Origin of the sequence: Lacibacter sp. H375 (genome assembly GCF_037892425.1) — a bacterium.
In the GTDB taxonomy this organism is placed as follows: domain Bacteria; phylum Bacteroidota; class Bacteroidia; order Chitinophagales; family Chitinophagaceae; genus Lacibacter.
On the sequence record NZ_JBBKTT010000001.1, the window covers coordinates 1,095,761 to 1,153,431 of the forward strand.

At 40.9% G+C, this 57,671-nt stretch carries 43 protein-coding genes (2 of these 43 running past the window's edge); 14 read left to right on the forward strand and 29 right to left on the reverse strand.

The features are described 5' to 3' along the window. Nucleotides 1-351, forward strand: the 3' portion of a protein-coding gene (locus WG954_RS04810) for a LacI family DNA-binding transcriptional regulator (RefSeq protein ID WP_340434160.1). Its footprint begins 639 nt before the window's first position; 351 of the gene's 990 nt are visible here — the last part of the coding sequence; its start codon lies off the left edge, out of view; it ends in the stop codon at nt 349-351. Here WG954_RS04810 and WG954_RS04815 read toward each other — a convergent pair. The 7 genes from WG954_RS04815 to WG954_RS04845 form a co-directional block, all read right to left on the reverse strand. Next, nucleotides 346-1,788 (reverse strand): O-antigen ligase family protein, encoded by a 1,443-nt coding sequence (locus WG954_RS04815; protein WP_340434162.1) that lies wholly within the window; start codon nt 1,786-1,788, stop codon nt 346-348. The genes WG954_RS04810 and WG954_RS04815 overlap by 6 nt on opposite strands. Then, the gene (locus WG954_RS04820) at nt 1,788-2,630 is read right to left on the reverse strand and encodes a hypothetical protein (protein WP_340434164.1); all 843 of its coding nucleotides are present in this window, start codon (nt 2,628-2,630) and stop codon (nt 1,788-1,790) included. Before WG954_RS04820 ends, WG954_RS04815 begins: the two co-directional genes overlap by 1 nt. A gap of 48 nt (nt 2,631-2,678) precedes the next feature. Beyond that, nucleotides 2,679-3,155, reverse strand: a complete 477-nt coding sequence (locus WG954_RS04825) for an Lrp/AsnC ligand binding domain-containing protein (protein WP_324229781.1) — start codon at nt 3,153-3,155, stop codon at nt 2,679-2,681. Between the two features lie 1,913 nt (nt 3,156-5,068). Beyond that, nucleotides 5,069-5,290: a hypothetical protein gene (locus WG954_RS04830; protein WP_340434166.1), complete on the reverse strand. Its 222-nt coding sequence runs from the start codon at nt 5,288-5,290 to the stop codon at nt 5,069-5,071. Between the two features lie 67 nt (nt 5,291-5,357). Next, on the reverse strand, nt 5,358-6,584 hold the full coding sequence (locus WG954_RS04835) for an adenylate/guanylate cyclase domain-containing protein (protein ID WP_340434167.1): 1,227 nt from the start codon (nt 6,582-6,584) through the stop codon (nt 5,358-5,360). Continuing rightward, nucleotides 6,568-7,248, reverse strand: a complete 681-nt coding sequence (locus WG954_RS04840) for a transmembrane-type terpene cyclase (RefSeq protein WP_340434168.1) — start codon at nt 7,246-7,248, stop codon at nt 6,568-6,570. The genes WG954_RS04835 and WG954_RS04840 overlap by 17 nt, the downstream gene beginning before the upstream one ends. A gap of 42 nt (nt 7,249-7,290) precedes the next feature. Then, the gene (locus tag WG954_RS04845) at nt 7,291-9,012 is read right to left on the reverse strand and encodes a hydroxysqualene dehydroxylase (RefSeq protein WP_340434170.1); all 1,722 of its coding nucleotides are present in this window, start codon (nt 9,010-9,012) and stop codon (nt 7,291-7,293) included. A gap of 218 nt (nt 9,013-9,230) precedes the next feature. Here WG954_RS04845 and trmB point away from each other — a divergent pair, with 218 nt between their 5' ends. The 7 genes from trmB to WG954_RS04880 all read left to right on the forward strand — a co-directional run bounded on the left by trmB (nt 9,231) and on the right by WG954_RS04880 (nt 19,811). Then, the gene (gene trmB, locus WG954_RS04850; protein WP_340434171.1) at nt 9,231-9,938 is read left to right on the forward strand and encodes a tRNA (guanosine(46)-N7)-methyltransferase TrmB; all 708 of its coding nucleotides are present in this window, start codon (nt 9,231-9,233) and stop codon (nt 9,936-9,938) included. Nucleotides 9,939-10,019: 81 nt separating this feature from the next. After that, nucleotides 10,020-10,238: a C1orf53 family protein gene (locus tag WG954_RS04855; protein WP_340434173.1), complete on the forward strand. Its 219-nt coding sequence runs from the start codon at nt 10,020-10,022 to the stop codon at nt 10,236-10,238. Next, complete coding sequence (locus WG954_RS04860; protein ID WP_340434175.1) at nt 10,198-10,572, forward strand: MGMT family protein; 375 nt, start codon at nt 10,198-10,200, stop codon at nt 10,570-10,572. The genes WG954_RS04855 and WG954_RS04860 overlap by 41 nt, the downstream gene beginning before the upstream one ends. A gap of 134 nt (nt 10,573-10,706) precedes the next feature. After that, on the forward strand, nt 10,707-14,294 hold the full coding sequence (locus WG954_RS04865) for an amidohydrolase family protein (protein ID WP_340434177.1): 3,588 nt from the start codon (nt 10,707-10,709) through the stop codon (nt 14,292-14,294). An 88-nt stretch (nt 14,295-14,382) separates the two neighbouring features. After that, nucleotides 14,383-15,666, forward strand: coding sequence for an MFS transporter (locus WG954_RS04870; protein WP_340434179.1), 1,284 nt, complete (start codon nt 14,383-14,385; stop codon nt 15,664-15,666). A gap of 118 nt (nt 15,667-15,784) precedes the next feature. Further along, complete coding sequence (locus WG954_RS04875) at nt 15,785-17,092, forward strand: sugar MFS transporter (RefSeq protein WP_340434181.1); 1,308 nt, start codon at nt 15,785-15,787, stop codon at nt 17,090-17,092. A 286-nt stretch (nt 17,093-17,378) separates the two neighbouring features. Continuing rightward, entirely contained in the window at nt 17,379-19,811 is a 2,433-nt protein-coding gene (locus tag WG954_RS04880; RefSeq protein ID WP_340434183.1) for a PAS domain S-box protein, read from the forward strand. A gap of 54 nt (nt 19,812-19,865) precedes the next feature. Here the strand turns inward: WG954_RS04880 and WG954_RS04885 are convergent, their stop codons facing one another. The 18 genes from WG954_RS04885 to WG954_RS04970 form a co-directional block, all read right to left on the reverse strand. Continuing rightward, entirely contained in the window at nt 19,866-21,890 is a 2,025-nt protein-coding gene (locus WG954_RS04885; RefSeq protein ID WP_340434185.1) for an OmpA family protein, read from the reverse strand. Nucleotides 21,891-21,963: 73 nt separating this feature from the next. Then, nucleotides 21,964-22,989 (reverse strand): PorP/SprF family type IX secretion system membrane protein, encoded by a 1,026-nt coding sequence (locus tag WG954_RS04890; RefSeq protein WP_340434187.1) that lies wholly within the window; start codon nt 22,987-22,989, stop codon nt 21,964-21,966. A gap of 51 nt (nt 22,990-23,040) precedes the next feature. Beyond that, the gene (locus WG954_RS04895) at nt 23,041-27,012 is read right to left on the reverse strand and encodes a T9SS type B sorting domain-containing protein (RefSeq protein WP_340434188.1); all 3,972 of its coding nucleotides are present in this window, start codon (nt 27,010-27,012) and stop codon (nt 23,041-23,043) included. Nucleotides 27,013-27,388: 376 nt separating this feature from the next. Then, on the reverse strand, nt 27,389-28,453 hold the full coding sequence (locus WG954_RS04900) for a class I SAM-dependent methyltransferase (RefSeq protein WP_340434189.1): 1,065 nt from the start codon (nt 28,451-28,453) through the stop codon (nt 27,389-27,391). Nucleotides 28,454-28,525: 72 nt separating this feature from the next. Continuing rightward, entirely contained in the window at nt 28,526-29,101 is a 576-nt protein-coding gene (locus WG954_RS04905) for a DUF420 domain-containing protein (protein ID WP_340434190.1), read from the reverse strand. Nucleotides 29,102-29,120: 19 nt separating this feature from the next. Next, entirely contained in the window at nt 29,121-29,819 is a 699-nt protein-coding gene (locus WG954_RS04910) for an SCO family protein (RefSeq protein ID WP_340434192.1), read from the reverse strand. A gap of 81 nt (nt 29,820-29,900) precedes the next feature. Next, complete coding sequence (locus WG954_RS04915; protein ID WP_340434194.1) at nt 29,901-30,338, reverse strand: cytochrome C oxidase subunit IV family protein; 438 nt, start codon at nt 30,336-30,338, stop codon at nt 29,901-29,903. 37 nt (nt 30,339-30,375) lie between these two features. Then, nucleotides 30,376-31,047, reverse strand: coding sequence for a cytochrome c oxidase subunit 3 (locus WG954_RS04920; protein ID WP_324229763.1), 672 nt, complete (start codon nt 31,045-31,047; stop codon nt 30,376-30,378). A 35-nt stretch (nt 31,048-31,082) separates the two neighbouring features. After that, the gene (locus WG954_RS04925; protein ID WP_340434197.1) at nt 31,083-31,652 is read right to left on the reverse strand and encodes a cytochrome c oxidase subunit 3; all 570 of its coding nucleotides are present in this window, start codon (nt 31,650-31,652) and stop codon (nt 31,083-31,085) included. Nucleotides 31,653-31,701: 49 nt separating this feature from the next. Beyond that, complete coding sequence (gene cyoE, locus WG954_RS04930) at nt 31,702-32,619, reverse strand: heme o synthase (protein ID WP_340434199.1); 918 nt, start codon at nt 32,617-32,619, stop codon at nt 31,702-31,704. Nucleotides 32,620-32,655: 36 nt separating this feature from the next. Next, entirely contained in the window at nt 32,656-34,470 is a 1,815-nt protein-coding gene (locus tag WG954_RS04935; RefSeq protein ID WP_340434201.1) for a cytochrome c oxidase subunit I, read from the reverse strand. 35 nt (nt 34,471-34,505) lie between these two features. After that, complete coding sequence (locus WG954_RS04940; RefSeq protein ID WP_340434203.1) at nt 34,506-35,609, reverse strand: cytochrome c oxidase subunit II; 1,104 nt, start codon at nt 35,607-35,609, stop codon at nt 34,506-34,508. A gap of 52 nt (nt 35,610-35,661) precedes the next feature. Next, nucleotides 35,662-36,939 carry a quinol:cytochrome C oxidoreductase gene (locus WG954_RS04945; protein ID WP_340434205.1) on the reverse strand — a complete coding sequence of 426 codons (1,278 nt, stop codon included), beginning with the start codon at nt 36,937-36,939 and terminating at the stop codon, nt 35,662-35,664. A 38-nt stretch (nt 36,940-36,977) separates the two neighbouring features. Then, on the reverse strand, nt 36,978-37,643 hold the full coding sequence (locus WG954_RS04950; RefSeq protein WP_340434207.1) for a c-type cytochrome: 666 nt from the start codon (nt 37,641-37,643) through the stop codon (nt 36,978-36,980). Nucleotides 37,644-37,653: 10 nt separating this feature from the next. After that, complete coding sequence (locus WG954_RS04955; protein WP_340434209.1) at nt 37,654-38,244, reverse strand: DUF3341 domain-containing protein; 591 nt, start codon at nt 38,242-38,244, stop codon at nt 37,654-37,656. A 33-nt stretch (nt 38,245-38,277) separates the two neighbouring features. Beyond that, nucleotides 38,278-39,720: an NrfD/PsrC family molybdoenzyme membrane anchor subunit gene (nrfD, locus tag WG954_RS04960; RefSeq protein ID WP_340434210.1), complete on the reverse strand. Its 1,443-nt coding sequence runs from the start codon at nt 39,718-39,720 to the stop codon at nt 38,278-38,280. A 141-nt stretch (nt 39,721-39,861) separates the two neighbouring features. Beyond that, the gene (locus WG954_RS04965) at nt 39,862-43,011 is read right to left on the reverse strand and encodes a TAT-variant-translocated molybdopterin oxidoreductase (RefSeq protein ID WP_340434212.1); all 3,150 of its coding nucleotides are present in this window, start codon (nt 43,009-43,011) and stop codon (nt 39,862-39,864) included. Nucleotides 43,012-43,096: 85 nt separating this feature from the next. Next, a complete protein-coding gene (locus WG954_RS04970; RefSeq protein WP_340434214.1) occupies nt 43,097-44,338 on the reverse strand; it encodes a c-type cytochrome in 1,242 nt (413 codons plus the stop codon). 244 nt (nt 44,339-44,582) lie between these two features. Here WG954_RS04970 and WG954_RS04975 point away from each other — a divergent pair, with 244 nt between their 5' ends. Continuing rightward, nucleotides 44,583-44,873: a DUF6787 family protein gene (locus WG954_RS04975; protein WP_340434216.1), complete on the forward strand. Its 291-nt coding sequence runs from the start codon at nt 44,583-44,585 to the stop codon at nt 44,871-44,873. Nucleotides 44,874-44,935: 62 nt separating this feature from the next. Here WG954_RS04975 and WG954_RS04980 read toward each other — a convergent pair whose 3' ends face one another. Then, complete coding sequence (locus WG954_RS04980; protein WP_340434218.1) at nt 44,936-45,862, reverse strand: tetratricopeptide repeat protein; 927 nt, start codon at nt 45,860-45,862, stop codon at nt 44,936-44,938. 137 nt (nt 45,863-45,999) lie between these two features. On the opposite strand from WG954_RS04980, the gene purN reads away from it, so the two are divergent. Both purN and WG954_RS04990 read left to right on the forward strand, forming a co-directional pair. Continuing rightward, nucleotides 46,000-46,563, forward strand: a complete 564-nt coding sequence (purN, locus tag WG954_RS04985) for a phosphoribosylglycinamide formyltransferase (RefSeq protein ID WP_340434220.1) — start codon at nt 46,000-46,002, stop codon at nt 46,561-46,563. A gap of 64 nt (nt 46,564-46,627) precedes the next feature. Continuing rightward, nucleotides 46,628-47,365: a hypothetical protein gene (locus tag WG954_RS04990; RefSeq protein ID WP_340434222.1), complete on the forward strand. Its 738-nt coding sequence runs from the start codon at nt 46,628-46,630 to the stop codon at nt 47,363-47,365. A gap of 150 nt (nt 47,366-47,515) precedes the next feature. Here WG954_RS04990 and WG954_RS04995 read toward each other — a convergent pair whose 3' ends face one another. Then, on the reverse strand, nt 47,516-48,262 hold the full coding sequence (locus WG954_RS04995) for an FkbM family methyltransferase (protein WP_340434224.1): 747 nt from the start codon (nt 48,260-48,262) through the stop codon (nt 47,516-47,518). Between the two features lie 86 nt (nt 48,263-48,348). Here WG954_RS04995 and WG954_RS05000 point away from each other — a divergent pair, with 86 nt between their 5' ends. Next, on the forward strand, nt 48,349-49,188 hold the full coding sequence (locus tag WG954_RS05000; protein ID WP_340434225.1) for a class I SAM-dependent methyltransferase: 840 nt from the start codon (nt 48,349-48,351) through the stop codon (nt 49,186-49,188). An 82-nt stretch (nt 49,189-49,270) separates the two neighbouring features. Then, nucleotides 49,271-49,816, forward strand: coding sequence for a DUF8685 domain-containing protein (locus WG954_RS05005; RefSeq protein WP_340434226.1), 546 nt, complete (start codon nt 49,271-49,273; stop codon nt 49,814-49,816). 48 nt (nt 49,817-49,864) lie between these two features. Here the strand turns inward: WG954_RS05005 and ric are convergent, their stop codons facing one another. Together ric and pbpC are read right to left on the reverse strand one after the other, a co-directional pair. Beyond that, nucleotides 49,865-50,602 carry an iron-sulfur cluster repair di-iron protein gene (ric, locus tag WG954_RS05010; RefSeq protein ID WP_340434228.1) on the reverse strand — a complete coding sequence of 246 codons (738 nt, stop codon included), beginning with the start codon at nt 50,600-50,602 and terminating at the stop codon, nt 49,865-49,867. A gap of 115 nt (nt 50,603-50,717) precedes the next feature. Next, nucleotides 50,718-53,033 (reverse strand): penicillin-binding protein 1C, encoded by a 2,316-nt coding sequence (gene pbpC / locus WG954_RS05015; RefSeq protein WP_340434230.1) that lies wholly within the window; start codon nt 53,031-53,033, stop codon nt 50,718-50,720. Between the two features lie 192 nt (nt 53,034-53,225). Here pbpC and WG954_RS05020 point away from each other — a divergent pair, with 192 nt between their 5' ends. Next, a protein-coding gene (locus WG954_RS05020) for an alpha-2-macroglobulin family protein (protein WP_340434232.1) crosses the window boundary here: on the forward strand, nt 53,226-57,671 show its 5' portion. The gene runs 930 nt beyond the window's last position; the window shows 4,446 of its 5,376 coding nt (coding positions 1-4,446); it begins with the start codon at nt 53,226-53,228; the stop codon falls past the right edge of the window.

Genomic DNA, 57,671 nt, shown 5'->3' on the forward strand with positions numbered 1-57,671 from the left:
CTCTCTCTTGAATATGCAGATACGCCTGAGGAAGCCGAAAATATCAGCAAGAGTTACTTTCAATTGAAGAAACAGCCTGATGCTGTTTTTTGCATGAGTGATGAAATATTAACTGGTGTAATGAAGAGTGTTCAGAAACTGAAAATCGGGGTGCCACAACAAACAGGCATTATTAGCTTAAGCGATGGTTTTTTCCCTAAACTATATTATCCAGAGATCACGTTTGTTGAAACAAGTGGTTATCAATTAGGTAAGCTTGCCTGTGAACGTATGATGCAATGTGTAAAAGGGAAAGAAGAGCCCAAGGAAATATTTGTCGGCTCACGTTTTGTTGAAGGTGGTTCGTTATAACAAAACAGGTTGTTTGTTTTGTTCATTAACTTTTACCTGTAATCTTATCAGCAACCCAAGTATAATAAAATAAAGACTGCCGATCTTATCTGTCTCAATCAAATCGCTCAGCAGGTTCAGTGTTACAATCATACTCAATACAACTGCACAAAGCATGGCAAGCGAACGCTCAAACGGATCATGTAATGTATGATATGCCTTTACAGCAGCTGCAAACATGTAAATAAGCAGGACTAACAGTAATACCAACCCAGGCAAACCTTGCTCAATAGCGATCAATAGGAAATAATTATGTACTGATGATTTTTCTTCGTTACTGCTTACCCAAGTTTTAAAGGCTGTAACTGTGTATTCTTTATAATAAATAGTAAAACTGTTTGGACCAAAGCCATGCATCTTCTCTTCGTTCAGCATTTTTATACCGGCAATCCATCGATAGAACCGCTCCATTGTCGACATATCTTTTAATGTATAGGTTGCCTCCAGGTGCTCATTGAAATCGGTGTGTTGGGTTGTGGTATTAAAATCAGGTGCAAACTTTAAATAGTTATCATTCTGCATAAGCCAGAACAGAGCAGCTCCGGCGATGATCAATGCAGCAAATATGAGCGATAATAAAAAACGGCGCTTAACTGCAACCCATGTAATGGCACCGGATAAAAGGCATAGCCATGCACCTCTTGAATAAGCAAAGAACAACGCAATAATAAAAACAGTTATGCAGGCAATGATCCATTTACGCAGTTGTTGCTCTCCATAATAATACCACATGATCAGTATAGGGAACAGACACACAATAAGTGCGGAATAATTGACATGATTACGAAAAAACGGATCAAGCGTTGAGTTGATCGATTCGAATGAAAAGCCTTTGCCTGCATGACGTACTAAACTTATTACAATTGGTATCAGCATAGAAAAGATCAATGCCTTTGATGCAAGCTTGAGATCATCTTTTGTACGGAGGAACAGCAAGCCACCAATAACAAACGCTAACAGGAACCACGATTTTGCAAGACAATATTTGATACTCAACCATATTTCATGTGAAAAGAGAACAGTTACAATCATCCACACCAACTGCAACAGGACCAACAGAACCAAACTGCTTTTCATTAATTCCTTTGGTAGCATTGAAGGTTTAAGAATCAGCAACAACAACAATGAACCAGCCAGCATCAACATCATCGGTTCGTCAGGCAAGTCGGTTGACAGCGTGGCCGTAACAGAAAATTCAGTTGAGAGGGGAATGGCAAACAGTAATGCAAAAAATAAGTAACGTAGATTTTTGCTGAATACAAATATGGCGAGTGCTGCAAAAGGCAGCACCAATAAAATTCTCTCATCTAATACAATGCCCGTAACAAAACAAATAATTGCTCCAATGGCTGGTAGCCACCAACTCACTAAATCCTGTTTTGAAACAGCCTGCTGCATCAGCTTGTTTTTTGTCTTGAACGCCACTCAACAAACAATAACAGCAACACAGAAAAGATAAATGATACAATTGCTGCCATGATCATTCCTGCCAATACTTTCGGCTTATCTTTCTTTAAAGCAGGAAGCGCTTCTTCAATCACAAACAAGGCGCTTACTTCATTCACACTGGTGTTGAATTGCTGGATCAACTTTTCTGTTTCATTCAGGCGATTGATCACATCTGTTTTACGTGCAGTAAATAACGCATCAGCTTTTGTTTGTAGTTGCAGTTCTATTTGCTGAAGGCTATCTTTCTGTGCGTTAAAATCATGTTGCAGCTTTCGTAATATTTCCAGCTTCATATTATTAGATGAAGCAATACTCTTTGCATTTGTTCTTGCTACAATGGCATTGGCAATAGCAGCTGCCAGTTTTTTATCGGTATCCCATACATTTACTTTTACATGCCCAAACTCATTTTTATGAATGCGTACATTTTCCTTGTATTCATAATCGGCTAAAAAAGCTGCTTTTTCGTCGGCCGCATTTATTCTATAGTGTTTGATCAGATCAAAACTATCAACCATAAAACGACACATCTCTTCTGAACGTGCAAGTGCCATCATCCGGTCATTATCAAACTCACCACCATAATAAAAGTATTGCTCCCAAAATTCTGTACGGTAAATATTCGAACGGTCACCCAAATTAGGATTGGCAGCAGTGAACACAGCTGTACTCCGGAAATAAGGTTTTTGCAAATACAGGATACCACCTGTGAGAACAGTTGCAAGAAACACCAGCAGCAAAGCCTGCATCCAGCGTTTACGGATTACATCAAAAACAATATCTAAATTCATATGCAGTATTATTCAAAAGGATCATTTTAAAATCAGTTAATGTAGTGATCAGGCAAGATCCTGTACCACTTCCACTTTGCGGTTAAAGCTTTCATCAAGCGAAATAAAGGTTTCTGTACGTTCGATCCCCTTAATTTTCTGCAACGCATCGTGCAACACAAAACGAAGTTGATTGATATCCTTACACACCACTTCAATAAACATACTATAGTTACCGGTTGTATAATTGAGGCGAACGATCTCCGGTATCTTGCGAAGGTCTTTTGCAACCGTATCGTACAACGAGCTTTTCTCCAGGAATATGCCCACAAAGGCTGTGATATCATAACCCAGAGCTTTCAGATCAACATTGAGTTTAGTGCCTTTCACAATACCATGTTCCTGCAGTTTTTTAATGCGCACATGAATGGTACCGCCTGAAACAAAGAGTTTCTTTCCCAAATCGGCATAGGAGATCTGAGCATCTTCCATCATTTCAGAAATGATCTGCAGGTCCAGTTTGTCAAGATTCAATTTAGCACCCATATTTCAAGTGTGTTTTAAAATATTTTCAATATTAAGAATTGTATTTTGAATATCATCGAAAGTTTTAAAATTTTTGTTGAAAATTGTTCAAAGAATAGCCAATATGCTTTAATATTGCACTGTAATCGTTCTTTGAACAACATACTGTGGAGTGATGAAATTTTCGGCAGACATGCCCTCTCGTCTCGGGGGTGGAGATAACAGGATAAAGTCCGGCAACGGAACTAACTGCTCCGTGGAGGTTCGATCCCTCCCTCTACAGCTCAAACAAAACCCAAGATACAAAGTCCGTTGAATATTGGATTTTGGACATTGGATTTTCAATCAGTTCTTTTTACACTGTGGGGTGATGAAATTTTTGGCAGACATGCCCTCTTGTCTCGGGGGTGGAGATAACAGGATAAATATAGCATAGAGCCGTTTGGTTAGCAATAACCATTCGACCAGGGTCGACCACTGAACTTTGTGCTACAACTAACTGCTCCGTGGAGGTTCGATCCCTCCCCCTACAGCTTATTTCGGTTGCTTTCCATACCGATCAACTCTGGTCCGTACAGATTTTTCTCATGCTTTTTTTACGATTGCCTTTTGTTTTTACAAAGGGCTCTTTCGTTTTATAGACTTTCCCGATTTGTTTTATTCCAATTTTACTTCACACATAACCGCTTTCATTACAGTTGGTTTTTATCAACAATCTTGTAATATCCAACACATTTTGTCAATCGTTTGTAGCGCCCTTTAGCACGACGTTCTTGCAGATGAATCCTTTTTGCATGCGGATAAACACGAACTACTTTTATGCGTCTACACTACTACGTTAGTGCTTTTTTGGGTTGTTTGTCGCCTGAAACGCAATGGCAGTAGGCTAAAGGGAAAATTTATCAATTAGCAAAGGTTTTTTTTACCAATTATGCGAAACCGTTAGTTGAAAACTCTGTATCCACAGCGAAACCCTTGCTGGGCGTGCATTTGCTGTTGTTTTTCACAGTCTGTGCATATATATGACTTTGGAAGTATTGTTTGAAAAGATATTTTCGTATTCCTTGCATTAGCAAGCAGTTCTTTTACATACATAAACTTGTATAAAGCAAAAAGCTCTCATTTGCGAGATGAGAGCCGAAGACTTTACTTGGGAGTAGCGTTCTTGTCCAGCACAATGATACGAACAGATATCATTCGTTACTCCTTTTTAAATCCTTCACTTTTTCACAATTGTTAATAAACCGATCATGGAAACATGAGACCGGTCGATTAGACTGAATTTGTATAATTGAACAGGATTGCTTTACTTTGGCCTGTTTCTATTCAATAATACACCTCCTGGGAACACGTTATTTTCCCACATGTAACATTGTCACGGAGGGTTAATGTAATTAGGAAAGCCTCAGTCTAATCAGCTGAGGCTTTTTCGTTTCCATGACTTTTTGGTGTAGATGTATGGCTGAAATGCCATTAAGCAACATGGACTGCTGTGAAATGTCCTGATTAACAAACCTCAAACGAAAGGAGGTGTATTTTGAATAGAAACACAAATACATGTTCTAATTGTGGTCAACCCAAAAAGGAAGTCTTTGCCCGTTATATTACGGTTAAAGGAAAGATTCGCTATCCACTAAATAGCCAATTCTTCCATTTCTGGGCTTGTGACTGCAAAAAGAACAAGTAAGGAAGCAGGTGTTCCTCCGGACTGATTAACCGGGGCTAAGCCGACTGAAGGCTCAAGATGGATTCTTGGGCCTTCTTTATTTTATAAACGTAATGTTACAAATATTGTTCCCTTTTGAATTCATACAAGAAATCTACAAGTGTGAATAAAGGTATCAAAAGATTGGTTATTAACTGATTAAACCGTTTATTATCCGAGAGAATCCGTGTCAATACGTTCATTAATCCGTGTAATTACTGTTCACTTATTATTCGATAAACTCCTGTGCGATCCACCATCGTTTTGTTTCAATACCTATTTCCATTTCAACCAAGTATTTGCCGAAAGCAACATCACGAATTGTTCCTTTTGCTGCATACGGAACAATGATCACTTTACCTGCAGCAACAAGAGTTCGCAATGCTGGCTCGTCTTTTTTTGCACTTATATCATCAACCAATTCATAAGTTTCTTTCGTATCAGAACCCATGCACATCTTATTTACGAATGCAACATCACCGGACATAACAAGATGATTATCTCACAGGATCAGCAGTTCATTTCCTGTTAACAAAATACATTTCAAGATCGCCTACATTTTTAGCTGAGATTTTACCTCTTGGCGTACAACTAAAATCGTTCTGAATGAGGTAATAAGTAGCCTGTGAAATATTTACCTCTCCGGCCTCACCTTTTTGCTCCATACGGGCAGCAATATTTACTGTTTCGCCCCATACGTCATACACAAATTTTTTCTTGCCAACCACACCTGCAACAATTGGCCCTGTGTGTACGCCAACCCGTAATTGAAACGGAAAAGAAATGTTACCGGTTTGTTTTATTCGCTCCACTTCTTCCTGCATTTCCAATGCGGCTTTCACAGCATCATGAGCGTGTGTATTTGTTTCAGTTGGAATTCCACCAACAAACATGTATGCATCCCCAATGGTTTTAATTTTTTCTAACCCGTACTTCTCCATAATATCATCAAACGCACCAAAATACAAACCAAGTTCTTCCACCAATTTACCCGGAGTTAAATAGCGGGCACTTGATGAAAAGCCGATAATATCAGAAAACACGACGGTTACAGAAGCATAGCCCCTTGCCTTGGTCCATCCCGAATTTTTTAATTCAAGCGCTATTTCACCGGGCAAAATATTTAATAAGAGCGATTCCGTTTTTGCTTTCTCTTTTTCTAATTGCTCCTGAAATGCATTTGATTTAATAAAAGCGCTTTCAACAATAAAATAAATGATACCGCTGATAAAAATAAAATTGATAATAAAAAAAGTAAGGCTCAGGTTCCTCGGCATTTGAAAAGGCCGGTTGATAATACTAAACTCCCATATGCCCACACCAATAATTCCGATAATAAACAGAACGAAAAAAAAACGTGCTGTGCGAACATCAGTAAAGATCAACGCACCCATTGCAGCCAGTATTGCACATAACCCCACGCCGCTGCTGTCAACAAATCCACCAAGCACAACATGATTGAGGAAGCCAAAAAAAACAAGAATGATAAGCTGTGTTATTTTAAAAAGCTTATACTTTTTTGAAAAATAAAATACGAGAATGTTCAGGATGGTACTGATGATTGATAAAACAGAAACAGTAATTGCTTCAGTAAAACCAAGGTACACGTAAACGAGGTTGTACATGGTACCCGCCACCACAATCCACAGGGCCAGTTCAATGGTCATCCGCCGTTTACGGCGTTCCTGTATGTCAAGTACATCAAACTCAAATAAGCTTTCAATAAAATTACCCCATGCTGACATTAGCGGTTTGTTTTTTCTTTAACCAATAGAAAATACAGATATAAACAATATCTAAAATTGCCGTGGCAATACCAAGGCTGTATAAAAACCATTCGCCCTTCCATTGTTCATGATTAAAACAAAACAATGTAACCAGGAAAGTACCCAGCCATTTTAACCATGCACCAGGTAATGAAAAATATTCCAGGTTTTTTGTACGAAGTATAAGTGTAATATAGGCCGAAGACATGAGCATGTTGCACCAGTAACCGCCATAACCACCCATTCCACTTTGAGGAATATCAAATTTAATACTGAAAAAATAAAGTACAACCAGCCAGGCTATCCAATATGCAACAAAGGAAAAACGTGTAGCTGACTGCGATACGGATAACTGTAATTGCTTATAACCATACCGCAGTGTATAAAAAACAATAAAGCAATCAAGAAAAAACCAACTTCTGTAACCCCACACATACAACATACCCATATCCGAAACAAAAAACCAGCTCCACAAGGTTTCCCATGCAAAGTTGATGGACACCGCAATCATTGGAATCTCCACAAATTTAAATTTGCGGATATTGATCAATGTCAGGATATAAACAATCACCCATAAAAAACAACCGATCCCAAAAAGCAGGTGATCTAAAACAGTATAGTCTTGCAAATTAATAAACGGCATAGAAAGAAGTTTTTAAGTGGTGAGACAACATTGTACATCAGCCTATTTACCCAACAGCTTTTTAAAAAATTTCAATACAGCTATAACCAACTTCAACCACCACGGTTCATACGATTTCCAGGGCAGCCCTTTCTCGTAACGCTTCTGATCGTGTGCACGAATCGGGGCAAGAATTGCGGGCTCGTGCAAATTCCATATTTCACAGAGTTTGGCTTTACTGCCTGATGTACTTATGATTGCGTTAACGGCACGGCGTGCTGCTTCATTTGCTCCTTCCATTGTTGCCAGATCGGTATAAGTGCGTACGTAGTCTGATGCAAGAAAAAGATTTGGAATAAGTGTATGCGCATCAGGACGAAGCCCCCATGAGTTGATTGTATTCACCAACAAGGGCTCTTCATTTTTTTCACGACTTCCTGAGCCGGGAATCCGTTTGATGTCTCCATCAATATGCCACAACAACGGTGTTTCATCCTGCACAAGTTTCTGTCCGTTCACATTCAGGCTCGCTTTTATCTGGTGCCATACTTCATCTTTTATTTCTTCATGCGAACATTCTTTTGCCGGCTTACCATTGGTGCAATCAATTGAGCCAGGTGTATCCCAATCCGATACATCAACCGAAAACACAGTTCTGATTTTTCCATTTCCTTTTGTGCGGATGTCATAATCTTTCCAGAATTGAAGCTGCGAAATGGATGTTACAGCCCATGCAGAATCGGAATAAATACAATGCCCATCAACTACGTTCACTTCATCAGTTAAAAAATATTGTACGCCATTCATCCACGCCACACTTGGTGCAAGATTTACCACGCCCTGCAATGTTGGATCAATTGCCAGCATTTCCTGTGTAAACAATGGCGCTGCACGTTCAACTGGAACTGCCAGCAAATAATAATCGCCGGTAACAGTTACCGGTTCATTTGTTGTGTGGTTTAGGAGAGTTGCCCCGGTAATTTTCCTCTTCTCCATTTGCAAAGCGGTTACTTCATGATGTTTTATATACTTCACTCCCTTTTCTGTTAAGTAGGTATACCATGGGTGCAGCCACACTTCGTTTGTAGGACCATTTAATACCCTATCTGTATGCACACCAGGATTTGTCATATTAAATACCAACTGCAGAAAAATATCGCCGCCTGTTTTTGTACTTGCCTTGCGAGCATTTGCGGCTACCAACGTTCGGGTTAAACCCTGCACTAACAAAGCACGGTAATCGTCACTGAAACGATCTGCCTCTAAATAATCCCACCAACTGATACGTTCATAGTCGTTGGCCCGCCTGTCGTAACATGATGTCATCAGTTGCCACACTTTTGTTGCAAAAAATTTCTTCTCTTCTTCTGTAAGACCTGTGTTGGCGTGCATGGATGCAAGCAGAACATGCAGATCATTTAATGAATGCGGAAAATTTACAAGCGTTGTGATTGATTCTTTTCCTTCCCTTGCTAACCTTACCCGTTCGGTTGGTACAAGATTATCAACCACCGTTTTCGTTTCCCCTTCTTTAGTTGTAAAGGGAATACGCTTCATGGTATCAATGATGTGTTTGTAAAAACCGGGGAAAAACCGGAACCCATGTTCGCCCGGTAAAGGTTCGTTTTGCTCATGTCCGGCAACAGGTACGTTTACGCTGCGGGCCTTCCCTCCGGGGTATTGCTTGTGTCTGTCGTAAACTTCTACTTCAAAGCCACGCTCCATTAGCTCGTGTGCGGCACTCATTCCCGCAACACCGCCGCCAAGAATAATAACTTTCGGCATACCAGATTTGTTTTACAAGTTGATTAATTGGGTAACAGGCGTACAGTTAGCAGGAAATCGTAAGGGATGGGATATGGCAGTGAAAAAGAAATGATAATCCTCAACACTGCTCTTATGCATCCAATATAATTCTTTTTATGGCAAAAAGAAACAGCCGGTAACCAGATTACCAACTATACATGCTGAAACACTGACCGTGCTTATTACCTTTGCCCGCTATGGGACAAAAAAAGCTCATCCGTTTTGCTGAAATAGAAACCTTTCCTAATGTGTTGCAGTATCCGCAGGATATAAAAGGAAAGTGGAATGAATTTTTTAAGAACGATCACCCGATCACTTTAGAACTGGCTTGTGGCAAAGGCGAGTATGCTGTTGGGCTGGGCCGTTTATATCCTCAACGGAATTTTATTGGTATAGATCTTAAAGGCAACCGCATTTGGGTAGGAGCCAAAACTGCATTGAAAGAAAGTTTGACCAACGTTGCGTTTGTACGTTCACAAATTGACCAGGTGACGAATTATTTTGCTGAAGGCGAAGTAAGTGAAATATGGATCACGTTTCCTGATCCACAACTCCGTGCATCGAAACACAAAAAGCGTTTAACACATCCAAAATTTTTACGTTCGTATCAGCAATTGCTGAAACAAGGCGGACTTATTCATTTGAAAACTGACTCACCGGTACTTTATCGTTTCACAAAAGAGGTGATCAGCTTGTATAATTTGCCGCTGCATACTTCAACCGATGATCTGTATAAAGAAGAAACCATCAGCGATGAGTTGAAGATCAAAACACATTATGAAGGGTTGGATATTGCACAAAGTAACCGCATCCATTACCTGCAATTCAGTTTACCTGCAACGCCATTACCTGCTGAGCCCGATGCTTTGTTAAAAAAATGGGTGTTTGATTCTGAGAAAGACTGAACGAACTGATTTTCTGCAAAAAATAGTTGCAACAAAATGGATTGTGGTTGGTTAAACAATTATTACGCCCACAGGAAGCACATGAATAACTTAAAGGAAGGATTGGATTTCTATTATGATGAGCAAGACAATATAGTGCTCACTGCCAAGTATCATCTTGACAAAGGATACTGTTGCGGCCACGGTTGCCGGCATTGTCCTTACGATTATGAAGCTGTTCCGGAGCCTCGTCGTACCTTGGTAATAAAAGAGCGAAAAGATGCCCTCCAAAAAACAACCTCAACTTCCCAAAACGGGTAAAGCAAAAGAATATTCTTTTTTCCAGGATGTATATGATGTGGTGCGACAGATACCGAAGGGTCGTGTTACGTCTTATGGTGCTATTGCTGCCTATCTCGGCACCAAGTTATCTGCACGCATGGTTGGCTGGGCTATGAATGGTGCACACAACGTAAAACCAAAAGTACCTGCACAACGTGTAGTAAACCGAAATGGCATGCTTAGTGGCAAAGCACATTTCGAAACACCGACACATATGGAAGAACTGCTGAAGAAAGATGGTGTTGCCGTAAAGAATGATACGGTAGTTGATTTTGAAAAACGTTTTTGGGACCCGGCCATTGAGTTAGGTTGATGATATTCCCGTAATATTTTGTTTGATGAAATTATAATCTGTCGATGGTTACATCATCCACCCCAATAACCACTAAACAAGAATTCCTTAAAAATCTCAACCTCTTATACTAACTTTCTCCAAAACTAAAAAGTATGAGAAAGACTGCATTCGTGCTGGCCCTTATCGGCTTGTCGGGCCCGCTTGCTGCACAACAACCTGCAAAAGACAGTACAAAAAAAGACACCATGCCTTATACGGCATTTGCAAAACTTCCCCTTAAACCTGAACGTACCATTAAATTCACGGCCAAAGAAGGTACATGGATGAGTGTGGATGTTAGTCCTGATGGACAAACTATCGCCTTCGATCTCATGGGCGATATTTATACCATGCCTGCTGCCGGTGGTAAAGCAACTGCTGTAACAAAAGGTATTGCTTACGAAACACATCCTCGTTTCAGTCCCGATGGAAAGAAAATTCTTTTCACCAGTGATCGCAGTGGCAGTGATAATATTTGGTACATTGATATGGAGAAGAAAGATACCGTGCAGTTAACAAAAGATCCAACGGAAGATTTTCCTGCAGCGGTTTGGACGCCTGATGGTAATTATATTATCGCCAGTAAAGGCCGCCGCATTCCAAAGTTGTGGATCTATCATAAAGATGGTGGCGGTGGTATTCAGTTGAATGATGGACCACCCGCATTAAAAACAATTGACCCGTTTGTAAGTGCTGATGGCAGACATGTTTACTACAGTCAGCGTAACGGTTCATGGAATTACAACGCATTATTACCTCAATACCAGATCGGCACATATGATCGTGATAAAGGAATTACCAATACGATTACTACTCGTTATGGTTCAGCATTTACGCCAACGCTTAGTAAAGACGGGCAATGGATGGTATACGGCAGTCGCTACCAGGATAAAACCGGTTTGGTTTTACGTAACATGAAAAATGGTGATGAGCGTTGGCTCGCCTATCCTGTACAGCGTGATGAACAGGAAAGTATTGCACCACAAGGTGTATTACCAGGAATGTCGTTTACACCAGACAGTAAGTTTCTCGTTGCAAGTTATGGTGGTAAGATCTGGCGCATACCTGTTGATGGAAGTAAAGCAACAGAAATTGCGTTTGAAGCAGATCTGAATTTAGAAATGGGTCCACGTTTGTATTTCAACTATGCGATTAAGGACACAAGTGCTGCATTAGCTAATCAAATACGTGATGGCGTTCCTAGTCCCGATGGAAAGAAATTAGCATTCACGGTTCTCAACCGTTTATACGTGATGGATTATCCAAACGGCACACCAAAACGTGTAACCAATAACAACTTTACAGAAGCTATGCCAACATGGAGCCCAGATGGAACACAGTTGGCGTTTGTAACATGGAATGAAACTGAAGGTGGTCATTTATACAAAGCAACCTTGGGTAATAAACCTTCCATTACAAAACTTACAACAGAGCCGGGTTTTTATATGCAGCCGGCCTGGAGTTATAATAACCGCATTGCATTTTTTAAAGCCCCGCTTCGTTTATTCAAAGATGCAGAAGACCCGTTTTACAGTGGTGCAGAGGCAGATATTGTATGGATGAATGCAACAGGTGGACCAATAACAAAAGTTGACTTAACAGTGAATGCAGGCAATATTCATTTCACAAAGAATACAGAACGTATTTTCCTGAACGGACAAGGTGGTACACTCATCTCTTGCCGCTGGGATGGTACCGATCTTAAAACACATGTACGCATCACCGGTATCACAACCTATGGCACAGCAGCAGATGCACACGAAGATCATTCAGGTCATGAACATACAACTGGTACAGCAAATGATGTTACCTATGTAATGGGTAAACCAATAATGCAGACCAGTGCTGTTAATTACTGCATGTTGCCCGAAGGTGCAAGCAACCGTGAACCACAAAATCTGCCATCATCAGCAGGCATTATTCTGATGGCACCTGAGGGAAATCAAGCTTTGGCACAAGTAAACAACAACGTGTATGTGGTTACTATTCCGCAAACAGGTAAAATGCCAACGATCAACGTAGCCGATCCATCATTCAGCAGTTTTCCTTCAAGGCAACTTACAGAAATTGGTGGCGAGTTTCCTGCATGGGAAGGCAATGGAAAGAAAATACACTGGAGTTTAGGTAATGGACATTGGGTATATGACACGGAGCGTGCACAGTTTGTTGAGGATTCAGTGAAAGCAGCAAAAAAGATCGAAGCGCAAAAAGCTGCTGACAGTGTGAAAGCATTAATTGCTCTCGGACCTGATGCAAAAAAACTTGCTGATTCATTAGCAAAGAAAAGTGCTGATTCACTTGCAGCCATTTTAAAAGTTGATACAGCACGTGCAAAGCGTGAAGCATTGGCAAAAGAAGAATTAAAGAAGAAAGAAAAATATACGCCTGATGAAACACAGGTGAAAGTATATTATCAGAAAGATCTGCCAACAGGAACAATGTTGCTGAAGAATGCACGCATTGTTACTATGAAAGGTGAGGAGGTGATTGAAAATGGTGATGTACTCATTGTCAACAACCGTATTAAAGCAGTTGGTAAAACAGGAACACTTACTGTACCTGCAGGTACAAAAGAAATTGATTGCACCGGTAAAACCATTACACCCGGTTTTGTAGATACACATTCGCATATGTGGACCTATTGGGGTTTGCATAAAAACACATCGTGGATCTATGCTGCCAATCTTGCTTATGGTGTTACTACCACAAGAGATCCGCAAACAGCAGTTACCGATGTGTTAACATGGAGTGATATGGTTGATGCTGGTCAATTACCTGGCCCACGTGTGTACAGCACAGGTCCCGGTGTTGGTTTTTGGATGTATAATTTAAAGAGCCTGGAGCAAACACGCAATGTGTTGAAACAATACAGCAAGTATTACAACACACAATACATCAAAATGTATTTGGTAGGTAACAGGCTGCATCGCCAATGGGTGATCATGGCGGCAAAAGAACAAAAGCTGATGCCAACAACTGAAGGTGGTTTGGATTATAAGTTGAACATGACACAATTGTTTGATGGTTATCCCGGTCATGAACATGCTATTCCGATCTTCCCATTGTATAACGACGTAACAAAAACGATTGCAGAAAGTAAAATGGCCTACACGCCAACGTTACTTGTGGCTTATGGCGGACCATGGGCAGAAAACTATTTCTATACCACTGAAAGCCCGGTGCATGATAAGAAGCTCAACTTCTTTACACCTTATGAAGAATTGAGTGCTAAATCACGCCGCCGTGCAGGTGGTTTGGGCGGTTGGTTTACACCCGAAGATCATGTGTTTACAAAACATGCACAAGGAATTAACAGCGTAGTACAGCAGGGAGGTTTAGCAGGCATCGGTAGTCATGGCCAGTTACAGGGGCTGGGTTATCATTGGGAATTGTGGAGTGTTGCAAGCGGTGGCCTCACGCCGTTAAACGCCCTGCGAACTGCAACCATACTTGGTGCAACTGCATTGGGATTAGATAAAGAACTGGGAAGTATTGAGGAAGGTAAACTTGCTGATATTAATATTATGGATGCAAATCCATTGCAGAATATCCGCAACACCAATACCATTCGTTATGTAATAAAGAACGGACGATTGTATGATGGCAATACATTGGATGAAATATATCCAACACCACGTAAAATGGATGCAGGCAGTTGGACAAAGCCAGCACCAACGGTGACAACTGAAGTGAAGCAGTAAAGAATTTGTAAACAAGATGAATCGCCGCTCACTCAACTGAGCGGCGATTTTCTTTTTGAACGATTAATAATACTTTTGTTCTCCTTCTATGCTTTCCAAAACATTCAACTCCTATAAGCAGGCATATACAGGTTTATCGAAAGAAACCTGGCTACTATCATGGATCATGCTTGTAAACAGAAGTGGAACAATGGTGGTGCCTTTTCTGAGTTTATATCTCACAAGTCCTGCAATGGGTTATTCACTCAGCCAGGCAGGTTTTGTATTTGGTTTGTTTGGTGCAGGAGCATTTACTGGAGCATACATCGGCGGAAGATTAACTGATAAGATTGGTTTTTATAAAATTCAGTTGATCACATTGCTTGGTGGGGGATTGTTGTTTATAGTGCTGGGACAAATGAAAAGTTATCCGCTCATTTGCATTTTTACATTTGTTTTGAGCTTTGTGAATGAAGCCTTCCGTCCTGCTAACTCAACAGCTATTGCATTTTACAGTAAGGAAGAAAACAGAACAAGATCTTATTCACTCAATAGGCTGGCTATTAATCTAGGCTGGGCCGTTGGTAGTGGCTTGGGTGGATTGATTGCACATTTCAATTACGAACTGTTGTTCTGGATTGATGGTATCACAAATATCTCAGCAGCATTACTCTTGTATCGATTACTGAAACCACCGGTACAGGAACTAAAAAAAGAAACTGTTGCTGCAGCAACTGTAAAAGCTCTTTCTGCTTACAAAGACAAAGTGTATTTATGGTTTATCTTTTGTTCCTTTTTATTTGCTGCCAGTTTCTTTCAGCTATTCACCAACCTTTCTGTTTACTTTAAAAAAGAACGTGGTTTTTCTGAACCGTTTATCGGTTCGCTCATGGCTGCAAACGGGATTTTTATTGTGTTAACGGAAATGGCATTGATCTATCGCCTGGAAAAAAGAAAAACGCCTTTACTGTTTGTTGTATTAGGTGTGTTGTTGACAGCAATTGCGTTTCTGCTCCTGAATTTTCTCAACATTACGCATATTATGGCAATGATGATTATCCTGTTTATTACCGTTGGTGAAATGTTGTCGATGCCTTTTATGAATAGCTTCTGGATCAGCCGAAGCGATCACAGCAACCGTGGACAATATGCTGCACTATATACAATGGCATGGTCGGCAGCGCAAACCTTTGGGCCCATGTTCGGTGCAAGGATTGCAGATCAATCGGGGTTCACTGTTTTATGGTGGGTTGTTGGTGCAGTATGTATGCTGTCTGTAATTGGTTTCAACCTGTTGCGTAAACAACAAACAGCAGCAGAATCTGTAACATTAAATCAGCAGGAAAAAATTATGGAAGATGAAGTTGCTGCCGCACAGGATATGGCGGGGTGAGTTTCACACAATCAATAATACAAGTAGCCGCATTTATTGATGCGGCTTTTTCTTTGTGCAAACGGTTGTCTTCTGCTTTCCGCATAGATTAACATATTTTCAAGGTTAAAATAATTGCATGCAGCAACAAACGATACAGATGGTTCTGCCCAAAAAGCAAACAACGCTCATCCCCATGATAATGATTTGCGCTTTGTTTTTCATCTTCGGATTTGTAACATGGGCAAATGGAACGTTGATTCCTTTTTTCAAACTATCATTTGGGTTAACCGATTTCCAGGCCTTCTTTGTTACGTTCTCTTCCTACATGGCTTATTTCTTTTTGGCATTACCTTCATCATGGATATTAAAGAAAACAGGGTTTAAGAACGGACTTGTTCTTGGCATGCTCATTTTAGGTGTTGGTTCGTTATTATTTATTCCTGCTGCAAAATCAAATTCATTTGGTTTGTTCCTGACAGGAATTTTTATACAGGGTTCAGCGCTTGCATTATTACAAACTGCGGCAAATCCTTACCTCACCATTATTGGCCCTATTGAAAGTGCAGCAAAACGAATCAGCTTTGCTGGCATATGTAATAAAACAGCCGGCATACTTGTTCCCATTATTATGGGCACATTGTTTCTAAAAAATGCAGCAGCTATTGAAAAGCAAATTGAGGCATCGACTGGTATTGAAAAAGAACAACTGTTGCAGGAAGTATTGGATCGTGTAAACATGCCCTATATTGTTCTTGCTATTGTTTTTTGTTTGTTTGCATTACTGATAAAATTCACGCATCTCCCCGAAGTACAGGTTGAAGAAGATGTTGTGGATGAAACAAGCGGTGAAGTTGTTCAGCATAAAAGTATTTTCCAGTTCCCACATCTATTCCTTGGAGCATTTTGCATATTCGTATACGTTGCTGCAGAGGTTATGGCAGGAGATATTATTGGAGTATATGGAAAAGCACTGGGCATCAGTGCTGATATTGCGAAATTCTTCACTGCCTTAACTTTAAGCGGAATGCTTATTGGTTATATCGCTGGGATCATTTCCATCCCGAAATATATTTCACAACAGAAAGCATTGCGCATCTGTGCCATGCTCGGTATCATTTTTAGTATTGGCGCATATTTAACTGGTGGCTATGCATCGGTAACTTTTATTGCATTATTAGGATTAGCCAATTCATTAATGTGGCCTGCTATTTTTCCTCTTGGTATCAGTCACCTTGGTAAGTTTACCAAAACAGGGTCGGCTATTATGATCATGGGTATTGCGGGTGGTGCTATCTGGCCAATGATCTATGCCTGGTTAAAGGATAACTTGAAACTTGATTTTCAACTGGCATTTTTTATTGCGGTATTACCATGTTATTTATACATACTCTACTTTGCAGTAAGCGGACATAAAGCGGGTTTGAAGAAAAGATACACAGCATAGTCAAACAACTTTTTTACTAAATTAAAACAATGTCTCTATAAAAGACGTTCAGAATACTGAACGTTTTTTTATTATCAGTTAAAAGAGAATCGGGTTTAAATTCATTTTCAAAAATCCCGCATAAAAAAATTATCAGTTTGAGTTGAATGTAGCCGCATGAAAACATATTTAAAATAGTTGTAATTCTTACACATGTTTCATAATTTTAAGAGAGCATACTTAACGATCGAACAAAACCAAATCCACAGTTTATTCATCAGTTTTGTCGCTTTAAGTAATGGAATCTATGAAACTATCGATCAGAAGTTCAATACTTGTCGCCTTATTGCTTTTTACAATTCTTATTGTATCGATTGTTTACATTACTATACGTCGGACGGCAACGCTGAAAGATACCAACCAGGAAGTAATGTATTCAGAAGATATCCGTTACCAATTACAACAGCTTTTACTTGCGGTAACCGATAACGAAACGGGTGCACGTGGTTATGTTATTACCAGCAATGAAACTTTTCTTGAACCGCTTTACGCTTCCGAACGCACATTAAAATCATACAGCAGTCAACTGGAACACCGTATTCAGAATCCTGAAATCAAGTCGATCTTTGTTGATTCATTAAAACCACTTCTCAACAAGCGCATAGTATTCTCCCGTTTAATGATCAAAACAACGATGCTGCATAATCCTGAAGCTGCAAGGGATCTTGTAGCCAGTGGTGTTGGAAAACGATACACTGATAGCATAAGGCTGTTAGGTGTTAAAATAAATGCGCTGCAAAATAATTACCTGCAGCAAAAACGCAATAATAATGAACAGGCACTCAAGCAAATGAATGTCTTCCTGTTTTCCATGTTGTTTATCATTTTCTGTTTATTAGCCGTTAATTTCAGATGGATCGTTTTGTATTTCAAGAAACAAAAACAAACAGAAGAAGAACTTGAAGAGAAGGTACAGAAAAAAACAAAAGAAGTACTTGAAGGTGAAGTACGTTTCCGGAAAATGATCGAACAGATCTCAGACGGATTTTTCACTTTGGATGTTAACTGGCGCTTTACTTACATCAATGCAAATGCAGCACAGTTGTTTGATCAATCGGTTATTGGTAAAAATATTTGGGAATGTTTTCCTGAAACTACGGGTGGAGAAATTCACAACGCATTTCAACAGGCCATGGCCACTCAAAAAGAAGTGTTCTATGAAGGTTACTCCACTTATTTTAAACGTTGGACCGAGATCAGTATTTATCCCGCAACAGACGGCTTGGTAATTTATTTCAGAGATATAACTGAAAAGCGTTTAGCTGAAATGGAGGCACAAAGGAGCAGGGAACAATACAAAACATTGATTGAACGCATCAGCGATGCATTCATTGCAGTTGACAATGAATTCCGTTATACATTCCTCAACAAACAGGCTGAAGAACTGATCCATAAGAAAGCAGATGAACTTATAGGCAAAACTGTTTGGGAAGTTTTTCCTGATGCAGTTGGTTCAGATACCTATCATGCATTTGAAAGGGCGATGAAAGAACAGATCTACGTAACAAATACCGATCATTACCCTGCGCTTGATCTTTGGCAGGAAAATCACATCTATCCATCGGCTGATGGTCTCTCTGTCTTTATCCGCAACATTACCAAGCAAAAGAAAAACGAAATAGCAGCAAGAAACAGCGAAGAGATCAGGCGGTTGATCATGAACTCTTCACTCGATGCCATTATTTGTGTTGATAACAGCAACAAAATTATTTTCTGGAACAACCAGGCAGATAATCTTTTCGGTTGGTCGTTTGATGAAGTAAAAGAAAAAGCTTTTCATGAAACGATTATTCCGATAGCCTATCGACAGTTTGCAGAAAAAGGCATCCTGCATTACCTGCATTCGAGAAATGCTGAAAGCTTAGATCGAATAATAGAAACAACAGTTGTAAATCGAGCGGGCAAAGAATTCCCGGTTGAGTTTTTTGCTCTAAAAGTACTGACCGATAATAACAGTTTTACCTGCGCATATATTCGTGATATCAGTAAGCGGAAAGAACTTCAACAACAGTTGATCAGGCAACAGAAAAAAACTGCAAGAGAAATTACTGAAACTGCTCTTGATGCGCAGGAAAAAGAGCGGAATGCCATTGGACAGGAATTGCACGACAACATCAATCAACTGCTTGCAGGAACAAAACTGTTATTACAGATGATTCAAACCAACCCAGACAAACACACGCAATATCTTGCCATGTGTGTTGATGCCATCAACCAGGTAATGAATGAAAACAGACGTATCGCACACGAAATGGTAACACCATTTCTAAGCCATGAAACCCTTGTCGATCTGCTTTACAAAATTGCCAACAGCATGCTCGCCTTTGTGGGCATTGATGTGGAATTTGAATTGAACAACTTTAACGAAGACAGCCTGAACGAAAAACAAAAACTCACACTTTATAGAATTGCACAGGAACAGTGTACGAATATTATTAAATATGCCAATGCTTCAAAAGTGATCTTTGCACTTGAATCGAATGAAGATTCCGTACGTTTAACGATCAGTGATGATGGCGATGGCATGACAAAAAAAGCAGCACAAGAGGGTATTGGCCTAAAAAATATTGCAAGCCGGTTAAGTGTGTACAATGGTACAATGGATGTAGTAACAAGCCCGGGTAATGGGTTTATGTTATCGGTTGAATTGCAGACGGAAGATTTGTACCAGGGAGTTTAAGTGAAAAAGAAAAGCCGCATCAAATGATGCGGCTTTTCTTTTATGTGTACAATCTTATTCTTCTTCTTTCGGTGGGTAAGAAATATTGATCAATCCTCTTCTATTCTTTGCACGGCCATCAGCGTTATCACGACCATTGATGATTTCCATTTCTAACGGACAACATTCACCAAACGATTCAAAGTTGATACGTGCTGTATCCAATCCTTTTGCAATTAGGTAATCTGCACATGCTTTTGCACGCTTATCTGAAAGTACTTTGTTGTATTCAACTGTACCCAAACCATCGGTGTAACCGCTGATCTGTACAATGGCTCCAGGGTTTTTCACGAGGATATCATACAATGAATCGAGTTTGAATGCTGCATCATCTTTAATGTTATGCTTATCAAAATCGAAGTAAACAGTTACAACCGTTTCAGGTGTAAGAATGATCTTGCGATCGAGTACAATATCATTGTTAGTAAACTTATCAGTACTCCAGCTGCTTTCATCTGTTTTTACGATTGCTATATCAGTTTGCTTTTCACTGTAACGGTGTTTACTTACAGTTACATTTCCTGTAACATCTGTTTCCACCTCAACTGTATAGCGACCGGACGCATCAGTAGTCACTTTTTGTTGTTTACCACCAACATTCACTAATACGGTAGCACCGCTCACAGGTTGATTATCTTTTTTATCGATCACCAATCCCGTCATGATCTTCTTCTTTGGTGCCTTACTTACTGTGTAAGTTTCCAAACAACATTCTGATCCACGATCGGAACTAAACACAGCATTTTTTAATACAGATGTTTTATCGGTTGTATGATAATACACATCATCTCTTATTGAGTTAACAGGATGACCCATATTCTCAGCGGCTTTCCATTCTGTTTCCCAGCCTTTGGCTTTATACAGATCATATCCACCCATTCCCAGTTTGCCGTTCGATGAAAAAACCAGTGTACTGCTGTAACTGTGATAGAATGGAGCCTGTTCATCTCCGGCTGTGTTTATCACCGAACCGGTATTAACTGCATTACCTGTTGTACCATCGGCTTGCAAAGGAGCATACCAGATATCAAAACCACCAGCTCCACCGGGGCGATCAGATGAGAAGAATAAATATTTTCCATCGGTAGAAACATAAGGTTGCTTACTACTGTGGCCATCTGCATTAACAGAAGTAAGCGCAACAGGAGTACTCCATCCGTCACCTTGTTTTGTAACAAGATAAATGGCTGAGCTTTTGCGGCTATTGCTGTTTTTCCATTGTGTGAAATAAATACGGTTACCATCGGCACTTACACTCGCAGCTCCCTGGTTGATGGCTGCTTCACCTGTTGGAAGCGAAACGCTTTCGCCAACTTTAAATTCATTATTCTCCAAGGTTGCTGTAAACACTCGACTGTGATATGGATTTACACCTGCTGTTGCAGCAGTATCTGTCTCTGTGCTTGTGATTAAAAATTGATTTCCGCCTAAATGCGTGGCAGCAAATACACCTTTACCTGTACCGTTTGAAAGAGTTGTTTTGTTAAGCGTGTACATGATTGTATCAGGACGAACCAATTGTGTTTTGATAAACTTCAATGTTTGCAGTTCATTTTCTGCAGCTGCTTTCAATGGATCGTTGGCAGTTACATTGCTGAGGAAACGATTCACACTTTCCTCTGCATCATCATATTTACCAAGACTGCGTTGGCACACTGCATACCAGTACCATGCATCATTATACTTTGATGGTTCCAGTTCTGCAACAGTTTTGTAGCGCTCTGCCGCTTGCGGAAAATAATTTGCCAGGCGAAAACTTTCAGCCTGTTTATAAATGATGTCATTTTTTGTTACGCCTTTGCCCATGCCGCTTCCCTGGCTGTTGCGTTTAGCGTTCAGTGGAAAATCAGCTTTTGATTTTTCTTTGGGGTCCGGTTTCAGAAATTGCTCATACAACTGTGCAGCTGTATAATAATCACCAGATGCGTAATAGGCATTGGCCTGCACAATACGTTTATCCTGTGCTTGTGTTTGTACAAAGAGGGTGCAGGCAATTGCTGAAAGAACAATCTTACCTGCGGTTTTATATACAATGTTCATTGTAGAAGCTTTTTGTTGAAGGGAGATATTGGGTTTCATTTTTTCTTTAGGTTTATCATTCACTTCAATAGGATTATAAGCGTGGGCAACGGATCCAATCAAAAATGCTTCTTGTTCCGCTGCGTTTGATATAAGAAAGACTTAATTCAAAACTGTTTACGTTTCTTGTCATTGATCCAAGCTTTGATGCATTCACATCATAACTCAATCCCACAATAAAATTTCTCCAATCAACACCAATAAAAGGAGCAATGGCATCTTTCAAACGATAGTAGCCGCCAAACATAAAATCAGTTTCTTCATTTACATTCAGCTGTACATATGTGCCGATCATTGCTTCCGTTGCCGTACCCTGTCGCATGTATAACACGTGGGGTACAATGCTTGTACGTTCAGATAAATTAAAACTCAAGCCACCATGTAATACATAACGTAATGGAATGGTATTAAGACTTACACTTCCTGCAGAAATGATCGGATCTTTCGGACGATTGATATGAAATACTGAAAGACCTGCAAATGCATTTGTTTTCTTATCGGGCGTTGCATCGTAGTACAACACACCCGCACCTGCATCAAACGTAGTTGAGTTTGTATTTGCAAATGATTCGCTTGTTGCGTTTGATGCATTATAACCTGTAATAGGATTCCATTGATCGCCCCATTTGAATTTTGATTGATCTACTTTACGGTTAATCAACCCGGCTTGTATCGCCAACACTAAACGGTGATTATTATCTGTTCCAAACTTAACGCCGGTGTAAGCAACAGAACCATAAGCATTGAAGTAGTTAAAACCACCGTCGCCTGCTTTTTGATTCATTAAGTTAATACCTACTGCAATGTTTTTGTTTGTACGTGTATCGAACGATAAGCCGGTAGTGCTGTATGGATTCGTTACACTTCCCCACTGGTTGCGGTACACTGCAGATATTCGGTAATCACCATCGCTGCCACCCGTCATTGCCGGGTTGGTATACATGGGATAGGTGTAGTTCTGTGTAAAATGCGGATCTGTCTGGGCAACCGATTGAAGCATGCCGAGCATCAACAGACATGCTGTAAGCAAACCGTGTTGTGTGATGAATTTATTTTTCATTGTATTGAACAGATATAAGATTTTAAATATGGTTATCAGGTTAATAGTATTTTATCGAACAAGTGTAATTGAGCCTTTGAGATCAACTGTTCGACCGTCGGTCATTACTGCACGCAATGCATACACATACACACCAACCGGCTGTGGTTTTCCTTTATGTGTTCCATCCCAACCTTGTGTTTGACTGTTGAGGAATGCAACCTGTTGTCCCCACTGATTAAAGATGCGCATCTCTACTTTGTTAATGTAATTACCATAGATCATCACCCTGTCGTTCTTACCATCATTGTTTGGTGAGAATACATTCGGCACAAATACTCCTTTATCCAAAGCCTTCACGGTAATGGTGTAAGTTCTTGCTGTGCCGATACAGCCATTGTTACGTGGTGTAACAGTTATAGTTGCGGTGATATCTGTATTACCTGGATTGGTTGCAGTAAACTGTGGCACATTGCCGGTACCGGATGCTGCTAAACCAATTGCCGGGTTTGAGTTGGTCCATGTTACAGATGCGCCTGCAGGTGTAATTGTAAAGTTTGTTGCTGGCACAAGTGCGCCATCGTTCACTGTACTATTTGCAGGAACAGTTACTGTTGGTACTGTACTTACTTCAACAGTATAAGTTTGTGCCACTGCACATTGTCCTGCTGTTGGTGTGAATGTGTAAACAGTAGTTCCAGCAGCGGCACTGCTTACAGTTGCTGGCGCCCATGTTCCTGTTACATTATTTACTGATGTTGTTGGCAATGCCTGAACAGTTGCACCCACACAAATGGAAGCTGTTGTACCAAAGCTGAATGTTGGTGTAACAATTGGATTGACTGTAACAGTGAATGTTTGTGTTGTTGCACAAACACCTGCTGTTTGTGTAAATGTATAAGTACCGCTTGCAGTGTTGCTTACTGTTGCGGGTAGCCATGTTCCGCTTACTCCATTATCAGAAGTGTTTGGCAAAACAGGAACTGTTCCGCCAGAACATATAGAAAGTGTTGTTCCAAAACTGAATGTTGGAATTGTATTCGCAACGACTGTAACATTCAATGTCGTACTTGTTCCGCACTGACCTGCATTTGGTGTAAATGTATATGTTGCGCTAGCTGTATTACTAATTGTTGCAGGGCTCCATGTTCCGGCAATACCATTTGTTGATGTTGCAGGTAATGCAGGAGCTGTTGCACCGCTACAAATACTTAACGTGGCTCCGAAACTGAAAGTTGGTGTAAGTATCGGGTTTACTGTAACAGTAAATGTTGCTGGCACAGCGCATTGGCCAGCTGTTGGTGTAAATGTATATGTTCCGCTTGCAGTGTTACTTACTGTTGATGGACTCCATGTACCTGTTATATTATTTGTTGAAGTATTCGGTAAAGCAGGAACTGTACCGCCATCGCAAATGCTGAGCGTTGTTCCAAAACTGAATGTTGGTGTGATGTTGGGATTTACCGTTACAGTAAATGTGGTAGTGGTTGCACACTGACCTGCTGTTGGTGTGAAAGTATAGGTTCCACTTGCAGTATTACTTACTGATGCAGCACTCCATGTGCCTGTTATACCATTGGTTGATGTGGTTGGCAATGCTGGAACAGCTCCGCCAGAACAAATTGTAAGTGTTGTACCAAAACTAAACGTTGGTGTAATGTTTACATCAACAGTTACAGTGAAAGTTGTTGGAACTGCACATTGTCCTGCGGTTGGTGTAAATGTATAAGTTGCACTTGCAGTATTACTTACTGTTGCAGGACTCCATGTACCTGTTATATTATTTGTTGAAGTATTCGGTAAAGCAGGAACAGTTCCGCCAGAACAGATCGCCAGGGCTGTGCCAAAACTAAATGTTGGTGTGAGATTTGGATTTACTGTGACCGTAAATGTTGCAGGCAACGCACATTGTCCGGCTGTTGGCGTAAATGTGTAAGTTCCGCTTGCAGTATTGCTTACTGTTGCAGGACTCCACGTACCTGTTATGCTGTTAGTTGACGTATTTGGTAAAGCAGGAACTGTTCCACCATCACATATAGTTAACGTGGTACCAAAGCTAAACGATGGTGTAATGTTCGGTGCTACTGTAACAGTAAACGTTGTTGTTGTTGCACACTGACCTGCAGTTGGTGTAAATGTATACGTACCACTTGCAGTGTTACTTACAGTTGCAGGACTCCATGCACCTGTTAAGCCATTATCAGATGTGGTTGGCAAAGCGGGCACCGCTTCACCGGAACAAATACTAAGTGCTGTACCAAAACTAAATGTTGGTGTAACGTTTGGTGTTACTGTAACGGTAAAAGTAGCAGGTACAGCACACTGACCAGCTGTTGGCGTAAATGTGTAAGTTCCGCTTGCAGTATTGCTAACTGTTGCAGGGCTCCATGTACCTGTTATATTATTTGTTGAATTATTCGGTAAAGCAGGAACAGCGCCGCCTGCACATATACTTAATGATGTTCCAAAACTAAAGGTTGGTGTAAGGTTCGGTGCTACCGTAACAGTGAACGTTGTTGGCAACGCACATTGACCAGCTGTTGGTGTAAACGTATACGTTCCTGAATTTTGATCATCTACAGTTGCGGGGCTCCATGTCCCTGTTATATTATTGGTAGATGTATTTGGTAAAGCAGGAACCGTTCCGCCTGCACAAATACTTAATGATGTACCAAAACTAAATGTTGGTGTAATGTTCGGCGCTACTGTAACCGTGAACGTTGTAGGCAGTGCACATTGTCCTGCAGTTGGTGTAAATGTATAAGTACCACTTGCAGTATTGCTTACAGTTGATGGACTCCATGTACCTGCAACTGCATTGTCAGAAGTAGTTGGTAATGTTGGTACTGCTCCGCCAGAACAAATATTTAAAGATGTGCCAAAGCTAAACGTAGGTGTAACGTTTGGTGTTACCGTAACTGTGAATGTTGTCGGCAAAGCACATTGTCCGGCTGTTGGTGTAAACGTATATGTATCACTTGCCGTGTTACTTACAGTAGCAGGACTCCATGTACCTGTTATATTATTTGTTGATGTGTTAGGTAAAGCAGGAACAGAGCCGCTTTCGCAAATACTTAATGTTGTTCCAAAACTAAACGTTGGTGTAATGTTTGGCGCTACGGTAACCGTGAAGGTTGTAGAATTAGCACATTCACCTGGGTTAGGTGTGAATGTATACACACCTGAATTCTGATTATCAACCGTTGCAGGACTCCACGTACCTGCAACTCCATTTGTGGATGTGTTGGGTAAGTTGGGAACAGTTCCACCGGCACATATACTTAATGATGTGCCAAACGAAAAGTTTGGTGTGGTGCGGGCCGTCACAGTTATATTGATGGTTACAGGCAAAGCACATTGACCAGGAGCTGGTGTGAATGTATATGAACCACTTGCAGTATTACTCACTGTAGCCGGGCTCCATGTACCTGTAAGACCATTGTTTGATGTTGTTGGTAATACTGGTGCAGTTGTGCCTGAGCAGAAAGGGGGTATTGCTGTGAACGAAGGAACAATGATGGGATTTGATAAGATTACACCGGAAAACAAGTTGGTTGTATTTCCGTTTTCCGTGATTGTAAATCCGGCATACACACCTGCATTCAAACCGGTAATAATTGCCTGGCCTGCGCCATTTGCAACAATGGTAACCGGACCAACCGCATTTCCGTCGTCTGTATAATTAATATCATAACTGGTACCAGGTGTTAACCCATTAATTGTTACTGAGCCATCCGTTCCATTACAGGTTGTAGGATTAGAACTTGAAATGGTAGGTGCAAAAAATGCATGATCGGTTGCAGTTGCATTTTGGTCATCAGTAAGATTCCAATTACTCAACAATGGGAAATCACCAAGTGTAAATGCAATAGTGCTGGCATTGTCAAATACTGTCGGGGAAAAACCCTCTACAGTATAATCGAATTGATTATTGTTGGCACTTCTTGCAGATGCAAATGTTCCAATTGATTGGGCATGTGAAAAGAATGAAAGTAACAGAAACAATATTGTTCCTGTAAAGGAAATTGGATTTTTTGGGCTCATTTTTTAGCTGTTAGTTCAGGTTAATACGGAGAATTAATACATAAACATAACACAATCATTATACTTTATAAAGCGATACAGTATTTTTCCTTAAAAATTGTGTGTTTCTACTTACGGTGTCTTGAACACGAAAATGAGTACACTTCATGATTAAAAAACGCACTGCTTCATTGCAGCAATTACTTTTTTGTGTTGCTGATTTCACAGTTAACTAACCTAAGTACGCACTGATTTATACTTAGTACACGCTTACTGTCTCATGCTAAAAATAATTGCAGGAAAAACACATAGTCTAACTAAGTGATACTAATTAAAATAGGACAAGACATGCCGCTGTCAAATAATGTTAAGTCAAAAAAGAAGCCGAAATATACTGCTACTTTTCAATTACAATAACACTGTACTCGCCAATCTTACCCATTAATTCGGGTTTTTCTTTTTCCTTTCTCCAGATATAATTAAGCAGTTGTACTCCTCCAAATTTTTTGTGCAGGTATAATTTGCTAAAGTATTTATTTATACTTCGCCATGCGTAGAAACTTATTTTGGTGCCTGGGTTATTTCTTCTAAACCAATTTTGACTATGAGAGTAGAAGTAGAGCTTGTTTTTTTTAAACATTCCTGCATACAGCTTGCCCGCATAGTGCCGGGCTATGCGGTAGAGTTGTACTGGCCCCAGAGCAATGTTCATAAAAGCAGAATGATAAAACCAATCATACACAACTGCAATGGTAGTGGCCGGCTTTGCAATACGGCACATTTCTTTTAATGCTGTTAGTTGCAGATCTTTCTGTACATGGAATAAGGCATGGTGACATACGACAGCGTCGCATACGTTTTCTTTTAACGGCAACGAAAGCATATCAGCACAAATAAAAATTCCTTGCTGGTTTTCCTTTTTGAGGTTATGCCTGGCTTCCTGCAATGCGTTTACTGATATGTCAATACATATACGATTAGCATACCCATCTGCTAAACAAACATATTCTTTAAATGCAACGGGGCCACAGGCTATATCAGCAAAATATGTTCCCTGCTGCTTTATGTATTTGCGTACATTAGAAAAACCTTGTTGTGTATAAGCTAACATAAAATCACGAAAATCAACCCACTTGTCTGCATCTTCATAAATCTTTTTTCCCTCAAAGTCAATATATTTTATGTCGTTATAGTAGTTAAAGATTCGCTCTTTATCGAAGTCTATATTTTTTTTAAATACAATTTCTTCGGTAAGTGGTATGCAGTAATGCTGATGAAGAAAGATAATATGTTCTTTTATTGGGTAAAAAATTGTTTGTGAAAGATTGACCAGCCCTTCTGTGATGTTTTCTTTTACACGCAGCTTTTTGTTTACCAACGTCAGTACATCGTCGTTGGCAGGAAATAATTCTTCACCGGTAAGCGGGCATTGTAATATTGAGTAATCAATAACCATACGCATGTTACACAAAAGAACGAAACTTTATGCTGCAATGATTATCTTAACAATCAAAGTACCGGCAAATGCAGCAGTTCAGGAATAATAAGGACTTATCATTAAAAACACAATTACACCTGTAACGGCAACATAAAGCCAAAGCGGCCAGGTAATGCGTGCCAGTTTTTTATGTTTATGAAATTCAGCGGTGAGGCCACGGTAAGCTGTGAACAATATAAAAGGAAGGATTAATCCTGCTAGTATGATATGTGTGATGAGAATAAAGTAATAGACTATTTTAATTAGGCCTGATCCTCCATAACTTGTTTCACCTGTAAATAAATGATGACAGATATAGGACACCAGAAACATTACGGAAAAACCAATTGCCCACAGCATTAGCTTTTTGTGTGTACGATAACGCTTGTCTTTCACTGCAAACAACGCTCCGAGTAACAGCAAAGCAACAAACGTATTGATCAGTGCATTCAGCCTGGCAAAAATATGCTTGTCAAAACCAAGGTTAATTTTCAGTTCCACACGACTAAGAAAGGCCACTGCCACAAAAACAATAATACTTACCGCAAAAATGAGAATGTAAGCAAGCTTATCATTCTTCTCAATCGCCGGGGGTAATTTCCCACGTCTGTGTTCTCCTCTACTGTACGACATAGTTGTTCGTCTTATAGCTTTATTTACGGAATAGGTTTCGTTTTTTCTTTTTGTCTTTTTCTAAAAACAACAAACCAATATCTCTCGCCATTTTCGCCATTGCAATGGAATCTGTTCCATCGTACCAGCCACGTATTACCCGATCTTTATCAAGCAGGTAAAATTTATTGGTATGAAGAAAGGCTGTATCAACTTCTCCTCCATCAATGGTTGCTGCTTTAAATTCATCATAGGCAAGTTTGTAAATGGTTTGCTTATCGCCTGTTAAGAACCACCAGTTGTTATGCCTCACTTTATATTTATCGGCATATCGCTTAAGCGCTTCTACACTATCTCTTGCGGGGTCAACGGTTAAAGAAATAAAGTGCACCAGGGAATCTGTTTTCAGAAACGCATCCTGCATCTTCTTCATATTACGAGTAAGCGTGGGACATGGATTGGGACACCGTGTAAAAAAATAATCCACCACCAATATTTTTCCTTTCAACGAATCAACACTTACTGTTTGGCCTAATTGATTCGTAAAGCTGAAGTTGTTTACCTTATGCCATATAGTATCTTTTACCAGTTTTCCCTTCACTGTTTTTTCAGTTACTGAATCAAAAAAATAGTGACGGGGCATATCTACTATCCCTTCGCTGCTATACTTCACGATCAGATAAGCTGTAACCGGTATGCCAACTGCCAACAATAAACCGAGAATTCCTTTTTTACTCATACACTTTTCATTCGCTGCTAAAAAAATCGTCCCGATACTCCACGAAGGAAAACCGGGACGAATATGAATCAGATAACATAATTATTTCAACCCACCTTCATGAGCGCCACCGTGAGCCGGTTCAACTTTCTGTTCATATTTAACCGGATCTTTCGGGCGATATTCATTACGGAGGTTTTTCCATGAATCGCCATCCCACAAAAAGGCAATGATGAACCAGATAAACAAAGCCAACGGTACAACAATTGTCATGATCATATTACGGATCTCATCACCAAGGTGCATGAAAATAGAAACGATATAAAATGCTTTTGCCAAAGAAAGGATAACAATGATCCCTTTGATAGCAATGTCTAATCCTGCACTGAAATCAGTACCGTATAACAAATAACCGAGTGCAAGTTCAACGATGGTAATACCAGACAGAATCCAGGTTGTTCTCCAGATCCTCTTTTTCGAATCATCACCGGGTGCATCATGTGGTATTGTTACTTCACCGCCAAATGTTTGATGTTCCATATATAAATTATTTCTGAGTAATAGTTATTGAATAGAGTTAAACAAGATAGAAGAATAAGAATACGAATACCCACACCAAATCTACAAAGTGCCAGTATAAACCAATCTTCTCGATCATGAGATAATGACCTCTTCTTTCAAACACACCACGCCATGCCATGATGGTTACAATTATATTGATCACCACACCGGAAAATACGTGGAAACCGTGAAAACCCGTAATGGTAAAAAAGAAGTTAGCAAAATTGCTTGAAGCAACAGTACCATCTGCATTCGGGAAAGGATTGCGACCCCACCATGCACCTTCGTGGTGCAAGTGATTCCATTCCCATGCCTGGCAACTTAAGAATGCCAATCCACCAACGATAGTCCAGATCATCCATTTAACCACACCTTTCTTATTTCCATGATGACCTTCATGTACAGCAAGCACCATTGTAACAGAACTTACAATGAGGATAAATGTCATTAAACTCACAAACACCAATGGCAATCCATTACCTAAAAACGGGAAGGACTGAAACACAAAGTTTGGATCGGGCCATGAAATACTGGATACACGTACTGTACCGTACGCAATCAAAAATGCGCCGAATGTAAACGCATCACTCATTAAGAAATACCACATCATCAACTTGCCATACTCCACATTGAAGGGGCTTTTACCGCCACTCCACCATTTTGTGTTTGCTGCTACTGTTTGTGCCATTTATCTGTTTTTAATTGTTCTCAAAAATTTTACGCTCAGGATACCAGTAAGAAAAATGCAAACAGGTAGATCCATAAGAGATCAACAAAATGCCAATACAAGCCGGCTGTTTCAACAGGCGCCGTACTGTAGAATTTTGTTTTGGTATTGTATGCACGCAAAAATAAAACCACCAGTGCAATGATTCCGCCAACAACATGCAAAGCATGCACACCTGTAATAATATAAAAGAACGATCCCGCCACACTGTCCTTAAATGTTATTTTGCTTGCCCACAGTTCAGAAAAACCAATGAACTGTGTTGCTACAAATGCTAACCCTAATACTGCAGTTACCGAGATGAGCAAACGGTATCTCGCCATTTCTCTTGAAGCCATTGCTTTTTGAGCAAGAAAAATACTGATACTGCTTGCAACGATCAATGCAGTTGACAAATAAAAGATCTTCGGCACTTGCACAGCTTCCCAACCTGCCTGGTTACTCTTTACAATGTATGCGCTGGTGAAACCGGCAAACATCATTGTAATACTTCCAATGGCAATCCATAAGGTAAACTTATGAGGATGCATTTTTTGTGTTCGTTCGCTACTCATAACCTTCTCCATCTTTCAAACGCTTTTTATCATTACTGCCGAAGCAGTTTCTTTTCAGTTATTACTGTCCAAGTTTATCAGCAAGTAATGCGAGCAATACAATTGGTAAATAAATGTAACTGCTGAACATTACTCTTCTTGCACTCTTTACATCCATGTTGAAATACAATCTTACACATTGGATAACCATAAACAGGTTAGCGCCAACGAGTATCCACATGCTAAAAATACCACTCATGTTAAAGAAAAACGGTAACATGCCCACAGGTATCATCAACAAAGAGTAAATCACTGTTTGAATGGCTGTAAATTTAGTTGGCCCTTGTTGCGAAGGCAGCAATTTGAATCCTGCTTTGCTGTAATCTGTATGTGCAACCCATGCTATAGCCCAGAAGTGAGGAAACTGCCAAAGGAACTGGATAGCGAATAATATCCAACCGCCAGTCCATGAAAAGTTCTCAGCATCATAAGCTGCTGCCCAGCCAATAAGACAGGGCAAAGCGCCTGGTATTGCACCAACAAGTACAGCAATAGAATTTACTTTCTTCAACGGTGTGTAAACAAACCCGTAAATAAATAAACTCAGCAATGCTAAACCCGCAGCATACCAACTGAAATACAACCACAAAATCAAAGAACCAACTATTGCAGCAATAAAAGCAAACGCTGTTGCTTCCTGCACACTCATTCTTCCACTTGCAACAGGCCTGTTACCTGTTCGCTTCATTACTGCATCTGTATCTTTTTCCGCTATTTGATTGATGGCATTGGCACTACCTGTTACCAACATACCACCTAACAATAACAGCAGAATACTTGCAAAATCATATTCCACTACATTGGGTGCAAGCATGTATGCGATCACACTACTGAACACCACTGTAAAACTGAGCGTAAACTTGATGAGCTGTTTGTAATCATCGATCTTGCCCATCACTCCCGACTTCACCTGTTTCTTATCTTCCGGTTGACTACTCAATTTGTTTTATCATAATGACACATTTGTGTCTGTCAATTAATGCTTGCTTTCATCGGCGCTAACCGGTGTGGTTTGCGGGATGAAATCTTTCCCATCCTTACCATAGTCGTATGCCCAACGGTGTACTTCAGGGATTTCACCAGCCCAGTTACCATGGCCCGGATTGATTGGTGTGGTCCACTCTAATGTATTTGCACCCCAAGGATTTTGTGTTGTTACTTTTCTTCCTTTCCAGATGCTGTAGAAGAAGTTAAAGATGAACAGTATTTGCACAAGGAATACAATGATGGCAACGATACTGATGAATTTATTCAACCCATCATAATGCTTGAATGATTCCCAAATATCGAACTTATAGTAACGGCGTGGCACACCCGCCAAACCTTGATAGTGCATTGGCCAGAAGATGAGGTATGCGCCGATCATTGTTACCCAGAAGTGAATATAGCCGAGTGTGTTGTTGAGATAACGGCCATACATTTTAGGATACCAATGATAGATACCTGCAAACATTCCGAACATACTTGCCACACCCATTACAATATGGAAGTGAGCAATTACGAAATACGTATCATGCAGGTGAATATCCAATGCTGAGTTACCAAGGAATATACCTGTTAAACCACCTGAAATAAATAAGCTCACAAAACCCAATGCAAAAAGCATAGCTGGTGTGAAGCGGATATTACCTCTCCAGATAGTCGTTAACCAGTTAAACACTTTGATGGCGCTTGGTACCGCAATCAATAACGTTAACAACACGAAGAACGCACCGAGGAACGGGTTCAAACCCGTTACAAACATATGGTGAGCCCAAACGAGGAACGCAAGGATTGTGATGGCGAACAACGAACCAATCATCGCCATGTAACCAAAGATTGGTTTACGGCTGTTCACTGATAAAATTTCTGATGCCATACCCATCGCCGGTAAAAGGATGATGTATACTTCTGGGTGACCTAAGAACCAGAACAAGTGTTGATAGAGAATTGCACTACCACCTTCATTCGGTAAGGCTTGTCCATTTATATAGATATCACTTAAATAGAAACTTGTTCCAAAGTGACGATCAAAGATCAATAAGATAAAACCAGAGAACAATACAGGGAATGATAATACACCCAATACTGCGGTAAAGAAGAATGCCCAGATAGTAAGTGGCAACCTTGTCATGCTCATACCTTTTGTACGCATGTTCAACACAGTTGCGATATAGTTCAAACCACCGAGTAATGATGATACCACGAACAATGCCATCGACACAAGCCATAGATCCATCCCCACTTTTGAACCGGGTGATGCTTCACCCAATGCACTCAATGGAGGATAAGCAGTCCAACCACCACTGAAAGGTCCAGTTTGTACAAACAAAGAAGACAACATGATGATACTGGCAGTAAAGAAGAACCAGTATGAAAGCATATTTAAGAATGGTGATGCCATGTCTCTTGCACCAACCTGTAAAGGAATAAGGAAGTTAGAGAACGTACCACTCAAACCGGCAGTTAATACAAAGAACACCAACACCGTTCCGTGCATGGTAACTAATGCATAGTATGCTTCTGCCTGTAGTTGACCACCTTTTGCCCATTCGCCGAGGAGTGTTTCCATCCAGGGGAATTTTGCGTCAGGGTAGCCAAGTTGTAAACGGAAAATAACCGAGAACAAACCACCCAGCAAAGCCCAGAACATACCGGTGATCAAAAACTGTTTTGCAATTGTTTTATGATCCTGGCTGAATACATACTTCGTCAAAAACGTTTCATGGTGATGACCATGATGCACTTCATCATGCGTTTCATGCGGAACGCTTACTACTGAAGTGTGTACGTGTGATGTCTCGTTACTCATAATCTCTTTTTTATTCAGTTCTATTGACTATACAATTATTTATTCATTGCTACAGTGGTCTTAACTGCAGCGGGTACAGCTACTGTAGAATCAGCAGCAGGCTTAACAACCGCCGGATCTTTGTCCGGAAAAGCCGCATAATAATTTGGCTTTTGCTTCGCCATCCAGATATCAAATTCTTCCTGTGTAACTACTTCAATAATACCTTTCATAGAGTAGTGCCCGTTACCACACATCTGATCGCAGGAAATTTCAAAAGCAAAATTCTGATTGCCTGTGCGCTCTCTCATTTCTTTGGTAGTGTATTTTGGTGTAAACCAAAGTGTGGTTGGAATACCCGGTACAGCATCCATCTTTAAACGGAAATGATTCAAACCAACATCGTGAATTACATCACGGCTGCCTATGATCAATTTCACCGGGCGGCCTTTTACGATGTACATGGTTTGTGTGGTTACCACATCATCAAAGTTTGTAGGATCAGCTTTCAGTTTAAGATCAGCATTGTCTTCCCAGATCTGTCCGAACGGATTACTGTTTTCATCACTGATCACTTTAAAATATGTTTTACCGAATTGTTTGTCTTTACCCGGGTAGCGCATCATCCAGCCAAATTGCTTACCAACAATTTCTACTTCCAATGCACCCTTAGGAGCATCAGATGTAATGCGGAACCAGAAACGCAAACCAAACACAACCAACACTGTTAAGAAGATAGCCGGTACAACTGTCCAGATCAATTCCAACTTATTATTATGCGGGAAGAAGAATGCTTTACGGCCTTCTTTCTCCTGGTATTTCCATGCGAAGTAGAACAACAGGAATTGTGTTATCACGAATACCAATCCGGTAACTGCAGTTGTGATCATGAACATCTCATCGATCTTTTCACCTTCAACTGATGCAGAACCCTGTGGGAACAATGTTGTTTTATACAACAATTTATTGCAGTAGTATACACCAATGAAACCTACAATCATAAAACCAAGCAGCATAAAGCCGTTGATACGGTTGTTTTGTTTGCGTGAAGTTTCTTCACCTTTTAGTACACTCACATACTCGCTGGCCTTCGCAATCTGGAAGATAACAATGAACACCAGGAGGGCGGCTGCAATGATCAGATATGTTGTAGTAGTCATAGCTTGCGCAAATTATTTATAGTTCGTCAATTCTTTTTTCTTTGTTCAATCATCAGGTATGGTGAATAATACTTTCTTTCACCAACGGATGATTCTTCGGTAATAACGGTGCTTTTGTTAAATGTTTTGCCGTGAGGTAAATCACTAACCCAAGGAACCCTGCACTCACACCCAAACTGTACACAAAATGACTGATTGGGTTTGAATCTTTACCTAATTCTTTCAACGGACCAGGTGTAACCATTTGGTAGAAATCTAACCAGTGACCGAAGATGATGATCACTGACATTAATGTTACTACTGTATAGTTACGTTTTGAACCACGACGCATCAGAATGAGCAATGGTGCAAGGAAGTTGATGATCAGATTAAGCAAGAACATTGCTCTGAACGGACCATCGCCTTTACCGCCAAAACCTAAACGGTCAATAAAGTATTCAGTTTCTTCAGGTTGGTTACTGTACCAGATCAACATGAACTGTGAGAACCACAGATAAGTCCAGAAGATAGAGAATGCAAACATGAACTTACCAATATCGTGGATATGCTCTTCGTTCACAAATTCGAGGTAACCGTGATTTTTCAGGTACACCACAAACAACATCATCAATGATAAACCTGCAACCCATGAGCTTGCAAAGGTGTACCAGCTGTACATGGTGCTGTACCAATGCGCATCAATACTCATCAACCACATCCATGGCAATGTACTCAATACAGTTAAGCCATAAGTAACTAGAAATGCAGCGGCAATTTTTAACGACTTCCAATAGAAAGAACGATCACCTTGCCCTGCAAGATCTTCAGCCAATGAATTTTTACGGAACCAGTTGCGGAACCAGATCCACAGACCAACTGCTGCAACTGACAACACTGTATAAAAAACAGGATTTAAGAATCCGCTTTTCGCTTTTAATTTTTCATCGAGATGTGCAGAATCTTTCCAATGATAGATATGATGATCATCAGAGATCCAAACATAAGCCAACAGAATAACGAGTGTAATTGGGCCTAACACATTCAAACCACCCGAGATAGCTTCAGGTACACGACGGAATACCAATGGAAAACCTGCCTGTGCAAGTGTGGTAGCAGCTACAAAGAAGAAGCTCGCTGCCACTACCAATAACCAATAGATACTGTTTTGCATTAATGCCATCCAGAATTTGGTTGCACCATATGCTTCAGCTCCATGTTCTTCACCATGACCACCGGAGAATGGATGCAGAAATATAATGCCCAGTATGAGTGTTAACACACCCACACCCATCAATGCATAGCTCCATTTTTTTAATCCGCCCGGTATTTCAAATTGTTCTTTCAGTGCCATTGAACTTCGTTTATAGTTGAATGTTAGTTTGGTAATTCTTATTTCGACGCCTTGGTTGTATCTGCAACAGGAGCAGCAGTTGTTGTATCTGCAGCAGGAGCTGAGATAGTTGCACCGCCCGGTTGCATTTGTTTAATGTAGCGAATGATCATCCAGCGTTGTTTTGTGCTAAGCTGAGATGCATAACTACCCATCAGGTTTTTACCATAGGTTACTGAATACATCATCTGACCTTCCGGCATGTTTTCATACTTCGCATCACCAACCAATGTAGCAGGTTTTGCAGGATATGGACCATCACCACCTTTATACAAAGGACCATTGCCATCTAATTTTTCACCATGACAAATACCACAGTTGATTTTATACAGTCTTGCTGCTTCAATAATCTCTTTATCGTTCAGCTTTGGTAAGGGGTTTTGTATTTGCTTTGATGCAACATAATTAGCAGTGTCGCCTGCCTTGTCAATTGCCAATGGGAAATAGGCAACATCGCCACGTTTTACCGTACCTGCAACAGGTGTTGCATCGTAGTAAATGTTAGCATCTTTTAAATGGCTGTGATCAGCATACGTTTCTACTGCACGGCTGTAGGCCATATCGGGCATATAGATTCTTCCTGTATCACGGCGTGGGCCGTTGTTGCAGGCTGCTGCCAATACTACTGTAACCAATCCAATTGTAACAATCTGTGTTGAACGCATTTCAATATGTTTATGCTGTAACGATTTCTTCTTTTTCAAATGCTTTTCTTGTTTTGTCGTAACGACCAAGCCACCAGCCGGTTTCTGCTTCTTTCTCAAAAATTTCTACTGCACCTGCACTCTGAAAGAACGCTTTTACTTCTTCAATATTTGTTTTTTCAGTGATCTCAATTGGCATTACAAACAGATCATCTGTTGCACGAAGGTGGAAATGATCTTTCCGTACAAACGGCGCCAGCTGACACAGGTAGCAGAACGTTAACACCATACCTACGGCAGCACACAATACCGTTAATTCAAACACAATTGGAATGAATGCAGGTAAAGGCAAGTGTGGTTTACCACCAATATTCATTGGCCAGTCTTTGGTGAACACCCAGCTCATAAATGTTAAGGCAGTTGTTGTACCTGTCATAGCATAAATAAAACCGGCAGTGTGTAAGCTGGTATCACGCAAACCCATTGCATGATCTAAACCATGGATCGGGAAGGGTGTGTACACATCATGAATCTTGTAACCTGCCTTGCGTGTATTTTTTACCGCAGGGAACAGCGTTTTTTCATCATCAAAACAGCCAACTACGAATTTTTTTACAGACATATTTTTTAGCTTTTAGCTTTCCGTTTTATTCAATTAATGTGCATGCACCTGTTCGTGTGCAAATTCTTCCACTGATTGTGCTTCAATTGGATCCATTTGTTCCTTGTAGCTTTCACCATTTTTCTTGAGAATATGTTTGATCTCAGCAATGGCAATTACTGGGAAGTATTTGGAGAAAAGGAAGTAACAGGTAAAGAACAAACCAAATGAACCGAGGTAGAAACCAACTTCCCAAATTGTAGGACGATAATAAACTGACCATGAAGAAGGCAGATAATCACGGTAGAGCGATGATACGATGATCACAAAACGCTCGAACCACATACCGATGTTCACCACAATACTCATTAAGAACGTAAAGGCGATGTTGCGGCGGAGTTTCTTCACCCAGAACAACTGCGGAGTAATTACGTTACAGGTCATCATCAACCAGTAGCTCCATCCATAAGGACCGGCAATACGATATTTAAAGAAGATATCCTGTTCGTACTTCACAGCACTATACCATGCCATGAACAACTCAGTTAAGTAAGCACAGCCCACAATAGAACCGGTCAAAACAATAACCTTGTTCATGTTTTCAATGTGGCTGATGGTGATATAATCTTCCAGATTCATGATCTTACGTGTAACCAACATCAGGGTTTGCACCATGGCAAAACCGGAGAAGATGGCACCCGCAACGAAATATGGAGGGAAGATGGTTGTATGCCAGCCAGGAATAACTGATGTGGCAAAGTCAAAAGATACGATTGTGTGTACTGACAATACAAGTGGTGTACTCAAACCTGCTAACACCAATGATAAACTTTCATGACGCTGCCAGTGCTTGGTTGAACCTGTCCATCCGAAAGAAGCAACACCATAAAATGCTTTTGCCCATTTCTTTTTTGCACGGTCACGAAGCGTAGCAAGATCAGGAATCAAGCCACTATACCAGAATAAGAGAGATACAGTAAAGTAAGTAGAGATCGCAAATACGTCCCATAACAACGGTGAGTTGAAGTTCACCCATAAAGGACCACGTGTGTTAGGATAAGGCATTACAAAGAAGGCCATCCATACACGACCCATGTGCCAGATCGGGAACTGGCCCGCACAAATAACCGCAAAGATGGTCATGGCTTCTGCCGCACGGTTTACACCTGTTCTCCATCCTTGGCGGAAGAGCAACAAGATCGCAGAGATCAACGTACCGGCGTGACCAATACCTACCCACCATACGAAGTTGGTGATATCCCAACCCCATCCGATGGTTTTATTGAGGTTCCACATACCTGTACCGTACACCACCTCTTTGTAAAGGCTCACTACACCAAACAACAGGAGGGCCACCGAAATAATGAAACCGATCCACCACAAACGTGTGGGAGCAGCTTCCACCGGCTTACAAATATCCTCTGTAACATCGTGGTAGGTTTTGTGACCATCAACCAATGGTTCCCTAACCTGTGATTCGTACCTTAATAATGACATACTTGTTTTCGCTTTTAGCTTTCAGCTTTCGCAGTAAGCTTTGGTTTTATGTTTTGTACTTAGCTCCAGATTCTTTGTTCGTCTTCTGTTGCGTCGCACTCTTCAACTTAGTTCAATTCTATTTAGCAGTAACAGCAGATATTAATGTGCTGCAGGCGTTGCTGCTTCTTTTGCTTCTGAATGCGCTTCACCGTGTCCGCCCTCTTCTTCGTTACCAACCTTACGGTCGGTGTTACGCAGTTTCGCCATGTAACTTACGTTTGGCAATACGTGTAATTGTTCCAGTACATAATAAGTACGGTTAGCCGCTTCAGTTGTACGCACTTTACGGATCGCACTTTCTTTATCATTCACGTTACCAAACACAATAGCGTTTGTAGGACAAGCCTGCTGACATGCAGTCTTGATGTCGCTGTCAACCATTGGACGGCTGTCTTTCTTCGCTGTTAATTTAGCTTCCTGTAAACGTTGTACACAGAAAGAACATTTTTCAATTACACCACGGCTACGAACAGTAACATCAGGATTCAACACCATACGTGTCAGATCATCGTTCATATCCAATGTTACTTCGTTAATGCGTCCGTAATCGATCAATGGTTGCTGGTTGTCTTTAAAGCTGTCAGCACCATTCCAGTCGTGCCAGTTAAAGCGACGAACTTTATAAGGACAGTTGTTGGCACAATACCTTGTACCGATACAACGGTTATACGTCATCTGGTTCAAACCTTCGCTGCTGTGGTTGGTTGCTGCTACCGGACAAACGTTCTCACAAGGAGCGTTATCACAGTGTTGACAAAGCATAGGTTGGAACACAACATCCGGGTTTTCCCTATCACCGCTGAAATAACGGTCGATACGTAACCAATGCATGTCATGATATTTCGCAACCTGATTCTTACCAACAACAGAAACGTTGTTTTCTGCACTACAAGCAACTACGCAGGCACCGCAACCATTACACAAGTTCAAGTCTAAACTCATTCCCCATTTAATACCTGGCTTATCATAAACCGGGTACATGGTTCCCTGCTCTTCCAACCCTTCTGTACCACCGTAATCTTTCAATTCGGCCATACGCTCGTTGATGAAATGCTTCGGATCTTTTTTGAATACCGCAAGACTTGTTTCCTTTACTACTTCAATACGATTGCCATAATAGCTATGAGTTTGCATCTGGGCAATGTCATACATCTTATCTGTCTTTTCGATTGTTACTTCGAAAGCAGCGTAATCATATGTCTGTCCGTTAAAGGTTGCAAACGGATAAATGTTTTTACCAACACCCTTTGCTGCACGTCCCACTTTTTCACTGCGACCATAACCGGTTGCAATGGCAATAGTACTTGCATTCATACCAGGGATGATGAGTATTGGAAGTTCAATTGGTTCTCTTCCGGCAACAGTAATTTTTATTACAGGCTTTGGAGGATTTACTTCAAAATCATCATCAGCTACATAACCTAATTCTTTAGCGATCGTTTCAGAAAGGATCGCATAGTTATCCCAGCACGCACGTGTAATTGGATCAGGCATTTCCTGCAACCATGGGTTGTTGGCCATTTTACCATCACCAATACTTACTTTCTGATAGATCACCAGTTCATGCTTGCCTGTTTTTTTAGCGGCACTGAGTTTAGCAACTGCATCAGTTAACGCAGCACTGTTAAATGAAGCACCAGCAACAACAGGAGCAGCCGGTTCAATTACACCATCCTGCAATGCTTTGTCGAAAGCAGTTTGAGAACCAAGCTTTGTGATCCAGTAATTCTTGAAATATGTTTCGTAATCCGCAACAGTGCTGCCACTCCATTTCAATAATGAAGTTGCAAAAGCTCTTGTTTTAAATAACGGATGAATTGTAGGTTGAATGAAAGAGAGGTAACCAGCTTTGGCTTCAGCATCGCCCCAACTTTCTAAATAATGATGATCAGGAAGAACATATTTACATTCAGCAGTTGTTTCATCTTCACGTTCGTTGAATGAAACGGTGAGCGCAACTTTCTTCCATGCAGCTACAAATTTCTTTGTGTCGTTGTAAGTATAAACTGGGTTTGCACCGAGTACCAATACAGCACCCACATTGCCGGCATTCATATCAGCAATCAGTTGTTCCATATCAGCATCAACACCCTTGCGGTAGTTAACCGGTGTACCGAAGTTGACTGTTTTGCCTAATGCACCAATTTGTGCATTGATGGCATTTACAAGTATCTGCGCATTTACATTATTGCTGCGGCTTACCACTAAGGCGTTACCACCTGCAGCCAATAATTCTTTTGCAGCAGCATCAATACCAGCAGCCAAACGTTTATCAGTAATAGCCGGAGCTGTAACAGCGCCTCCAACTTTTGCATATAAGTTTAATAACACCGCACCAAGTTCACTTGGTTTGTGTGTGTAACGCTCATCGGCACTTGCACCTGTCATGCTGTACATCGCTTCAAACTGGAAGTGACGGCTCATGGTTGGGTTCTTCTCATCGATCTTACGACCTGTAGCATATTGCTTAGCAAATTCAACAGGACTCAACCATGTACCAAGGAAATCGGCGCCAAAGCTTACGATCACTTTTGCCTGGTCGAAATGATAAGAAGGAATTGCACGCTGTCCAAATGAGGCTTCGTTTGCCTGCAACATACCGCTGTAAGAAACAGCATCGTAAGTAACATGCTTGAACGTGGGATATTTTGCTTTGAACTCTTCAATTACTGCAGCAACAGAAGGAGAATTCAATGTAGAACTTAATAATACAATTTGTTTGCCTCCTACAGTTGCCAAAGCAGCGGCAATTTTCTTGTCTACTGCTTCGTATGTTGGAGCTTCTTTAAAACCATCGCCTGTTTTTTCCATTGGGTAACGTACACGGGCAGTGTCGTACAAACTAAGTACAGAAGCCTGCACACGTTGTGAAGTACCGCCTTTGGTGAAACCCATTTCGTTTCCTTCCAGTTTAATAGGACGACCGTCTCTTACTTTCGCTAATACCGGCACCACATCACCATCCTGTATAAACGTAGTTGCATAATAATTCGCAACACCGGGAACAATATCAGCAGGTTTGTTAAGAAAAGGAATGGCCTTTTTTACGGGAATTTCACAACTGGCAGCCAATGTAGCGGCAGCAGTGCTGAAACCGAGATACTTTAAGAAATCACGGCGTGGCGTTTTGGCTCCGTTATCATCCATCTCAAACGGGAGATCTTCCTTAAACTCGTTCTCCGCATCGTTGATGTATGCCTTCGTGTTGTTCAGCTCTCCGAAACTTTGCCAATATTTTTTCTTGCTCATATGCTAATTAGCGAATTTGAAAATTAGAGGATTTGAGAATTTGAATGTGCTGATCAATTAAACAGCGCAAGCAGATCTTCAAATATTAATAGTGACATTTTTGACATTCAGTACCACCGATCTTTTCAACGGTTACACTATCCATTTTGCCGTTCTTGATATCGTTGTGGAATTTCTCGTACATGCTGTAAAAGCCATTGTCCTGAAACTTCACATTTGTTTCACGGTGACAGTTGATACACCAGCCCATGCTCAAATTGCTGAACTGATAAACTTCACCCATGTTCTGAATTTCACCATGACAGGTTTGACATTGTACGCCTCCTGCTTTTGTGTGCTGTGAGTGATTGAAGTATACATGGTCGGGCAGGCTATGGATCTTGATCCACTCGATTGGTTTGCCTTCACCAGTGTATTTATTAGCGGCAGGATCCCATCCTGCATATTTATATAACTTCTGAATTTCTGCTGTACCGTTTACTTCTGAACCATCTTCACGAACGATCTTTTCGCCTTTGTATTCGTTAATAGCCATGTGACAGTTCATACACACATTCACACTTGGAATGTTTGCATGTTTGCCTTCCATTGCACTACCGTGGCAATACAAACAGTTTACCTGGTTAATGCCTGCGTGTACTTTATGCGAATAATAAATTGGTTGTTCAGGTTGATAATTTGTCTGGCGACCCAAACCAATTGCACCCTGTGCAAAGAAGTAACCTGCAACAATAAAGAAGAGGATGGTCAATGTTGACATATAAGCCTTATTTCTCCAGAAAGGAATCGGCTCACCACGTACAACACCTTCTTTCTCATCAGTTAATTTTTTCAGGTTGCTGTTGATCTGTAATAAGATGAGGGTAACAATGGCTAATACCAACGCAAGAATACCAAAGAGTAGAGAATTATCTTCAGCCGGTGCATCAGCAGTAGTTGCTCCAGGGGTTGGGCCTGGAGCTGGTTTAGCGGTATTGATATAAGTAATGATCGCATCGATTTCAGCGTCTGCTAAACCAGGAAATCCAGTCATCAACACACCTCCAAACTCTTTAATGAGGTTTGCAGCATATGGTTCTGTTTTAGCAAAACCTGCCGGATTGTGAATCCATGCATATAATTTCTTACGATCACTCCAAGGACCACGTCCCTCAACACCTGCAAGTGCAGGGCCGGTCAATTTCTTATCAACTGCATGGCAGCTTGCACAATTGGCCTGGAACAAAGCTTTCCCATCCTGCGCAAACAACTTTTCAGTAATCAATAATGAAACAAAGACCAGACAGAGCGTGACCGACTTTCGGAGTAGTAATTTTGGTTGATTCATAACGTTCTGGAACCGATTGTGATTAGGAAGAATATCCTGTTATACAGGCTGCAAAAATAGGGGAGGATACTGACATAATATCCACAGTTTCAAAAAAAATTTTACTTAGTTGTGACTTGAGAATGAACAAATTGCTGCGTTCATAACCTTTCAATTCATCCTGAAAAAACTGAATGACTTTGTAGTGCCATGTTTTTTATAATGTGTGATGTGGTGAAACAAAGTTTTCCCCGATTTTTGTGAGATGTTTGAAAAGCTGCGTAATAAATGGAAGGTTGGCCCACTTCAACTGGCCCTCATCTTATGCACTTTTGCCGTTGGTGGTAGCCTAACAGGATTTTTAGGCAAACGCATCATGCCGCTTTTCGGCATCGAAGCTCCCTGGCTCTATATTCCTGTATATATTATAATCATCACACTCATTTGGCCGTTGATGGTATTATTGATCAGTATTCCTTTTGGACAATTCCGGTTCTTTACCGGTTATTTAAAGAAGATGGGTCAACGGATGGGGTTGCTGAAGAAAGCCCCCTAAATCCCCGAGGGACTTTTGCTCAGCATAACAAGCCAAATTTTTTGATGAGCTTTATAAAAAGTTCAGAAAGAAAAATGGGGTCGTTGTAATTCTCCGAGCATCGCTTCAGCAGCCATGTAGCCAAAACTTGCCCATTGCGGTCCTTCAGTAACTCTTCGAAGAAGATCAACACCCTCAGCTGCATGACCAATACTCAGGTAATAGTTACCCAGCCCAAAACCGATCGTAGCATTTGAAAGCGGGCTGGTATCATCCAAAAATTTGGTTCTGATCTCAGCCGGGTTTTGTTCTCCTTTATATATTACTAAGATGGTTTGGTAATCTGTGTTTTCAATCAGCTTCGTTTTCTTGTGGATCTTTTTGAGCAATGCATTCGCTTTGGCCACCTTTTCCAGCTTCCATAACGTAATATAATACCAGTTGGCTGTAGCCACGTACATATCAGGGTTGTCGGAAACTTTCAGGCATTTCTTATAAGCTTCCTCGGCTTTCGCATAATCCTTCTTTAAATAATAAGCCAGTCCGAGGTGATACCAGATGTTCGATTGCAGACTGCTGGTGGGCGTGTTCTTTGAATTGGGTATACCGTCGGGCTCAATCTCATCCTTCTTCCCTTTGATGAGCTCACCGGCTTTTTCAAAATCGGCTATGGCTTTATCATAACAACGTGTTGTGAGATAACGATGCCCACGGTGCCGGTACATTCTTGCGTCGGTGGGGTGAAGGGCAATCCCTTTGCTGAAGCTTCTTATAGCTTCATCGTAACGGGCGAGATAGGCCAATCGTCGTCCATACCATATAATATTATCGGCATTGCTGCTGTCGGTCTCATAATTTTTCTTTGCTGTCTGCAGACTGGCATTCAGTTTCAGCAGAGCCGAATCAGAAAAAACAGGAGCAGCATAGCTTTTGCCATTACATATACTGTATTGTGCATGCAGTACATGAAAAGAAATCACCAGGGTACAAAAAAGAAACAGCTTTTGCATTAGAGAAAGTTACAATTTTGCACGAAATGAAACCGGGCACATTCGTTCTCAAAACAGAACGAATCAGTTGTACGGTAACATCTCGTCGATAAACCCGTCCGACCGATTCATCCGGGCGGGCAATAATAAATAATCAGATGACAAGTATCGCCATTTTCGCTTCCGGCGCCGGGAGCAATGCCCGTAAAATTATTGAGCACTTTTCCCGGCACCCAAAAATACGGGTTGAACTGATAGTTTGCAATAAACCTAATGCAGGTGTATTAAATATTGCCGATGAGCATGGCATTCCTACCTTAATCTTAGATAAGGAGCAGTTTTTTCGGGGTAACGCTTATGTTGATGAATTTAGGGTTGATGACATTAAGTTTATTGTGTTGGCGGGTTTCTTATGGAAGATTCCCGATGCACTCATTCATGCCTATCCTGAGAAGATCGTTAACATACATCCTGCTTTATTACCGAAGTATGGCGGCAAAGGCATGTACGGAAATTTTGTACATGAAGCTGTGATAGCTAACAAAGAAACCGAAAGCGGCATCACTATTCACCTGGTTGATGAAGTGTATGATCATGGAAAGATCATTTTCCAGGCAAAGTGTGAAGTAAAGAAAGATGACACGCCAGAATCATTAGCTGCACGTATTCATGAACTCGAACACAAGCATTATGCAAAAGTGATTGAGCAGCTGGTTTCGTAAAAGCTTCCTAAAATAATTACAACTACAGCTTTTTTCAGTTTTAGCGATTAACATTGCAACAGTTTTGAAAAAACTTGCCCTTTATATCATTGTCTTCCTGTTCGCAAAAACCGGTGCCGCCCAAATACAATTGTCGGGCACGGTTTACGATAGTACCAAGCGTAATGTGGTGATGAGTGTGCAGGTGATCTGTACCTGTGGTACCATGAGCTTTACTGATAGTGCCGGAAACTATTCCATTTATGTGGGCGCAAAAGATTCTGTTTTCTTTTTCTTCAGCAACCGGCCAACGCAAAAATTTTCCGTTGCTTCTATTAGAGATTATTCAGCGTTTGATATTTCCATACAGATGCATGTGCCCGGGCGTTACAAACAGCTGAAAGAAATTATTGTGTACGGTAAGAACCGAAAACAGGATTCCATTGATAACCGTGTGCAGTACGATAAAGTTTTCAACTTCGATAAAGGCGGCGTTCGTTTCTCGGGCTCTAATCCTGAAGCAGGCATGAGTGCAGGTATTGATCTTGATGCATTGATCAATGTATTCCGTTTCCGTCGCAACAGAAGTATGGCCCGTTTCCAGGAACGATTGATCCGAGAAGAACAGAACCGCTATATCGATTACCGTTTTAATAAAACCATTGTACTCCGTTTAACCACACTGAAAGAAGGACCGGCGCTTGATGAGTTTCTGCAACGTTACCGCCCCGAGTATGATATTCTTACGCAAGTATTAGATATTGAACTCTATCAATATATTCAAACAGCAGCAAAAGCTTTTCAGAAAGAGAGAGGGTTGTAATTCCTGATGATGCCGTCACCCAGAGGCAAGAGCGGTCTCTACTAAAACGATGTGTATTACTTTATCAGTACGATTGCATTAATCAGTGTACTTGTGTAGAGATGCCTCTTTCGTCGGCATGACGCACTCTCATTATTTATCTATGCCTTTTCAAGGAAACGCCACAAAATAATAATTCAGTTTTTGGTAATACTGTTCTTCAAATAAAGTTTTGTTGAGAGCTTGCTCTTCCTTCAAATAATTCTTTAACAGCGAAATGGTATAGCCATACTCAGCAAAGAAGGTAAACAGTTCTGCAGGAGTTGTATCATACACATCTGTGCCGCCCAACCCACATTCGAATACGATCACTGGCCTGTCACGTTTGATCAATTGTGCGGCTCCTTTTAAAACGCCTAACTCGGCTCCTTCCACATCGATCTTCATAAAGTCGATCTTTATGTTTTCCTGTAACAAAACATCATCAAGCCTGGCTGTTTTTACTTCAATCGTTTCATCAGTTTCGTTTGTACGGTCGTAGTTCCGTTTTTTAATACCGCTGTAAGAAGGGTTACTGGTAACATGATTGAAACTACTGTTACCGTTTGCTTCACTCAAAGCCACATCGAATAACACAATATTTTTCTGTTGCCGGTACTTGGCACGAAGTGATTCATAAAGACCCGGCAAAGGTTCAAAGCCAAAATGCGTACCGTATGGAGATTGTTGCAACAACACATCAAGCAAATCACCGTTATGCGTGCCCACATCAACCGTGTTGCTGTGTGCATTACATACTTTGCGAATGATCTGTTTGGTCTGGCTGTCGTACTGTTGATTTCTTGTAATAACAACAGGCAGTTTCTTTACCAAACGTTTCAACCGAAGTAAGATGCCGGTATTGAAAAACGGGGTCATAAAATTCTAAAGGTTTTCTTCATTGATCCGAGCCAGCAAGTTAACCTCTTTTACAGAGAAAGATTTACTTTGCCCTAAATTCAACAATGCGTCAGCTGAAAAAAATATACAATGCTATTTTTCGCCCGGCAAAACTGGCGCTGCTCGATTATGAAATAGTGCCAGCGCCTGTATACCACAAACAAAAACCTCATGATCTTTTGTATAAACAGATCGCTTTAAATAACACCAACTATACACAATTACTCAAAACAGCATTACTCTATCAACAGCAATTCACTTCTATTCCAATAAACGAAACAACAGATCATAAGGTTGCCTCTTGGAAAAATGGTTTTTTTCCGGGACTTGATATAGTGATGCTGTACACATTACTCACTCAACTGAAACCAAAACGTTATATCGAAATCGGCAGTGGCACAAGCACCAAACTTGCAGCCAAAACAAAAACCGAACAGCAACTTTCATTTTCTATCACCTGTATTGATCCTTATCCAAGAAAAGAAATAACCGCTGTTGCTGATGAATGGTTAAATGTTCCTTTGCAACAGGCACCACTTTCTTTGTTTGCAAACCTGGAAGCAAATGATGTATTGTTCTTTGATGGTTCGCATCTGTTACATGCCAACAGCGATGTGCAATGGTTTTTTATGGAAGTACTGCCACGCTTGAAGAAAGGGGTTGTTGTACAGGTGCATGATATTTATATGCCTTATGATTACCCGCAAAACATGTGCGATCGTTTTTATGCCGAACAATACATGCTGGCTACAATGCTATTGAGTAATTCTGATCGCTACGAAATTCTTGCAGCAAATTTTTATATGAGTGAAGATGCAGAACTGAAAACAATTTTAGAACCATTGTGGAAAGAGTTACCGGGCGTGGAGAAGCACGGTGGTTCGTTTTGGTTGAAGGTGAAATAAGTGTTTATAAATCCAGTTAGAACAAACAGCTTAATAATTATTCCGCTTTCAGTTGTACTTTGCTCTTCCAAAATTTTCGAACATGGAACAAACAAACCTCGGCATTGGCACACGCCTGCAACATACACAACACGGTCCCGGTGTAATCGTTGGCATCCGTTATGCCACCTATTTAATTTCATTCATCCACAGCGGTGTAAAAGAAATTGACAAGACCGATACACACCTAGATGAGATCATCCCTGAAAATGTAACTGAAGAAATTGAAACGCACAGCGAAGTGGAAAGATCGCTGTTGAAAATTTTACGTTTGTGGAATGGCGTGAGCGAAGTGGTGCCACTCGGCGAAAAATGGGAAGGCGGCACCATGCTCCTGCAACCCAAAGACAAATCACTCAAGCCAAAAGAAATTCCCGTGGAAGATTTCTTTCACAAAATTGTGATGCTGCGTGATCGCTTGCGTGTACTGGAACAAAACATCAACAGTAACAAAACCCTAAGCGACGAAGAGAAAGTAAACATCCAGCAATACATTACACGTTGCTACGGTTCACTCACTACGTTCAATGTATTGTTCAAAAACAAAGAACAGTGGTTTGTGGGTGAAAAAAGCAGTAAAGAAGATTAAAACAGAAAGGCCGCAGTATTGCGGCCTTGTTTTTCTCATGTGATGTTATTACAAATGCACTTGTGCAATTACTTCCTGCTCCAGTGTTTTCGCTTTCGGAAAAAGAATATTATTCTCCAGGTGAATATGCGTGTGCAGATCGTCTTCAAACTCTTTCAATTTAGCATACAACACACGATATGTGTTACAGGCTTCCGGTGGTGCTGTGTACTGATCGCTGAGCGTAGCAATTTCGTGAAAATGATCGCCAGCAAATTCATGTTCAGCTTCCATCATCGTGATCGGATTTTTCACCGTGCCGAAATGTGGCGCCTGAATTTTTACGTTGTTTCGTTTGGCGGCTGCGAGTTGGTTTACATAAGGAAATAAAATGATCTCTTCTTTTTCGAGATGATGCGCCAGTTCATCGGCCACTTCATTATACAAACGTGCAATGGCTTTTGTTTCCGGACGATGAGCACCATGTACCAATGCCACTTTGTTTGCATACTGACGGATGAGTTCGAGGTTATTCGTTACATAGCCATGATGTTTCTCCACAATATAATTCGCCAGTTTATCCAACGGCCACTCTTTGAAATTTGTATCTGTTGATGGAGTTGACTGACCAATGCGGCTCAGTTCTTCCGTTAACTGTTCGTAAGAGATATTCTTTTTTACGCAGATCTCTTCCACTGTTACTTTACCACCACAGCAAAAGTCGATTCCGAATTTTTTAAATACATCGGCCGTGCGGTAATCTTCTGTTACCAGTTCGGCTACTGTTCTCTCGTTTGTTGCATTCATGATTGATAGAATTTGTTGCAACGAAACTACTGCCGTTCAAAAACAAGCATTATGAGGCAAATCATAAATAAAAACTATGACGGTAAGATTACAAGCACAGATCAGGGGTTCAGGCTTACAGATCAACATATTTCACCATGATCTTGATATCCCTGTTGCGGCCTTTATCATCGGTGCAGGAAATTTTAATGTTGCCTTCGGTTGGCAGAAAGAACTGTTTGCTGCCTGCATCGGTTGTTTTGTAGAATTGATTATTGATATACCAATACACACGGCTCACATCGTTACCCGTTTCACAAACGAGTTGTAAGGGCTCAGGATTTTTTTTACTGATGAGATATTCGCTGCCGTTCACCGGTGATTTGATCTGCGGCGCACCCGATGCAAATATTTTTTCGCATTGCGGATTATGTGGCGGAATTACTTCAACTGCTAAGCCATTTCCCTGCATCCAGTTCTGCACTTCGGCTGCAATGAGTTTATAGCCTTTTCGTTTGAAACCCGTTTCGGGTTCACAGCTTTTGCAATAGCTGATCTTTTCATCGGCACTCACAGCGATCTCTTCGAAGTTGTTACAGGTTTGTGTTGATGAAATACCAGGAACAAAATAATCCAACACAAGATTGGTACAATGTGCCGATGGCGGCAACCCTGTTTCGCTGCATATCTTCCGTTGCTCCAGTTCTTTCGGCGGCGTAAACCATGCACGGTCGGCATCGTAATCGAGTGTATTAAAAATGCGGAACAACAATGGTGTGGCTGTATGTGCACCGCTCAGTTCTGCATTTCCTTCTCCCGAAAAATTACCGACCCACACGCCTACTGTATATTTTTTATTGTATCCAATACTCCATGCATCTCTTCGTCCGTATGATGTGCCGGTTTTCCAGGCAATCTTGGGCAAGTGTGCCGTTGCATCCCAATGCAATGGAAAGTCGGGTCGGTTGATGCGGCTGAGAATATCGGTGACCATATAAGTCGCATCGGCCGATAAAATTCGTTGGGGTTTTGAACCTCCATCGTGCTGCACAAACAACGGACGGTAATACATTCCTTCTGTTGCAAAACAACTGTACATACCCGTTAGTTGTTCAAGCGTGGCGCCGCAACCGCCCAGGATCAAACTCAAACCCAATGCTTTTTGCTTTGATTGAATTTGTTTAAACCCGATGCTGCTGAGTTGCTGGATCATCTTATCCTTTCCCAGTATATTCAATGCTTTTACAGATGGTATGTTGAGCGAATGTTCCAACGCATATTCCACAGTAACCGGACCGTTGAAATTTTTATCATAGTTCTCCGGTGAATAGCCAGCGTAATTCACAGGCACATCGTTCATCATTTTCTTGGGAGTGAGTAAGCCTTCATCAAAACACAAACCATAAAGCAATGGCTTTAACGTACTGCCCGGCTGACGAACTGCCGCTGCACCGTTTACCTGTCCGCCATCAGTTGTATCAGTAAAATCGCCGCTACCAACATAGGTAATCACTTTGTGCGTTTCGTTATCGATGATTATGACGGCAGCATTGCGGATCTTACTCAACCTAAGTGTACGCACATAATCCTGCAGCAGTTTTTCTGTTTTGTATTGTGTGTTTAGTTGCAGGTTGGTTTTAATAATGGGGCCGCCACTTTGTTTGAGTTTGTAGGCAAGATGCGGAGCAAGCTTTGGCACCACACCACGCTTTGCTGTTAATGGCTCGGCCAGTGCATCTTCAATTTCCTTTTTGGTGAACACCTTTTCTTTTGCAAAACGGTTGAGCCATTTGTTGCGTTGTTTTACGATCTCCTCATTGTTCTTACCAATCACTAATGATGACGGCCGGTTGGGTATAATGGATAAAGCGGTGATCTCAGCCAATGATAAATGATCAGGATTTTTACCGAAGTATAAAATAGAAGCCGACTTTACACCTTCAATATTGCCACCGTACGGAACGAGGTTGAGGTAGAGTTGCAGGATCTCGTCTTTGCTGTATTTCAGTTCCAGTTGTAAAGCCCGGAACATTTCAATGAATTTGTTTCCGATGTTACGTTTCTTCGGCTCCAATGCTTTCGCTACCTGCATGGTAATAGTGCTGGCGCCGGATGTTCGCCGGCCGGTAAATACATTCATCACAAACGCACGGCCAACAGCAATCGGATTGATCCCGAAGTGACGATAGAAAAACTTGTCTTCTTTCTGCACAATCGTCTTCCGCAGCAATGGAGAAATTTCGTCCAGCTCGGTTTTCATGCGCCACTGTTCGTTGTTGGTAAGAAAAGCGTGGATCACTTCGCCTTTATCATCCGTTATAATGGTAGAGTATTCGATCTTATCGGGCAATGGAAAAAGAATATGAATGATAAAAAACAAAACGATGAAGCCAAGTACAGCAATGCCTGTTCTTCGAAAGATTTTTTTCCACGACGGTTTTGGTAGCTTCATATTTGCGGTAGCGTTACCTGTTATAAATGTAGGATGTAAATAAACAGTTTCAATAGTGTTGAGTTGCTGTTGCGAAGTTTTTCACAAGCATTTACAAATCTTTAATAAATAACACTTGGAAATATGATGAATGTTGTATTAAATTCAACTTCAAATTATCTCCACTTCAAACGTCTTTCAACTTTAACCTTTATGCGCAACCGCCTGCACCTGCTGTTTGTAACAGTAGCAGTCATTCTTTTTATTTCCTGTAACCGTAATGCCGTAAAACTAACCGAGAGTAATGCCAAAGGCGAAATTCAGCAATTACAAAATCTTGTGTTCCGGTTTAATAAAAACCTGGTGCCCGATTCATTGCTCAACCGTTGGGATTCGATTCCATATGTGGAGTTTGAACCAAAGATCAGCGGACGATTCCGCTGGGAGCATGGCGATGAGTTGATCTTTTCTCCATCAGCTCCGCTTTCACCTGCTACTTCTTACAAAGCAAGCATTAATAATGAAGTGCTGGCTTTCACCAAATACAACAAGGTATCGGTTGATGAACCGCTGGAGTTTTTTACACCTGAACTGAAACTGGAAAACTCCAACATCACCTGGGTATTGGATGATGCAACCAACAAAGCCATTCCGCAGGTTGATCTTTATTTCAATTATATCGTTACGCCTGCTGCGTTAAAAGAAAAGCTGAAAGTGAAACTGGATGAGCAGGAGAAAGATTACAGTGTGCAGACCATCAACAACGACCGCAAGGTTTCAATCCGGCTGTTGAATGTAAAAACGGAAGACCGTGATTACAATACAACCGTAACACTTGATAAAGGTTTGGTGCCCGATGGCGGAAAGAATGCAACGAAAGAAGCCATCGAAGAAAAATTTACGATTCCGTCGCCGTATACCTTAACTGTTACCAATATGGAAGCAAGACATGATGGTTTGTCTGCTACGGTAAAGGTATTTACCTCGCAACAGGTGGTTGCCGATGTGTTGAATCAATACATCAAACTCAACCCCGGCGTAAAGTATGACGTGGAAGTAGAAGATGATGGTTTTATTATTACAGGTGATGCGTTTGATGTAAGCAAAACCTATGAACTCTTATTAACGAAAGGTCTGCGTGGTAAACTCGGCGGTACCTTGAAAGAAGATTACAAGGAAACAGTTGCCTTTGGCGAACTGGAACCGGATATTGCATTCGGCAACAGCAAAGCTGTTTATCTTTCTTCGCAGGGCAATAAGAATATCGAGATCAGGATCAGCAATGTGCCAAAGGTGAAAGTGATCATTTCTAAAGTGTATGAGAACAACCTGCTCGCTGCACATAAATATGGTTACTATCCAAAAAACAGTGAAGACGATTATTATTACGATGAAGAAGGTGGCGATGCAACACTGGGTGATGTGATCTATGAAAAAGAAATTGATACCCGCAGCTTACCAAAGCTCGGCGGCAGTCGCTTGTTCAATTTCAATATTGCTGACCGTGTGAAAGATTTCAATGGCATATATCATATAGTAATACAATCAACCGAAACCTACTGGATCAAAAACCAACGTTTTGTCTCACTCAGCGATATTGGTTTGATTGCCAAAGAAGGCAAAGAGAAAATGCTGGTGTTTGCCAATTCCATTAAATCAGCAGCATCGTTAAGCGGAGTGAATGTAACGGTGTATGGCAGCAACAATCAACTACTCGGCACAGGAACAACCAATAATGATGGTGTAGCAGAAGTTGCATACGCAAGAAAAGAATACAGCGGTTTTAAACCGGCCATGGTGATCGCAAAAACGGCTGACGATTTCAACTACTTACCTTTTTTTAATACGAAAGTAAATACAAGTCGTTTCGATGTAGGTGGTAAAGCATGGAGCACAACCGGTATGGATGCCTTCATATATGCAGAGCGTGATATTTACCGTCCGGGTGAAAGAGTGAACGCCAACATTGTGTTGCGTACCAATGATTGGAAAACTCCCGGTGAACTACCCGTAAAACTCAAGTTCATTATGCCGAACGGTAAGGAAATGAAAAGCTTCCGTAAAATGCTGAACGAACAAGGTTCTGCTGAAGTAAGTATCGACTTGCCTGTTGCTGCCATCACCGGCAGTTATCAACTCGAATTATATTCAGGCAACGATGTATTGCTCAGCAGTAAATCATTCAGCATCGAAGAGTTTGTACCCGATCGTATTAAAGTGGCGGCATTACTCAGCAAAGAATTTTTAACCGTTGGTGATTCTGCTTCATTGCGTATCAATGCAACTAACTTTTTCGGGCCACCTGCCGCCAATCGTAAATACGAAACAGAAATACAATTCAAGCAGGCATATTTCTCACCAGATAAGTACGATCGCTATACATTCTCGTTAAGCAATCAATCTTCGTTCTTCGACAAAGTGGTAAAAGAAGGAACAACCGATGCAAACGGTAACGCAACTGAAGGCGTGAGTGTTCCTGCACTTTATAACAATCTGGGTTTGTTACAGGTTGATATTTATACAACAGTGTTTGATGAAACCGGTCGACCGGTAAGTAAACTCACCAAGGCCGATGTGTTTACACAAAAAGTGTTTTATGGTTTGGGTTATGACGGTTACTATTATTATCCGCTCAATCAAAGCATTAAGTTTCCGTTGATCGCTTTGAACAAAGATGAAAAAGTAGTAAACGCAATGTCTCGTGTGCAGGTGATCAAACATGAATACAGAACAGTGTTAAGCAAGAGTGGTGATTACTTCCGTTACGAATCGCAGAAAGAAGATAAAGTGATGAAGGAAGATGTGGTAACCATCATGGGCGAGAATACCAATTATGTATTTGTTCCCCGCCAACCCGGCGATTATGAAATACGCATTTATGCGCCGAATGCTGATACTTATGTGAGCAGAAGCTTTTACAGTTATGGCAGTTGGGGTGGCAACAACAGTTCGTTTGAAGTAAACACCGAAGGACAAATTGATATTGAAACCGACAAGAAGGAATATGCAACAGGTGAAAAAGCAAAGCTCTTATTCAAAACACCTTTCAGCGGTCGTATGTTGGTAACGTTTGAAACAGATCATGTGGTATCATATCAATACATCAATGTCGAAAACCGTTCAGCTTCAATTGATCTTTCCATTGCAGCAGAGCATTTACCAAATGTGTTTGTAACAGCAACACTCATTAAACCACATACAACAGGTGATATTCCTTTAACGGTAGCGCATGGTTTTCAATCCTTGAAAGTAGATGAGAAGAGTCGCAAGATCGATGTGCAGATCACAGCCAACAAATCAACACGCAGTCGCACACATCAGAAAGTAAAAGTAAAAGCAGCACCGGGTAGTTATGTTACATTGGCTGCAGTTGATAATGGTGTGTTGCAGGTGAGCAATATGAAAACACCTGATCCTTACAATTATTTCTATCAAAAGAAAGAACTGGGTGTAAATGCATTTGATCTGTATCCGTTATTGTTTCCTGAATTGCGTGCACGCCTCAGCAGTACCGGTGGTGATGGTAGTGATATGGAAAAACGTAACAACCCGATGCCGAACAAACGCATCAAAATTGTAAGCTACTGGAGTGGTGTGCAAAAAGCAAATGGCAGTGGTGAAGCAGAATTTGAATTCGATGTGACACAGTTCAGCGGTGAAATTCGTTTGATGGCTGTTGCTTATAAGAACGAACAGTTTGGTGCCGATGAAGAAAATATGACGGTGGCCGATCCTGTTGTTATCAGTGCAGGCTTACCACGCTTTTTAAGTCCGGGTGATACCGTACTTGTTCCTGTTACATTGAGCAACACCACAAAAAATGCAAGCAGTGCCAGTGTAAAAATTAATGTAAGCGGACCGTTGCAGGTTGTTGGTGTAAGTAATCAACAAGCACCTTTACCTGCCAATGCAGAAAGCAGGGCAGTGTTCCAGGTAGTGGCACAACAACGTATCGACTCAGGTCGCATACGTATTGAAGTAAAAGCAATGGGCGAAACATTTTTTGATGAAACACAGATAACAGTTCGTCCGCCATCAACCTTACAAAAAGAAAGTGGCAGCGGCAGTATCAATGCCGGCGCAACACAAAGCATCAATATACCTGTCAATCGTTTTATGCAGGGCAGCGCCGATTATCAACTTATCATCAGTAAATCACCTGCGTTGGAATTAGGTGATCAGTTGAAATATCTTGTGCAGTATCCATACGGTTGTACAGAACAAACCATATCGGCTGCGTTTCCGCAATTGTATTTTGCTGATCTGGCAGATCAACTCAAACCAAATAAAGGTGCATCTGCAACTTCAGTTGCCAACATCAATGAAGCGATCCGCAAAATAAAAATGCGGCAGTTGTACAATGGTGCTGTTACGTTGTGGGATGATGAAGGCACTGTTCATTGGTGGAGTACCATTTATGCAGCACACTTTTTACTGGAAGCACGCAAAGCCGGTTACGATGTTGATAATAGTTTGGTTGAAACAATGATGGGTTATCTCATCACACGTTTAAAAACAAAAGAAACCATCGACTATTATTATAACCGCACACAGAAAAAGAAAATTGCACCAAAGGAAGTAGCGTATAGTTTATATGTGCTGGCATTGGGCAACCGAGCACAGATCAGTGTGATGAATTATTACAAAGCCAATCAAAAT

Excerpts from the sequence above, each read along its gene's own strand:
- WG954_RS04815 (WP_340434162.1), bottom strand. The coding sequence starts at position 1,788 with ATGCAGCAGGCTGTTTCAAAACAGGATTTAGTGAGTTGGTGGCTACCA.
- WG954_RS04820 (WP_340434164.1), bottom strand. The coding sequence starts at position 2,630 with ATGAATTTAGATATTGTTTTTGATGTAATCCGTAAACGCTGGATGCAG.
- WG954_RS04825 (WP_324229781.1), bottom strand. The coding sequence starts at position 3,155 with ATGGGTGCTAAATTGAATCTTGACAAACTGGACCTGCAGATCATTTCT.
- WG954_RS04830 (WP_340434166.1), bottom strand. The coding sequence starts at position 5,290 with ATGGGTTCTGATACGAAAGAAACTTATGAATTGGTTGATGATATAAGT.
- WG954_RS04835 (WP_340434167.1), bottom strand. The coding sequence starts at position 6,584 with ATGTCAGCATGGGGTAATTTTATTGAAAGCTTATTTGAGTTTGATGTA.
- WG954_RS04840 (WP_340434168.1), bottom strand. The coding sequence starts at position 7,248 with ATGCCGTTTATTAATTTGCAAGACTATACTGTTTTAGATCACCTGCTT.
- WG954_RS04845 (WP_340434170.1), bottom strand. The coding sequence starts at position 9,012 with ATGCCGAAAGTTATTATTCTTGGCGGCGGTGTTGCGGGAATGAGTGCC.
- trmB (WP_340434171.1), top strand. The coding sequence starts at position 9,231 with ATGGGACAAAAAAAGCTCATCCGTTTTGCTGAAATAGAAACCTTTCCT.
- WG954_RS04855 (WP_340434173.1), top strand. The coding sequence starts at position 10,020 with ATGAATAACTTAAAGGAAGGATTGGATTTCTATTATGATGAGCAAGAC.
- WG954_RS04860 (WP_340434175.1), top strand. The coding sequence starts at position 10,198 with ATGCCCTCCAAAAAACAACCTCAACTTCCCAAAACGGGTAAAGCAAAA.
- WG954_RS04865 (WP_340434177.1), top strand. The coding sequence starts at position 10,707 with ATGAGAAAGACTGCATTCGTGCTGGCCCTTATCGGCTTGTCGGGCCCG.
- WG954_RS04870 (WP_340434179.1), top strand. The coding sequence starts at position 14,383 with ATGCTTTCCAAAACATTCAACTCCTATAAGCAGGCATATACAGGTTTA.
- WG954_RS04875 (WP_340434181.1), top strand. The coding sequence starts at position 15,785 with ATGCAGCAACAAACGATACAGATGGTTCTGCCCAAAAAGCAAACAACG.
- WG954_RS04880 (WP_340434183.1), top strand. The coding sequence starts at position 17,379 with ATGAAACTATCGATCAGAAGTTCAATACTTGTCGCCTTATTGCTTTTT.
- WG954_RS04885 (WP_340434185.1), bottom strand. The coding sequence starts at position 21,890 with ATGAACATTGTATATAAAACCGCAGGTAAGATTGTTCTTTCAGCAATT.
- WG954_RS04890 (WP_340434187.1), bottom strand. The coding sequence starts at position 22,989 with ATGAAAAATAAATTCATCACACAACACGGTTTGCTTACAGCATGTCTG.
- WG954_RS04895 (WP_340434188.1), bottom strand. The coding sequence starts at position 27,012 with ATGAGCCCAAAAAATCCAATTTCCTTTACAGGAACAATATTGTTTCTG.
- WG954_RS04900 (WP_340434189.1), bottom strand. The coding sequence starts at position 28,453 with ATGCGTATGGTTATTGATTACTCAATATTACAATGCCCGCTTACCGGT.
- WG954_RS04905 (WP_340434190.1), bottom strand. The coding sequence starts at position 29,101 with ATGTCGTACAGTAGAGGAGAACACAGACGTGGGAAATTACCCCCGGCG.
- WG954_RS04910 (WP_340434192.1), bottom strand. The coding sequence starts at position 29,819 with ATGAGTAAAAAAGGAATTCTCGGTTTATTGTTGGCAGTTGGCATACCG.
- WG954_RS04915 (WP_340434194.1), bottom strand. The coding sequence starts at position 30,338 with ATGGAACATCAAACATTTGGCGGTGAAGTAACAATACCACATGATGCA.
- WG954_RS04920 (WP_324229763.1), bottom strand. The coding sequence starts at position 31,047 with ATGGCACAAACAGTAGCAGCAAACACAAAATGGTGGAGTGGCGGTAAA.
- WG954_RS04925 (WP_340434197.1), bottom strand. The coding sequence starts at position 31,652 with ATGGAGAAGGTTATGAGTAGCGAACGAACACAAAAAATGCATCCTCAT.
- WG954_RS04935 (WP_340434201.1), bottom strand. The coding sequence starts at position 34,470 with ATGAGTAACGAGACATCACACGTACACACTTCAGTAGTAAGCGTTCCG.
- WG954_RS04940 (WP_340434203.1), bottom strand. The coding sequence starts at position 35,609 with ATGACTACTACAACATATCTGATCATTGCAGCCGCCCTCCTGGTGTTC.
- WG954_RS04945 (WP_340434205.1), bottom strand. The coding sequence starts at position 36,939 with ATGGCACTGAAAGAACAATTTGAAATACCGGGCGGATTAAAAAAATGG.
- WG954_RS04950 (WP_340434207.1), bottom strand. The coding sequence starts at position 37,643 with ATGCGTTCAACACAGATTGTTACAATTGGATTGGTTACAGTAGTATTG.
- WG954_RS04955 (WP_340434209.1), bottom strand. The coding sequence starts at position 38,244 with ATGTCTGTAAAAAAATTCGTAGTTGGCTGTTTTGATGATGAAAAAACG.
- nrfD (WP_340434210.1), bottom strand. The coding sequence starts at position 39,720 with ATGTCATTATTAAGGTACGAATCACAGGTTAGGGAACCATTGGTTGAT.
- WG954_RS04965 (WP_340434212.1), bottom strand. The coding sequence starts at position 43,011 with ATGAGCAAGAAAAAATATTGGCAAAGTTTCGGAGAGCTGAACAACACG.
- WG954_RS04970 (WP_340434214.1), bottom strand. The coding sequence starts at position 44,338 with ATGAATCAACCAAAATTACTACTCCGAAAGTCGGTCACGCTCTGTCTG.
- WG954_RS04975 (WP_340434216.1), top strand. The coding sequence starts at position 44,583 with ATGTTTGAAAAGCTGCGTAATAAATGGAAGGTTGGCCCACTTCAACTG.
- WG954_RS04980 (WP_340434218.1), bottom strand. The coding sequence starts at position 45,862 with ATGCAAAAGCTGTTTCTTTTTTGTACCCTGGTGATTTCTTTTCATGTA.
- purN (WP_340434220.1), top strand. The coding sequence starts at position 46,000 with ATGACAAGTATCGCCATTTTCGCTTCCGGCGCCGGGAGCAATGCCCGT.
- WG954_RS04995 (WP_340434224.1), bottom strand. The coding sequence starts at position 48,262 with ATGACCCCGTTTTTCAATACCGGCATCTTACTTCGGTTGAAACGTTTG.
- WG954_RS05000 (WP_340434225.1), top strand. The coding sequence starts at position 48,349 with ATGCGTCAGCTGAAAAAAATATACAATGCTATTTTTCGCCCGGCAAAA.
- WG954_RS05005 (WP_340434226.1), top strand. The coding sequence starts at position 49,271 with ATGGAACAAACAAACCTCGGCATTGGCACACGCCTGCAACATACACAA.
- ric (WP_340434228.1), bottom strand. The coding sequence starts at position 50,602 with ATGAATGCAACAAACGAGAGAACAGTAGCCGAACTGGTAACAGAAGAT.
- pbpC (WP_340434230.1), bottom strand. The coding sequence starts at position 53,033 with ATGAAGCTACCAAAACCGTCGTGGAAAAAAATCTTTCGAAGAACAGGC.